Annotated in this window: 47 protein-coding genes and 5 pseudogenes (1 of these 52 running past the window's edge); 22 read left to right on the top strand and 30 right to left on the bottom strand. The window is 54.3% G+C overall.

The genetic code is table 11. The features are described 5' to 3' along the window. Together FHL16_RS28225 and FHL16_RS28220 are read left to right on the top strand one after the other, a co-directional pair. Positions 1–1,952: the 3' portion of a sensor domain-containing protein gene (locus FHL16_RS28225; RefSeq protein ID WP_077749926.1), read on the top strand. Its footprint begins 625 nt before the window's first position; only the last 1,952 of its 2,577 coding nucleotides appear in the window; its start codon lies off the left edge, out of view; the stop codon is at positions 1,950–1,952. A gap of 368 nt (positions 1,953–2,320) precedes the next feature. Continuing rightward, positions 2,321–2,684: pseudogene (locus tag FHL16_RS28220) on the top strand (IS66 family transposase); the annotation flags it as partial. Between the two features lie 110 nt (positions 2,685–2,794). Here the strand turns inward: FHL16_RS28220 and FHL16_RS28215 are convergent. From FHL16_RS28215 to FHL16_RS28180, 8 genes and pseudogenes are all read right to left on the bottom strand, one after another. Next, complete coding sequence (locus FHL16_RS28215; RefSeq protein WP_077749925.1) at positions 2,795–4,918, bottom strand: TonB-dependent receptor; 2,124 nt, start codon at positions 4,916–4,918, stop codon at positions 2,795–2,797. A 307-nt stretch (positions 4,919–5,225) separates the two neighbouring features. Beyond that, positions 5,226–5,444, bottom strand: a complete 219-nt coding sequence (locus FHL16_RS34575; RefSeq protein ID WP_077749924.1) for a GDCCVxC domain-containing (seleno)protein — start codon at positions 5,442–5,444, stop codon at positions 5,226–5,228. Between the two features lie 7 nt (positions 5,445–5,451). After that, positions 5,452–5,727 carry a mercury resistance system periplasmic binding protein MerP gene (gene merP / locus FHL16_RS28205; RefSeq protein ID WP_077749923.1) on the bottom strand — a complete coding sequence of 92 codons (276 nt, stop codon included), beginning with the start codon at positions 5,725–5,727 and terminating at the stop codon, positions 5,452–5,454. Between the two features lie 96 nt (positions 5,728–5,823). Further along, positions 5,824–6,192, bottom strand: a pseudogene (locus FHL16_RS28200) (IS3 family transposase); the annotation flags it as partial. A 57-nt stretch (positions 6,193–6,249) separates the two neighbouring features. Continuing rightward, positions 6,250–6,654: a hypothetical protein gene (locus FHL16_RS28195; RefSeq protein WP_077749922.1), complete on the bottom strand. Its 405-nt coding sequence runs from the start codon at positions 6,652–6,654 to the stop codon at positions 6,250–6,252. Continuing rightward, complete coding sequence (locus FHL16_RS28190; protein WP_077749921.1) at positions 6,654–8,747, bottom strand: hypothetical protein; 2,094 nt, start codon at positions 8,745–8,747, stop codon at positions 6,654–6,656. The genes FHL16_RS28195 and FHL16_RS28190 overlap by 1 nt, the downstream gene beginning before the upstream one ends. Beyond that, positions 8,740–10,278 carry a site-specific integrase gene (locus tag FHL16_RS28185; protein WP_138739086.1) on the bottom strand — a complete coding sequence of 513 codons (1,539 nt, stop codon included), beginning with the start codon at positions 10,276–10,278 and terminating at the stop codon, positions 8,740–8,742. The genes FHL16_RS28190 and FHL16_RS28185 overlap by 8 nt, the downstream gene beginning before the upstream one ends. After that, entirely contained in the window at positions 10,271–11,509 is a 1,239-nt protein-coding gene (locus FHL16_RS28180; RefSeq protein WP_077749919.1) for a site-specific integrase, read from the bottom strand. The genes FHL16_RS28185 and FHL16_RS28180 overlap by 8 nt, the downstream gene beginning before the upstream one ends. Positions 11,510–11,644: 135 nt before the next feature. Between FHL16_RS28180 and FHL16_RS28175 the strand changes: the two are divergent. After that, positions 11,645–12,175 (top strand): annotated as a pseudogene (locus tag FHL16_RS28175) (histone deacetylase family protein); the annotation flags it as partial. Positions 12,176–12,457: 282 nt separating this feature from the next. Continuing rightward, on the top strand, positions 12,458–13,699 hold the full coding sequence (locus FHL16_RS28170) for a TIGR03862 family flavoprotein (protein ID WP_177346257.1): 1,242 nt from the start codon (positions 12,458–12,460) through the stop codon (positions 13,697–13,699). Positions 13,700–13,816: 117 nt separating this feature from the next. On the opposite strand, the gene FHL16_RS28165 is transcribed toward FHL16_RS28170, so the two are convergent. Together FHL16_RS28165 and yedA are read right to left on the bottom strand one after the other, a co-directional pair. Then, the gene (locus tag FHL16_RS28165) at positions 13,817–15,151 is read right to left on the bottom strand and encodes a DEAD/DEAH box helicase (RefSeq protein ID WP_077749917.1); all 1,335 of its coding nucleotides are present in this window, start codon (positions 15,149–15,151) and stop codon (positions 13,817–13,819) included. A gap of 65 nt (positions 15,152–15,216) precedes the next feature. Then, the gene (gene yedA / locus FHL16_RS28160) at positions 15,217–16,143 is read right to left on the bottom strand and encodes a drug/metabolite exporter YedA (protein WP_077749916.1); all 927 of its coding nucleotides are present in this window, start codon (positions 16,141–16,143) and stop codon (positions 15,217–15,219) included. Positions 16,144–16,306: 163 nt separating this feature from the next. On the opposite strand from yedA, the gene FHL16_RS28155 reads away from it, so the two are divergent. Next, entirely contained in the window at positions 16,307–16,762 is a 456-nt protein-coding gene (locus FHL16_RS28155) for an Lrp/AsnC family transcriptional regulator (protein WP_010467415.1), read from the top strand. Between the two features lie 288 nt (positions 16,763–17,050). Here FHL16_RS28155 and FHL16_RS28145 read toward each other — a convergent pair whose 3' ends face one another. The 4 genes from FHL16_RS28145 to FHL16_RS28130 form a co-directional block, all read right to left on the bottom strand. Next, on the bottom strand, positions 17,051–17,581 hold the full coding sequence (locus FHL16_RS28145; protein ID WP_077749915.1) for a BRO-N domain-containing protein: 531 nt from the start codon (positions 17,579–17,581) through the stop codon (positions 17,051–17,053). Between the two features lie 464 nt (positions 17,582–18,045). Next, positions 18,046–18,657 carry a 3'-5' exonuclease gene (locus FHL16_RS28140; protein ID WP_077749914.1) on the bottom strand — a complete coding sequence of 204 codons (612 nt, stop codon included), beginning with the start codon at positions 18,655–18,657 and terminating at the stop codon, positions 18,046–18,048. 22 nt (positions 18,658–18,679) lie between these two features. Further along, positions 18,680–19,159 carry a LabA-like NYN domain-containing protein gene (locus FHL16_RS28135; RefSeq protein WP_010467410.1) on the bottom strand — a complete coding sequence of 160 codons (480 nt, stop codon included), beginning with the start codon at positions 19,157–19,159 and terminating at the stop codon, positions 18,680–18,682. Positions 19,160–19,355: 196 nt separating this feature from the next. Further along, complete coding sequence (locus FHL16_RS28130) at positions 19,356–20,123, bottom strand: DUF2076 domain-containing protein (protein WP_077749913.1); 768 nt, start codon at positions 20,121–20,123, stop codon at positions 19,356–19,358. A gap of 178 nt (positions 20,124–20,301) precedes the next feature. Between FHL16_RS28130 and FHL16_RS28125 the strand changes: the two genes are divergently transcribed. Together FHL16_RS28125 and FHL16_RS28120 are read left to right on the top strand one after the other, a co-directional pair. After that, a complete protein-coding gene (locus FHL16_RS28125) occupies positions 20,302–20,976 on the top strand; it encodes a YciC family protein (RefSeq protein WP_077749934.1) in 675 nt (224 codons plus the stop codon). Positions 20,977–21,043: 67 nt separating this feature from the next. Then, positions 21,044–22,123, top strand: coding sequence for an endonuclease/exonuclease/phosphatase family protein (locus FHL16_RS28120; protein ID WP_077749912.1), 1,080 nt, complete (start codon positions 21,044–21,046; stop codon positions 22,121–22,123). 49 nt (positions 22,124–22,172) lie between these two features. Here FHL16_RS28120 and FHL16_RS28115 read toward each other — a convergent pair whose 3' ends face one another. The 5 genes from FHL16_RS28115 to FHL16_RS28095 form a co-directional block, all read right to left on the bottom strand. Next, a complete protein-coding gene (locus tag FHL16_RS28115) occupies positions 22,173–23,009 on the bottom strand; it encodes an ABC transporter ATP-binding protein (RefSeq protein ID WP_077749911.1) in 837 nt (278 codons plus the stop codon). Then, a complete protein-coding gene (locus tag FHL16_RS28110; RefSeq protein ID WP_010467403.1) occupies positions 22,997–23,800 on the bottom strand; it encodes an ABC transporter permease in 804 nt (267 codons plus the stop codon). Before FHL16_RS28110 ends, FHL16_RS28115 begins: the two co-directional genes overlap by 13 nt. A 9-nt stretch (positions 23,801–23,809) precedes the next feature. After that, entirely contained in the window at positions 23,810–24,796 is a 987-nt protein-coding gene (locus tag FHL16_RS28105; protein WP_010467401.1) for an ABC transporter substrate-binding protein, read from the bottom strand. Between the two features lie 393 nt (positions 24,797–25,189). Continuing rightward, positions 25,190–26,560 carry an aspartate aminotransferase family protein gene (locus tag FHL16_RS28100; protein WP_010467400.1) on the bottom strand — a complete coding sequence of 457 codons (1,371 nt, stop codon included), beginning with the start codon at positions 26,558–26,560 and terminating at the stop codon, positions 25,190–25,192. A 31-nt stretch (positions 26,561–26,591) separates the two neighbouring features. Then, positions 26,592–28,085, bottom strand: coding sequence for an aldehyde dehydrogenase (locus FHL16_RS28095; RefSeq protein WP_077749933.1), 1,494 nt, complete (start codon positions 28,083–28,085; stop codon positions 26,592–26,594). Between the two features lie 225 nt (positions 28,086–28,310). Here FHL16_RS28095 and FHL16_RS28090 point away from each other — a divergent pair, with 225 nt between their 5' ends. Next, the gene (locus tag FHL16_RS28090; protein ID WP_077749932.1) at positions 28,311–29,231 is read left to right on the top strand and encodes a LysR substrate-binding domain-containing protein; all 921 of its coding nucleotides are present in this window, start codon (positions 28,311–28,313) and stop codon (positions 29,229–29,231) included. Between the two features lie 170 nt (positions 29,232–29,401). Here the strand turns inward: FHL16_RS28090 and hrpB are convergent. Further along, positions 29,402–31,537: pseudogene (gene hrpB, locus FHL16_RS28085) on the bottom strand (ATP-dependent helicase HrpB); the annotation flags it as partial. Between the two features lie 89 nt (positions 31,538–31,626). Between hrpB and FHL16_RS28080 the strand changes: the two are divergent. Genes FHL16_RS28080 through FHL16_RS28065 form a run of 4 tightly spaced genes read left to right on the top strand, consistent with a single transcriptional unit; the run spans position 31,627 to position 38,077 of the window. Next, positions 31,627–33,924 carry a hypothetical protein gene (locus FHL16_RS28080; protein ID WP_077749909.1) on the top strand — a complete coding sequence of 766 codons (2,298 nt, stop codon included), beginning with the start codon at positions 31,627–31,629 and terminating at the stop codon, positions 33,922–33,924. Beyond that, the gene (locus FHL16_RS28075) at positions 33,908–36,004 is read left to right on the top strand and encodes a hypothetical protein (protein ID WP_017340931.1); all 2,097 of its coding nucleotides are present in this window, start codon (positions 33,908–33,910) and stop codon (positions 36,002–36,004) included. Before FHL16_RS28080 ends, FHL16_RS28075 begins: the two co-directional genes overlap by 17 nt. Before the next feature lie 2 nt (positions 36,005–36,006). Further along, entirely contained in the window at positions 36,007–36,645 is a 639-nt protein-coding gene (locus tag FHL16_RS28070) for a hypothetical protein (protein WP_017340932.1), read from the top strand. Beyond that, positions 36,638–38,077 (top strand): tyrosine-type recombinase/integrase, encoded by a 1,440-nt coding sequence (locus tag FHL16_RS28065; RefSeq protein ID WP_031319138.1) that lies wholly within the window; start codon positions 36,638–36,640, stop codon positions 38,075–38,077. Before FHL16_RS28070 ends, FHL16_RS28065 begins: the two co-directional genes overlap by 8 nt. Positions 38,078–38,383: 306 nt before the next feature. Here the strand turns inward: FHL16_RS28065 and FHL16_RS34270 are convergent, their stop codons facing one another. After that, a complete protein-coding gene (locus tag FHL16_RS34270; protein WP_017340934.1) occupies positions 38,384–38,842 on the bottom strand; it encodes a hypothetical protein in 459 nt (152 codons plus the stop codon). A gap of 109 nt (positions 38,843–38,951) precedes the next feature. Here FHL16_RS34270 and FHL16_RS28055 point away from each other — a divergent pair, with 109 nt between their 5' ends. Continuing rightward, entirely contained in the window at positions 38,952–39,152 is a 201-nt protein-coding gene (locus tag FHL16_RS28055) for a hypothetical protein (RefSeq protein WP_017340935.1), read from the top strand. 255 nt (positions 39,153–39,407) lie between these two features. Here FHL16_RS28055 and FHL16_RS28050 read toward each other — a convergent pair whose 3' ends face one another. The 5 genes from FHL16_RS28050 to FHL16_RS28020 form a co-directional block, all read right to left on the bottom strand. Beyond that, the gene (locus tag FHL16_RS28050) at positions 39,408–39,860 is read right to left on the bottom strand and encodes an antitoxin Xre/MbcA/ParS toxin-binding domain-containing protein (protein ID WP_017340936.1); all 453 of its coding nucleotides are present in this window, start codon (positions 39,858–39,860) and stop codon (positions 39,408–39,410) included. Between the two features lie 457 nt (positions 39,861–40,317). Further along, positions 40,318–40,743: a hypothetical protein gene (locus tag FHL16_RS28040; RefSeq protein ID WP_238706202.1), complete on the bottom strand. Its 426-nt coding sequence runs from the start codon at positions 40,741–40,743 to the stop codon at positions 40,318–40,320. 808 nt (positions 40,744–41,551) lie between these two features. Next, positions 41,552–42,589, bottom strand: a complete 1,038-nt coding sequence (locus FHL16_RS28030) for a GGDEF domain-containing protein (RefSeq protein ID WP_031319140.1) — start codon at positions 42,587–42,589, stop codon at positions 41,552–41,554. A 353-nt stretch (positions 42,590–42,942) separates the two neighbouring features. Continuing rightward, positions 42,943–44,079: a nickel/cobalt efflux protein RcnA gene (locus FHL16_RS28025; protein ID WP_017340941.1), complete on the bottom strand. Its 1,137-nt coding sequence runs from the start codon at positions 44,077–44,079 to the stop codon at positions 42,943–42,945. A gap of 7 nt (positions 44,080–44,086) precedes the next feature. Then, a complete protein-coding gene (locus FHL16_RS28020) occupies positions 44,087–44,386 on the bottom strand; it encodes a metal-sensing transcriptional repressor (RefSeq protein ID WP_017340942.1) in 300 nt (99 codons plus the stop codon). A gap of 513 nt (positions 44,387–44,899) precedes the next feature. Here FHL16_RS28020 and FHL16_RS28010 point away from each other — a divergent pair. The 3 genes from FHL16_RS28010 to FHL16_RS34785 all read left to right on the top strand — a co-directional run bounded on the left by FHL16_RS28010 (position 44,900) and on the right by FHL16_RS34785 (position 46,520). After that, entirely contained in the window at positions 44,900–45,637 is a 738-nt protein-coding gene (locus FHL16_RS28010; RefSeq protein ID WP_031319141.1) for a HupE/UreJ family protein, read from the top strand. Positions 45,638–45,649: 12 nt separating this feature from the next. Next, positions 45,650–46,303: a hypothetical protein gene (locus FHL16_RS28005; protein WP_031319142.1), complete on the top strand. Its 654-nt coding sequence runs from the start codon at positions 45,650–45,652 to the stop codon at positions 46,301–46,303. 88 nt (positions 46,304–46,391) lie between these two features. After that, on the top strand, positions 46,392–46,520 hold the full coding sequence (locus FHL16_RS34785; RefSeq protein ID WP_256578041.1) for a hypothetical protein: 129 nt from the start codon (positions 46,392–46,394) through the stop codon (positions 46,518–46,520). A gap of 351 nt (positions 46,521–46,871) precedes the next feature. On the opposite strand, the gene FHL16_RS28000 is transcribed toward FHL16_RS34785, so the two are convergent. Beyond that, positions 46,872–48,062: an MFS transporter gene (locus FHL16_RS28000; RefSeq protein ID WP_017340946.1), complete on the bottom strand. Its 1,191-nt coding sequence runs from the start codon at positions 48,060–48,062 to the stop codon at positions 46,872–46,874. 260 nt (positions 48,063–48,322) lie between these two features. Here FHL16_RS28000 and FHL16_RS27995 point away from each other — a divergent pair, with 260 nt between their 5' ends. The 3 genes from FHL16_RS27995 to FHL16_RS27980 all read left to right on the top strand — a co-directional run bounded on the left by FHL16_RS27995 (position 48,323) and on the right by FHL16_RS27980 (position 51,104). Next, complete coding sequence (locus FHL16_RS27995) at positions 48,323–48,526, top strand: co-regulatory protein PtrA N-terminal domain-containing protein (RefSeq protein ID WP_052909673.1); 204 nt, start codon at positions 48,323–48,325, stop codon at positions 48,524–48,526. 681 nt (positions 48,527–49,207) lie between these two features. Then, on the top strand, positions 49,208–49,948 hold the full coding sequence (locus FHL16_RS27990) for a COG4705 family protein (RefSeq protein ID WP_031319074.1): 741 nt from the start codon (positions 49,208–49,210) through the stop codon (positions 49,946–49,948). A gap of 952 nt (positions 49,949–50,900) precedes the next feature. Next, positions 50,901–51,104 carry a co-regulatory protein PtrA N-terminal domain-containing protein gene (locus FHL16_RS27980; RefSeq protein ID WP_017340948.1) on the top strand — a complete coding sequence of 68 codons (204 nt, stop codon included), beginning with the start codon at positions 50,901–50,903 and terminating at the stop codon, positions 51,102–51,104. Between the two features lie 272 nt (positions 51,105–51,376). On the opposite strand, the gene FHL16_RS27975 is transcribed toward FHL16_RS27980, so the two are convergent. Beyond that, the gene (locus FHL16_RS27975; RefSeq protein ID WP_017340949.1) at positions 51,377–52,081 is read right to left on the bottom strand and encodes a response regulator transcription factor; all 705 of its coding nucleotides are present in this window, start codon (positions 52,079–52,081) and stop codon (positions 51,377–51,379) included. A 145-nt stretch (positions 52,082–52,226) separates the two neighbouring features. Here FHL16_RS27975 and FHL16_RS27970 point away from each other — a divergent pair, with 145 nt between their 5' ends. The 3 genes from FHL16_RS27970 to FHL16_RS27960 all read left to right on the top strand — a co-directional run bounded on the left by FHL16_RS27970 (position 52,227) and on the right by FHL16_RS27960 (position 55,617). Further along, entirely contained in the window at positions 52,227–52,919 is a 693-nt protein-coding gene (locus FHL16_RS27970) for a response regulator transcription factor (protein WP_031319143.1), read from the top strand. Beyond that, positions 52,897–54,264 carry a sensor histidine kinase gene (locus FHL16_RS27965; protein ID WP_031319144.1) on the top strand — a complete coding sequence of 456 codons (1,368 nt, stop codon included), beginning with the start codon at positions 52,897–52,899 and terminating at the stop codon, positions 54,262–54,264. Before FHL16_RS27970 ends, FHL16_RS27965 begins: the two co-directional genes overlap by 23 nt. A 567-nt stretch (positions 54,265–54,831) precedes the next feature. Beyond that, on the top strand, positions 54,832–55,617 hold the full coding sequence (locus FHL16_RS27960; protein ID WP_017340952.1) for a glycosyltransferase family 2 protein: 786 nt from the start codon (positions 54,832–54,834) through the stop codon (positions 55,615–55,617). Between the two features lie 194 nt (positions 55,618–55,811). Here FHL16_RS27960 and FHL16_RS27955 read toward each other — a convergent pair whose 3' ends face one another. Together FHL16_RS27955 and FHL16_RS34570 are read right to left on the bottom strand one after the other, a co-directional pair. Then, a complete protein-coding gene (locus FHL16_RS27955; RefSeq protein WP_017340953.1) occupies positions 55,812–56,177 on the bottom strand; it encodes a histone-like nucleoid-structuring protein, MvaT/MvaU family in 366 nt (121 codons plus the stop codon). A gap of 1,250 nt (positions 56,178–57,427) precedes the next feature. After that, a pseudogene (locus tag FHL16_RS34570) lies at positions 57,428–57,502 on the bottom strand (dihydrofolate reductase family protein); the annotation flags it as partial. Positions 57,503–57,671: the final 169 nt, after the last annotated feature.

Genomic DNA, 57,671 nt, shown 5'->3' with positions numbered 1-57,671 from the left:
GCAACGGCCACCCCTACCGTGGCGAAGAGTTGATCTACAGCAAGTACCAGCAACCGCTTCTGTGCGCCTTGGGCGTCAGCCCGATCTTCGATGAACAGGGCGCGCTGAGCCATACCCTCAGCGTGATCAACGACATCACCGACAGCAAGATACATGAGGTTTTACAGCAGAAGGCCTTGGAAGCCATGGCCCGCGAAGCGCCCCTGACGGAAGTGATGACACTGATCTGCCAAGAGGTCGAGCGCATCGCACCCGACGTGACTGCCTCGATATTGCGCGTCGATGAGCAAGGTCGCCTCAGGCCTCTCGCTAGCCCGAGCTTACCGCCAAGTTACTCTCAGGCCCTCGATGGCATCGCAATAGGCCCGAATGTTGGATCCTGTGGCACTGCCGCCTTTCGCGGCACGTCGGTGATGGTTAGTGATATTGGCAGCGACCCGCTGTGGGCTGACTACAAGAACCTAGCTCTGCCCCTGGGCTTACGCTCCTGCTGGTCAACCCCGATTAAAGCCAGCAACGACCAGGTAGTCGGCACATTCGCTTTCTACTACCGCGAGAACCGCAGCCCGAACAACTTCCACCTGCGCCTGGTGCAGATGTGCACGCACCTGTGCGCCCTGGCCCTGGGGCGCGAGAGCGCGCGCCTGCAGATTCGCCAGTTGGCCTTCTACGACAGCCTCACCAGACTGCCTAACCGAAACCTGCTGCTGGCACAAGCCGATCAGGCGATCGCTAGCGCCAAGCGCCACAACCAGTCGCTCGCAGTGTTCTACATCGATCTCGACCGTTTCAAGCAGGTTAACGATTCACTCGGTCGCACGGCCGGAGACGAGTTGTTGTGCGTGGTCACCGAACGCTTGCGCGAACAAATTAGTGATACCGATCTCCTCGGGCGTCTGTCCGGAGACGAATTCATCGTCGTACTCAACTCCTGCACCCACGTCCAGGCAGCCGACACCGTGAAGCGCCTGCACGAACTGCTGTCCATACCCTGCCAGATCGCCGGAATCACCTTGACGCCGTCAGCCTGCATCGGCATCAGCCTGTACCCGGATAACGGTCAAGATATGGAGACCCTGCTACATCACGCCGACCTCGCCATGTACCACGCCAAGACCCGTGGACGCGAGCGTTTCAGTTTCTTTAGCAATGAAATGAACCTGCTCGCCCAGGAACGCTTGGCCCTCGAGGCGGCGCTACGCGAGGCGGTACGCGCGCAATGCTTGTACCTGCACTATCAGCCTCAGGTTGACCTGAAGAGCGGGCAGATCCATGGCATCGAAGCGTTGGCTCGCTGGCACGACCCGGTGCTCGGCCACATCTCGCCGACGCGCTTTATCCCTCTGGCTGAAGAGTGCGGCCTAATCGACGAGATCAGCCATTGGGCGCTCAACGAAAGCTGTCGCCAGCTCGCAGAATGGCGGCGTCAGGGACTGAATATACCAACCGTCTCGGTAAACCTGTCGTCGACCAACTTTCACAACCTCGATCTGCCGCGATACCTCGTCGAGACGCTCGAGCAACACGCCCTACTGCCGGGCGACCTGATCTTGGAGATCACCGAAAGCGTGATGATGGACACCAACCTCAGCACGATGCGCAACTTACACGAGGTGCATGCTCTGGGCATCGGCCTGGCCATGGACGACTTTGGCACCGGCTATTCGAGTCTCGGTTACCTGAGGCGTATCCCGCTCAGCGCGCTGAAACTGGACAAAAGCTTCGTGAATGGCATGGAACACGACATCGCCGCGCAGGCTCTCACCCATGCGGTGATCCGTATCGGAGACAGCCTAAACCTGACGGTGATTGCTGAGGGCGTGGAGACCGAGGCGCAACGCTTTTTGCTTGATGCTCAAGGTTGCAAGGTGGGGCAAGGCTACCTATTCTCCCAACCGCTACCACCAGAACTATTAGCAGACTGGTTGAAGACATCCACAGTAGCCCTATAAAAACCACCCTACCAGCAAGCTCTGAAAGAAAGCCTCTGATAGTGCATCTCTAAGTACGCCGGCAAACTTAAGCAGACCCACCGCGAGCGTTTCCTGATAGAGATGGATCTCTATCTTGTACGATAAAACCGTAGGTACCCGCTGCACTGCATCGAACAAGCGATGGATGGCACCCTTTTATCCTGGTACTGGAGGAAGGGCAAAAGCCGCACGGAATGAACACGCGTCAGCAAAGTCGGCTTAGCGTACGATTTTTTCCGAATTCTGCGGCCCCCCGGTAATCCCCCCTTCATAGAACAACCGCATGCGAAGCAAATGTCCTAATTTTCCCTTATCTCGGCATGACCCCAACAGAAGTCAAAGTACTCCAGCAACCCAAGCGCGCACCGCTACCGCCGCAGTTTCCTCGCACCCTGATCCATCACGAACCGGACAACAGTTATTGCGAGTGCGGATGCGCCCTCAAACGCATCGGCGAAGGTGCCAGCGAAAAGCTCGACTACACGCCCGGCGTGTTCACCGTCGACCGCCATAGCCGTGGGAATTGGGCCTCTGAGCATTGCGAAACGCTGATCCAGGCGCCGGTACCGACGCACGTCATCGACAAGGGCACACCGACGCGGCCTGCTGGCCCACGTCATGGTGGCCAAGTTCGCCGACCATCTGCCGCTCTATCGGCAAGAGAAAATCTTCGGCCGTGCCGGGCTGCCCATTGCTCGCTCAACGCTGACGTAATGGGTCGGCTCGTGTGGCGTGCAGCTACAGCCGCTGGTGGATGCGCTGCGCGAATCCCCTCAAACAAACGCCCGGCAATGCCGGGCGTTTGTTCTTCAGGTCCGTACTCAGAAGCGGTAGTTGGTGCTCAGCTCCAGCGTCCGTGGCGCACCAGGCGTGATCAGATCCACCGAGCCATGCGCCGATGCGTAATAGTCCTTGTCGAAAACGTTGCGCAGACGCAGGGCCATGTCCCATTTCGGCTGGTTGTACAACAGCGCGGCGTCTACTGTTGTGTAAGCCGGCATGACCACATTGTTATCCAGCGCGGTATAGCGATCATCGACATAATTGGCCCCCATGCCCACACGCCAGGTTTGCGTCAGCGAACGCACCAGCCACAGGTTGGCGCTGTGGCGCGGCGTCAAGGTGGGCACCTGGCCTTCGTTGGCGACACCGTTGGTACGGCTGTTGGATTTGGTGATCTCGGCATCCAGATAGGCATAGCCGGCATAGACCTGCCATTTGTCACTCAACTGTCCGCTGGCAGTCAGTTCGAGACCATCAGTACGCTGCTCACCCGCCAGCACCAGTTTGGTCGGGTTCGCCGGATCGCTGGTTTTCATATTGGTGCGTTCCAGACGGAACAGCGCCGCCGTCAACGCCAGGCGATTGTCGAGCAGATCCCACTTGCCGCCGATCTCGAAGTTGGTGGTCTCCTCGGGTTCGAGATCCTGGTTCGTCGTACTCAGGGCGAACATCTCGGCGGAGGGTTGGTAGGAGCGGCTCACCGAGACGTAATAGGACTGCACTTGATCAGGCTGATAGACCAGACCGACTCGCGGGCTCCAGGTAGTATCGGTGCGCGACAGCTTGCTGTGCTTCAGGTCATCGGCGTATTCCTGGTCGAACACGTCATAACGCACACCCAGCAGAGCCTTCCATTGCGGGGCCAGTTCGACCAGGTCCTGCACGTAGAACCCGGCGGTGTCCTGGGTATTGGTACCCTTGGCGGTTTGCCGGTTGGCCTGGAACGGCACGTCGACCAAGGCATCGCGGTACACCGGCACCCTGGCCACATTGGATTGGCTGAATACGGACTGGTCCTTCACCTGGCGCCCCAGCTCCACACCATAGAGCAGGTTGTGGTTCATCCCGGCGAGCACGGCGCGCTGCTTGAGTTCGGTCTGGTTGAACCACCCGTCCTCCTTGCGCTGCACGTTGCCGCGGTTGAGTTTTACCAGCAGTTCACCATTGGGAGCCATGACGAAACGTGTGGGGCTTGAGTCAGCGAGTGTGTTGTTGCGATCCAGGTCGTAGTGGTAGTAACGACTGGTATTGCTCAGGCTGAATTCGTCGTTGATCCGATAGTCGACACCGGCCGTGAACGAGAACACCTCGCTGCGAGTGTAATCATCATCCGGGTCGGCGGAACCGAAGCGCTTGTCGCGATCCACATCGACCGGACGGTCGCCTCGTGCCGGGATGCCGAAGTCGATCAGGCGCTTGTCATACAGATAGGTAGCACCCAGGTTCAGCTCCAGATCATCCGAGAGCTTGAAGTAGGCCGAAGGCGCGATGGCCTTGCGATCGATGTAGCCGTCATCCCGGAAGGTGTCACTGTTCTCCAACGCGCCTGTTACACGAAAGGCTTTATCGCCTTGCTGCTGATCGGCCCAACCGGCATCGAACTGAGTGCGTTTTTTACCCTCGCTGTCGACACTGACGCCGACCTCCTGCTTGGGTGCGAAGTTAGGTGTCTTGCTGATGCTGTTGATCAGCCCCCCCGAAGAGCCTCGGCCGTAGAGCACCGCGGCCGGCCCCTTGATCACTTCCACCCGCTCGACGTTGGACAGATCCCGGAAGTACAGCGCATCGTCACGAATGCCGTCGATGTACATGTCGCCAATGGCACTGAAACCACGGATGGTGACCTGGTCGCGCTGGCCGTCACCATTGGACAGGCCGATACCGGGGACATTCTTCAGCACGTCTTCCATCGACTGAGCCCCCTGATCCTTGATGACGCTCTGGGGAATCACGTTGACGGTTTGCGGGATATCTCGTAGCGGGGCATCGATCTTCAGTGCGCTCCTGCTCTCGGTCGGCATGTAGCTCTGCTCGCTGTACTCACTGTTCACAGCGGTTGCAGGCAGGGTTAGAGCAGACTCCGTTTCTGCCTGTAAATCAGGTATAACCAGAACGCCCAGCAACGACAGAGAGACTGGGTAAATGCGCGATCGAGCCACCATGGACACCTTTTGGATGAATTATCGCGCAGATGATAACGATTATCTTTTGTAAGTAAATACATATCATTCCGATACAAATAATTGACGCTAATCAGAACGATCGTCTCAATTTAATCGATGACCTTTGCGTCACGCGCTTGCCAATCTTCTGCTCTGGATCAAAGTCCATCGGGATATGCAACAGCTCTTCATGACTGCTCAACGGGGCCGGAAATTATCCGATTCAGCGGCGTCGCTGACGGCAAGTGAGAGGATGCGGAACTCATAGGCTAGGGCTGACCTCATGACTGCCTTCGAGAGTCCGCTGCTAAGCCTGGCCACAGCAGTCGCGCTGCTGTTGGATTGGCGGACATTTCACCGAACCGAACGAGCAGAACACACAGCAATCGCCGGGGTAGGGCCGCAGCAACACTTTGCAATTGCAGCATTCGTAATAGAACTGGCAAGCGTCCGTTGGCATGGTTTCCTGCTTGGCGAAGCTACAGCGCGGGCAGGTCAGTATGGACTCAAGAATGATCACGCTCATGCAGTTCTCAGTTCTGCACGTCGGAGGGATAGCCCGCGTTTCTGGTCGCCTCGGTCAGGGCCTCGGTTTGGGTCTTATCAGAGTCGTAGGTGACAGTAGCCGTCTTCTGAGCTAAATCGACTTGAACGTTGCTCACGCCAACGATCTTCTCCCGTGACTTCTTGACCGTGATTGGACAGACCGGGCAGGTCATGTTCTGTACGTCGAGCGTGACCTTTTTTGGGGGAGCCGCCAGGGCCGTAATCGGGAGGGAGACGAGTACGGCGTTTAGTAGTTGGCGCATGATTGATCTCCTTCAGTAGAACAGTGGGGCGAACCTGGGCAGGAGCAACGCGTTCGCACTTTTTTGTCGTGTGCACAGCGCGATGACCGCGGCCTACTTCATCGCTGGCAGGCGCGCTAGCCCGTCAGATCGACCGACGACGCGCGTGTGCAGTTCGGGGGGCAATTCGTGAATCCAGGCACACAACGAATCCTGTGCTGGGTAGCCCAAAGCCTTGATGGTGGAGGCGATGCAGCGCCCGTGGTCGAGATAGTACCCGACAGCCTTTTCCCTTTGGGCCAGTGAGTACTTCGGCTTCGAGAGCACGTAGCCACGCGACAGGTCGAGGCATCGCTCGTACTCTTCATGCCAGCTCTTCAGAGAGTTCTTCGTCGAGTAGCCCAACTGACGAATAGTTGCCCCGGTGTGCTTCACCAGTTTGATGTAGAGCTTGACTGCTCGGATGCGGTCTTCGTATGAATACATGAACTACCTTCAGGTAGTCCAAGATTTCTACCGCACCCCCGGTGGGTCAGTTTTCAATCAGCGCCGACAGATGACGGGCAGAGGCCGGGATAGAAATTGCTCATCCAAGCCCCGGCTGTAAGCGTTATAGGCCCACCGCACAAATTGTTCGAGTAGTCGATCATTCTCCATTTGCAGGCGCCCATTCTCACCTTCCAAACGTGTAATGCGGTCGTTTGCCACTTGCACTTCGGAGCTGACGACTTTCCTCGTCCCAACCGAAGTTGACAGTATTTGCTTACGCAACATGAACGCGCGTTTTATCCGTTCATGCTTATGCAACGCTTGACGCGTATAGGTCCCCCGCAAACGACGTGCGACGCTTATGATCAGCAGGTCCCAAGTCAATTTCCCAGACCAGCCGTCAAGGATGGAAACGATCTGCTCAACAGCATCGGGGGTTAGATTTCTCGAACGAGTCATTACAAGTCCTCAGCCTCTATGCGTGGCACATTTGAGCCCACAGTGCTCTGTCCCTCCTCCTCGTGCTCGCCCAGTATTCGCTGATGGGCCAATATCTGTTCTAGCTTTGACGCCGGTACGATTCCACAGGGTTGGATAATCGCATTCGCTGCAACGGAGGAGTCCTCAAAAATTGCACACAACTCATCCAATCGTTTCAGGGTCAATTTCTGATGTTCTACCCAACGGTTGGCACCAAACTCCTCCTCACCGAGTGCCCTCAAGGCTTGCGCTAAAAGGGCTTGAGTTTCCTGACGATGTTGGCGAATGGCACGCTCTCGGACCACATCGCCCTTGATACACACGTGTTCATCACAGTTCATGCAATCACGATGCAGCTGACAGGGCAACATTGAAAAATCGTGCAGGCAGTAACCGAGATCTGTTGTATGGGCGGTCATGATCTTCAAGGCCGCAAACTGATCACGCGCGATCAGGCTGCTCGGTGGAATACTCGCCACATGACCTGCTGACTTTTCCGGATCACCTAAAGCGGACCTGGCGAGCGCCAACACATCTCGATCGGATTGGTGGTCATAACAATTGTTTTGTCTAAGCTTGGCGCGGCCGCTCCATTTGGCGATGTCGAGTTGCGATAACCCCCCCATCTGCGCTACGGTATTTAAAAAGTGGCGAAATTGATGCGTCGTGATTTTCATTGGGCTTCCATCTAATTCACGATAACCGAATCGATCAAAAATATTGAGGGCCCTTCGCTGACTGGACAATTGCTTCTGAATATAACCGGTGTCGGATAAGACGATTACCCCACGGTACGTTCCCCACGCCTCGGTTAACTCATTCAGGCGCGTCAAGCAAAGCGCTTCACTGTACGTCAGGTTGTTCTTCTGATCCGCCAGCGGGAAGTTGACGGGCAGCATCGAAATGATCACTCGCTCAACATCGGCGAACAGAAACCTCGGTGCATTTTTATGCTGCGGGTCATAAGGAATGTGTTCCACGACCCTCTGCTTCCTGCACCACTCAGTCCCACGCCCGGCGTGATTACCATTCGGTAATGGGGTGGCAAAAACAATGGCGCTTACCTGCTCTGAACTAATTAACGACCGCCCCCTTAGCTCCTCCAGCTCCATTGGTAAATACATCGCTTCGGGATGCTGTTCATACCACCGCGCTACTTCCCGAGCGGGTGTGGAAATGGTCCTGAGCTTACTTACGGCCTCGCGGGCGACACTGGCCATGGACTGCACCACCCATTTGACTTGTGCCTTCCCCCCCTTTGAGGGCAGCCAACGCAATCCGTACAGCTGTTGATTTGTCTTTGAGTCGAACTCGTTCACTTCGCACTGAATTGATACCGACAGCACCTCATTGATGCGGCTCGGCACCGATGCCAGTATCGCGCACACACTGGAGGTGAAGACATCGCCTGGCGCTTGGGCGGCAACGAAGATTTCGGCAATCGCTTCTAACGAAGCTGACGAGGGCATGCGGGCCTGACGCGATGCATCAAACTCCGGGCCAACGCGCCGCTCAAAGGTCGTTGGCGCTCGAAGCGGGTTTTGCCATTGGATAGGCACCGTACAGAGTTGATGCTCCACCAGAAACTGTGAAATGCGTTTGAGTTCTACACCGGCAAAAAAAGCGGCGGAGGCCTGATAACGCTCATTCAATATCGCGCATGCACGGTTAAAGTGGCCCAGCCCTGCTTTGATAGGCGTGACATAACTCTCCGTCTCTTCCAAAGCCACAGCCAAGGAACGGAGCGCGGCCAATCGTGAGCTGACGGTGGTATACGCGCACAACGCATAGTCATAACGGCAGTAGGCTTTGGCAAAGTCTTTGTAAGGCTGAGGTAAACAGCAGGAGTCCTTTTGCCCTCGCCCACTGGGGAACCCATGAAATCGGATGCTTGAACAAGAATTACGCCGCTTCAAACGAACAAAATTGGTGACATCCCAACTGTCCGCACCAAAGTCCAACTCACTGCCAAAGGCTGTTAGAGCCTCTCTGGCGAAGGTAATGAAGCTCCGTAAATTGCCTTCAGCGGTTTGCTCTGCTCGAGGCTTGAACACGACAACCCTGTCATCCATGAGCCTGGACCTTTCTGCTGCGACATAACTGGACCACTTCTGCCACCGCGAGCAGCGTTCGATCATTGATCGCCGCAATACGACCGTCCAGATGGCGTTTAGCATCCGCCAACAAGAAATCCAGTACCGCCTCATGCGGTCCGTCCAACCAAGGTTGAAAACACTGACAGGTGTAACAGGCCACGGGGGCATTTAATCCGCAGAAGCTAAAGCTTCCACATGACCCCATTGGCCGTGCGCTTTGATCGATACGCAGATCAATAATTCGGCTGGAACGATCTGCGCCGCGAACAGCACTGCCCTCATGAGCTATCAGTTGACCTTTGAATGCTTGAGCCAGTGGCGCCATGTACAGGGCTGTCGCCTTTTCAATCCGCATCGCAAGTTCTGGTGTAGCGGCGACATAGACGCCCGCAGAGTCGGTTCGCGAATGATCAAGCAAGTCCGCAATGACCAACACCCCATGACCTTCACGCGCAATATTCGTACCTAGCGTGCGCCGAAAGCGCAGAGCACAGATGTTAATCATGGTTCCCGTGCGCTCGGAGCGGACGGACAACTTGTCCAAAGCGGACACCAACAATCTCCGTAAACTTTCGCTGGTGCGGTGGTACCTGCCCCATCCTTGCCCGGACACTAAATGCCGTGACTGCGGGGGAAAAGGAAACAAGGGCGTCTGCTGGGTGTCTGAAAACTCTCCAATAAAGCGCTGACTGACTCGTTGAGCATAATGAAACAGCGGTCGGCCAATTTGATTCACAAGCGCTCGGGGCTTGAGTTCCTGACGGAGCAATGGGTTTTGTTGCTTGGCCCGTGGAATTAACAAGATGTAAGACTCTGTTCCATCCGCAGCCACAGAGCGCACAACATCACACACTTTCAAGGCTGCCAACTGGACAGGACGGGAACCCAATGCAATAAACAACCATGCCAGCAGGTAAATTTCCTCACTCAAACGCCCTGCACCATAAGCGTCATTCAAGGCATCTTGAATACCCACTTGCTCAATTGGCGTAAATGGACCCAACTCAGGATCCCACGTCAAAACGGCAACGCCAGTTTCTCGTTTCCGGAGTTTTTTCCTGTCCAGGACGTAAATCACGTCGTCCTGAATACCCGGCAGACTCAAGGCATGCCATTGGCGCAAAAACGCAAAGAGGTTTCGCGTTCGAAAGTCATTGGCATCGCCATGCTTCAACACGTCATTTCCGTCGATAGATGTCAGCGGCTCAACACGGGCTTTTTGCATTCGCATGGCAAACACTTTCAACCCCCTAAAGTGCCCCATCAAGGTACTCGGCGCCCTATTTTCGGCAAACCAAATCAGCGTAAGACGGACCGAAGCCATGAGCAAGGCGGAAAAATGCAGGCCAGAAAAATCCATGTAAACCGAATTCACGCCGTCCCGGTATGACCAAATAAGCGGGCTAGGGTCAAACACAATCCCACTTTTGCTGCTGACCATCGCTGGCAGTGAGGGATAGGCATCACTTCCAGACAATGCTGGTGCGCTCATTGGTTTTTTACTCATCGGGATGAGCCTCAACACGCAATTGATTTTGCATTTGCAATGACACAGCAGTCGCTTTCTTGTTGATATGGCGCTTGTTATATACCACCGCCATTTCGGATGTTTCGGACCATCCCATCAGCCTCGACCGCAGTTTTTGCTCCACTGTCGATGACACATTGTTTCGGTCAATCGCTTCAGAAAATAGATCGTTCCAGGTGTGGCGAAGAAGATGAGGGCAAAGGTTTTCCGGTAATGCCGGACAGTGTTGCCGTAAAGTGACGAATAGTTTATTCAGACCCGCAAGACTCAATGGTTTGCCGGACCCACCGGCCACCCAAAGATACTCATGCTTACGTGCACCCTGAATATTACGTCGGCTGGACATTACATACGCTCGCGTGAGCTCTGCCAATTCTGCGTCGAGCGCCAGTAATCGACCGTTGGTCTTGGTATTCGGTTGTCTCAGCCGTGGATCCGCTGGATCATCCGCCCTCCTGGCAATGAGAACCTCATTGGTCTGAAAGTTGATATCCGATATTTTCACACCAAGCAACTCGCCCCGTCTTACTCCCAACGACAACAACCAGCGGATCACTAAATAGTTTCTCTGCCGGGTGTAATCATGACACCAAGGGTTATGCTCAGACTCTGGGACAATTGCCTTTTGCAGCACCGATAACATTTGCTCAGTTAAGCCCTCGCGAGGCGTTAAACTAGAAAAACGATGTACTGAGGGCATGCGAGCCTTTATGGCTTTAGACACGAGCTCCCGAAGCTTTTCCAGCACCATGAAATGCGGGCTTCCGCCAATCTTCAGCAGGTGATCGGTCGCAACCCAGTCAAGGTAACGGGCAATGTATAAATGCCGTATGGCAATTGTAGAGGGCTGTAAAACAGAGTTCATAGTTACAGCGGGCCATACGAAAATTACACTCGATTGCTTTCTATTGTCCGCAGCAATCGGTAACTTGCATGCCCTAACGATAGCCTCTACGTCTCCTACAGATAAAAACTGGCCGCCACGCAATCGGGCGCACAAATCTATCTTTAGTTCTTCAAGAGCGATGAACAGCACCATAAGAGACCGAAGTGCTTGATGGAGGGTACTTGTCGACAAATTCGCTCCTCGTAACTCTGTCAGTATCCAAAGGGTTGCGCTGTGCACGGGCATGCCATCTCGCCGATAGCAAAGCATGGGAAAGCGTTCGCCGTTCTCGAATCGCACAAGCTTGATTCTATAAGGATTCATTGTTTACACATCCACAAGGTAAACAATAATTAACCCTAGGCTACAACTCATCATTACGCAAAAAATTATTCTAAGCCGTTGTTTTTATTTATTAACTACCAGACAAATTTACATTTAATAAAAAGTCATGCTGACTGCATCTTCAATGACCTGGCGGTGATCAGCCATTTCCTGCTGGAAAGCGGCCGTGTGAATCGGGTGCTGATCTTCGATTGCGACGTGCACCAGGGCGACGGGACTGCACGGATTCTGCACAACACCCCGGAGGCCGTGACTGTTTCCCTGCACTGCGAAAAGAATTTTCCTGCACGCAAGGCTGAAAGCGACTGGGACATCCCGTTGCCCAAAGGCATGGGCGATGCCGATTACCTGAAGGTGGTGGATGACGCGCTGAATTATTTGCTACCGCTCTACCAACCGGATCTGGTGTTGTATGACGCTGGCGTCGACGTGCACAAGGACGACGCCCTCGGTTACCTGAAGCTGACCGACGAAGGCGTGGCCGCTCGCGATGAAAGCGTGATGCGCCACTGCCTGGGTCGGGATATTCCGGTGGTAGGAGTGATTGGCGGCGGCTACAGCAAGGACCGCCAGGCCCTGGCGCGCCGCCACGGCATCCTGCATCACAGCGCGCAACGGGTCTGGCAGTCATCAGGGTGTCATTGAGGTGTGAGTCTTTACCCACAATGCCTGTGGAACTGCCTGTGGATAACCTGAGTGAAAGGGTCTGCAGGCCATGCTTCATATAGCATGCAGAGCGCTGGTTGTTTTTTGATCACTATTTTATGAACACCCCGGAACCAATGTGGGAGCGAGCCTGCTCGCGATGAGGCCATCACATCCAACATCGATTTTGACTGACCCACCGCCATCGCGAGCAGGCTCACTCCCACAGGGATCTGTGCTGATAGAATGCCCGGCTTATTCCGCCGAACCGCAGCGCACTCCATGACCCAGCCCTCGACCTCCTCCCCTTCTCACGTCGCCATCATCGGCGGCGGCCCCGCCGGTCTGATGGCCGCCGAAGTGCTGAGCCAGGCCGGGATCAAGGTCGACCTGTACGACGGCATGCCGTCGGTGGGGCGAAAATTCCTGCTGGCCGGTGTCGGCGGCATGAACATCACCCATTCCGAAGCCTACCCGGCGTTTCTCTCGCGCTATGCCGAACGCGCGCCGCAGATTGCCCCGCTGCTTCGCTCATTCGGCGCTGATGCGTTGTGCCAGTGGATTCATGACCTGGGCATCGAAACCTTCGTCGGCAGCTCCGGCCGGGTGTTTCCGACCGACATGAAAGCGGCCCCCCTGTTGCGCGCCTGGCTCAAGCGTCTGCGCGAGGCCGGCGTCGTTATCCACACCCGCCACCGCTGGCTCGGCTGGGATGATCACGGTGGGTTACGCATCGACAGCCCCGATGGCGAAACCATCATCAAGCCCGACGCCACCTTGCTGGCCCTCGGCGGAGGCAGCTGGTCACGCCTTGGTTCGGACGGCGCGTGGATGCTGCCATTGGAGCAGCGAGGCGTAGGACTGATGCCGTTGCAACCGAGCAATTGCGGCTTCGAGGTGCAGGCCTGGAGCGAGTTGATGGTCAGCAAATTTGCTGGCGCTCCGCTGAAGAACATCGCCATCGGTCTCAATGACGACGTGCCGCGCTTGGGCGAATGCGTGATCACCTCGACCGGGATCGAAGGCAGCTTGATCTACGCCCTCTCGGCACCGATTCGCGAGGCCATCAATCAGCACGGCTCCGCCACCGTTCATCTTGACCTGTTGCCGGGCCGGCCTGTGGATAAAGTTCAGGCGGCGCTGAGCAAACCCCGTGGCTCCCGCTCCATGTCCAAACACCTGCACAGCCAGCTCGGGATCGATGGGGTGAAAGCGGCATTGCTACGCGAACTCACCCCGGCCGAAAGCTTTGCTGATCCGGCGTTGCTGGCCAGGGCGATCAAGGCGTTGCCCCTGATGCTGGTTAAAACCCGTCCACTGGACGAGGCCATCAGCAGCGCAGGTGGCGTGATGTTCGAGTCGATGGATGAACGGCTGATGCTCAAGCAATTGCCTGGGGTGTTCTGCGCGGGGGAAATGCTCGATTGGGAAGCGCCGACCGGCGGCTATCTGCTGACCGCATGTTTCGCCAGTGGGCGTGCGGCGGGGTTGGGGATGCTGGAGTGGTTGAAGCGCAAGGCTTGAAGACCGAGTCGTGCCCATCGCGAGCAGGCTCACTCCCACACTGGATCTGTGTCGTTCACAAATCCCCTGTGGGAGCGAGCCTGCTCGCGAAGGCGTCCTGACAGACGCCGAAGCTTTTTAAGGCTTCTTCTTACGCGGCCCAGTGTTAAACACCGGCACTTTGCGCACAGGCTTGATCGAAGGCTCCGGCGCCGAAGCATCCCCACTCTCGACCCACTTACCCAAATTGCGTTTACCGCCACCGGAGGTCTTCGGCTTCTTCGGTTTTTTCGGCTTCTTGACGACCTGACCGCTGGCGTCGGTATCTGGCACCCGGTGCTCAGGTTCGAAGTCATGTTCCATCTGCCGCGGCAATGTCTGACGGGTCAACGTCTCGATGGCCGACAGCAGATTCACTTCATCGGCACACACCAGCGAAATGGCCTGCCCGCTTGCACCCGCGCGACCGGTACGACCGATCCGGTGGATGTAGTCCTCCGCCACGATCGGCAGGTCGAAGTTGACCACCAATGGCAAATCTTCGATATCCAGACCACGGGCCGCAACGTCGGTGGCCACAAGAATCTGCACTTCACTGGCCTTGAACCGGTCCAGCGCACGCTGACGGGTTGCCTGCGGTTTGTCGCCGTGGATGCCGTCGGCATTGATGCCCAGGCCCTGGAGTTTTTCCACCAGCGCGTCCACACCATTGCGGGTCTTGGCGAACACCAGCACCTGCTTCCACTTGCCCTTGCGCATCAAGTGAACGAACAGTTCAGGCTTGCGCTTCTTGTCAACCACCACGACCCACTGCTTGACGGTGCTGGCAGCGACGTTGCGCGGGCTGACTTCGATGCTCAGCGGATCGTTGAGCATTTGTCCAGCCAGCAAGCGGATCGCGTCGGAGAACGTTGCGGAGAACAGCAGCGTCTGACGTTGCTTGGGCAGCACGCGGTAGATATTCCCCAGCTCCTCGGAGAAACCCAGATCAAGCATGCGATCGGCTTCGTCCAGAATCAGGGTTTGCAGCTGATTGAACTTGAGGGCCTTCTGGCGATACAGATCGAGCAAACGACCCGGCGTCGCCACCAGCACGTCAACACCCTTGCGCAGCTTCATCATTTGCGGGTTGATACTGACGCCGCCGTACACGGCATAAGTGCTCAACGGCAGGTTCTCGGCGTACTGACGCACGGCTTCGTGAACCTGTTCGGCCAGTTCGCGGGTCGGCACCAGGATCAGTGCGCGCACCGAGTTAGACGCTACTTTCGGCCCTTCCATGGCCAACAATTGCAGGAGCGGCAGCGCGAAGCCGGCGGTCTTGCCAGTGCCGGTCTGGGCGGCGGCCATCAGGTCGCGACCGGCCAGCACCGCCGGAATGGCTTGCGCCTGAACCGGCGTCGGGGTCTGGTAGCCGAGCGTCTCGAGAGAGCGCAGCAAGGGTTCGATCAGGCCAAGGGTGGCGAAAGTCATGGGATTACCGTAGGAAAATTCAGCGCAGTTGTGCAAAACGAGTGTGCAATGGCGCGCAGTTTACCCTAATTAACACGGGATTCTGTCGGCACCGCTACGGCAGGTTGAACGGGAGTCCGACGCCACTGCGGCAACCCGATCAATACCACGGCGCTGATGATCACCAACATGGCCAGCGCTTCCTCGATGCCAATGGTCTCGCCGGCAAATACGATCCCCAGCAACACCGCGACCGCAGGGTTGACGTAGGCATAACTGGTCGCCGCCGCCGGACGCACGTTTTTCAACAGGTACATGTAAGCGTTGAAGGCGATGATCGAACCGAAGAAGGTCAGGTAGGCCAGGGCTGCCCAGCCTTCGATCGGCGGCATCGCCTGCAGATGCTCGCCGCTCAGCGCGCTGCCGATCAGCAATGCCACGCCGCCCACCAGCATTTCCACGGCACTGGCCATGGCGCCCTGGGGCAATGGCAATTGTTTGCTCCAGACCGAGCCGAAGGCCCAGGACGCGGCCGCGAACACCAGCAACGCCGCACCCAGCGGGCTCGATTGCAGGTTTGAACCGAGGTTGAGCATGGCGATGCCGATCAGCCCGAGCACAATGCCGGCCCATTCGAGACGGGTATTGCGCGCGCCCCAGAAATAGCCGCAGAGCAAGGTAAACAGCGGCACTGTCGCCACCGCCAGTGCCGCAACACCGGAAGCGACACCTGTGTGTTCGGCCACACTGACCGCGCCGTTACCGCACGTCAGCAGCAAAATCCCGATGATCCCGGCGGCTTTCCACTGCGCCCAGGTCGGGGCCGGTGCCCCGCGCCAGCGCAGGAAGGCGTACATCAAACTCCCGGCGATCACGAAACGGATGCCGGCGAGCAGCAACGGCGGCCAGTACTCCACGCCGATGCGGATCACCAGGTAAGTCGAGCCCCAAATCACGTACAACGCGAAAAAAGCGGCGATCAACGGTAAGGGAAAACGACGTAAGCCAGGCATGGGCAGCTCGATGACAGGACAATGTGAACGGCTATTCTAGAAAGGCCAGCGGCTTAAAATAAGTTACAAAACCTGTTTATAGCGCCGGTACACTTTTCAAAACACGGAGATTGACGCTATAAGCCGTGTTTTCGAAAGTCAGTCATTTTTCAGGTATACGACAATGGATAAATACGACCGCATGCTGCTCAGCGCCCTGCTGGAAAACGGCCGTGCGTCCTACGCCGACCTGGCGCGCAAGGTCAACCTGTCCGCCCCGGCCGTGGCCGAGCGCGTGGCCAAACTCGAAGCCAGCGGGGTGATTACCGGTTACCAGGCGAAAGTCGACATGGCCAAGCTTGGGCTGCCGATCCAGTGCGTGATCGAGTTGCGTTTGAACCAGCATGGAAATCAAAAAGCCTACGACGACCTGATCAAAATCCCACAGCTAACTGAATGCCACCGGGTCACGGGTGATCCGTGCGTGATCATGCAGGCTGCGGTGGGTTCGATGCCGGAGCTGGAAGAGCTGATCAACCGGATCGCCAAGTTCGGGTTCAGCAAGACCTCGATTGTGCTGTCGAGCGCGATAGAGAAGCGCGTGCCGCTGGGGCAACTGGAAGGGAACAGCAAAGTCTGAAAACGGCGCAGTCCCTGTAGGAGCGAGCCTGCTCGCGATAGCGGAGTATCAGTCGACATCAACGTTGAATGATAAATCGCTATCGCGAGCAGGCTCACTCCCACAGGGGATTTGCAGCGTACTTAGAACCCGCGATGACGCTTAAGGCCAGGTGCGACGTCAGGTTGGCCGCCATTTCAGCATCGGCCATGGCCCGGTGAGCCTGTCCACAACCCCACCCTCACGGATGTCACCTGATTCCTGTGGGAGCGGCGGTGCGACGATTCGACTTGCCCGCGAAGCGATCTGTCAGACGCCGCAGTAACTAGCAGGCAACAAGCCCGGCATATCCCGCAGGCGCACCCAAGGTTCTTTGCGCCAATGCAGCAGTCGCAGCGTTCCGCCCGCCCATTCCATCGCCCGCATATGCGGCGCTTGATTCGAAATGGACCCGACTTCCTCCCGCAACATCGGCACCACGTCGTGGGTCAGCCAACGTCGTAAATGGCGGTTTTCCGGGCAGTAGTGGTACACCAACATCGCGTATACGCCCGATTCACTCAGCATCAAGGTCTCTTCGAGGTCATCATTTCCGGGCAGACACATCAGTTGCTTCTGATCCGCATCAAGCTTGAGCACTTGCCTTCCATTTATGTCCACACCCATCAATCGACCGATATCGCGGGCGCAAAACCAGGGCTCTGCGTGCATCAACAGTGCGCGCAGCTGGATGTGGTGACGGATGAATGTTTTGTGGGTGAAGTGAGCTGCGCATGCAGCTGTTTGCAGTATTAAGGACTGATCTAAATCTTCAGGGGGATTGGGGGTAACTTTGATCATGGCGAATATCCTAACGAACGTTGGGGATGCCAGCATCACTTGCAGATGATGGGTGGCAGCTGTGTGCGGGTCTGCAAGACCGAGTCGTTAGGCAACCTCGGCAGACCCGAAGGTCTCCCGCACACAGCCACCATAAATCGATGGTCGCTAGGTAAAGCGACGCGATTATAGGTGCGCCGGTAGGCGCCTAACAAATTATCGGCGGGCTTGCAGACCCGGTCGCTGAATTGGCGCTACGTCCCAGAGGTTATCGATGCGACAGGTACGGGGCAAGACGGACAAATTCCTAATATTTGGTAGGAGCAATCGTCGATTTTGAGGCGTGGTTAAACACAAGGATTGAGATCGAACACCGACGTGTGGGAGCGAGCCTGCTCGCGATAGCGGTTCATCTTCAACAGTTATGTCGACTGACACTCCGTTATCGCGAGCAGGCTCGCTCCCACAGGGGATTTGCGGTGTCTTCAGAACCCGCGATGGCGCTTGAGGTGTTCGTTGATCTTCGCCGCCGGCACTTTCTGCAAGCTGACCAGCAAATCATGGGACAACTCGCGCAACCCGTGCTTGTGCCGCAGTTCTTGCGCCAGGTGCGCCGTGAGGTTGGCTGCCATTTCGGCATCGGCCATGGCCCGGTGGGCCTTGCCGGTGTTGGGCAGGCTGGCGAAGGTGGTGAGGGTGCCGAGTTTGTGGTTCGGCGCGGCGGGCATCAGGCGGCGGGCCAGTAGCAGCGAGCAGGCGAAGTTCTGCAAGCGGGTGCGCTTGATGCGGCTGAGTTCGAAGTCCCAGAACTTCTGGTCGAACGCGGCGTTGTGGGCCAGCAGCGGCGTGATCCCGACGAATTCGTTGACCTCGTTCATCACCTGCTCTGCCGAGGGCGCGGTGCGCAGCATGGCGTTGCTGATGCCGGTCAGTTGTTCGATGAAGGCCGGGACGCGCACGCCGGCGTTCATCAGGCTCTGGTAACGCTCGACGATGCGCCCCTGTTCAAGGATCACCACGGCAATTTCCGTGGCCCGGCAGCTGCTGCTCGGGGAGATCCCGGTGGTTTCAAAGTCGATGACTGCTATGCGTTCCAAACCTGTTTCAACTCCGTAAAAATCAATTCTTGAGCAGCAACGCGCCTTCGATCGGCACGTAACGGCTGGCGGCGCGGATCAGCGAGTTGGCCGTCAGGCCCGGCACGCCGTAAGCCACGGCTTGCACCCCGTGCTTGGTGATGATGCGTTCCAGCAGCATGTCGAAATCACCGTCGCCGGAAGCCAGCACCACTTCGTCGACATGATCGGCGGCGTCCATGATGTCGAGGGTGATGCCCACGTCCCAGTCGCCTTTGGCCGAGCCGTCGCTGCGCTGGATGTAGGGCTTGAGCTTCACGATGAAGCCGAGGTTGCGCAGGATCTGCTGGAATTGCTGCTGCTTGCTGTCGCCGCGATCAATCGCGTAGGCGTAGGCCTCGACGATCTCGCCCTGTTTGCTGATATCAGCCCACAGCGCGGCGTAGTTGAAGTGGCAACCATAGGCCTGACGCACGGTGTAATAGAGGTTTTGAACGTCGGCGAACACTGCGATTTTTTTCACCGTGCATCCTCTTTGGCGCAGTCGCGCGCAGGCTGGGTCAGGCACCAGGCCCGAAAAGTGGCCCAGTATGCCAGCCTGAAGGATTGTTCCGCGAATAATCGGCCCGAAGCCTCTTGGAGCCTCGGACGAATGGCAACCTGTGGCGAGGGAGCTTGCTCCCTCACCACGGGTTCAGTGTTACACCTGTAACGTTGAATCAGACGAAGGAATCGTCGTCGCCGCCAAAGAACGAAGAGCTGTCATTGCTGTAGTCGGCGTCGGTGAAGCCTCCCTGATCGTTGGCGTTGTTGTCAGCCACGCGCTCGTCGTTGCCCCAGCCGTTGCCGCTGTCGCTCTGATCATTGACCTGAGCCGGTTCTTCCTTGATGACTTCGACGACTTCCTGCGGTTGCTGATTGCTGTGGAACAGGCTGCTGATGCCTTGCGCCAGCATCACGCCACCGGCCACACCGGCGGCGGTTTTCAGTGCGCCGCCAAGGAAACCACTGCCAATCCCGGGGGCTTGCTGCTGCGGCGCGTAATTCTGCTGTGGCGGTGCAGCACCGAAGTTCTGTTGCTGTGGCGGCTGCGAATTGAACGACGGCCGCCCCTGCTCACGCCATCCACCATTGGAGGACGGCGCGCTTTGCGTCGGTGCAGGCTGCGGATCACGGGAACCGCCACCGAAAATGCTCGACAGGAAACCACCGCTGGCAGGCGCCGACGGCTGAGCCTTGGCCGATTGCAGTTCGGCCTGCAATTGCTGAACTTGCTGAGCGAGTTGCTTGTTCTGCGCGTCGAGGCTTTTGATGGCCGCTTCCTGAACCAGAATCGCCTGGGTCATGAAATAACCTGCCGCCGGTTGGCGAGTCAGGTGCTCCTTGATCCGCGCTTCAGCCTGGGCGTCACGCGGGGCTGAGTCCGTTTCGGCTTGTTGCAACCGGGAAAACAGTCCATCGATCAGGGTTTGTTCTTCGCTGTTCATGGCGACCTCGTAGATTGCCGGAGAAATCGTTGACCTTTACCAAAGAGGATAAGGTGCTCGACCTTAATGGAGGCTGAAACAAGTTGTTTCAATGACCTTTACCGAACGTTTACGTTTGCGCCCCAAAGGGCTTCATCGGTTAAAGTGGGCCACTGCTTTCAACCTGCGATACCGACTGATGAATTCGTTCGATGTACTGCGTGACTCTCTGTATTTCTTCAAGCGCAATCTGGGCCAGATCGTGCGCCTGTGCCTGCCGCTGGTGATTTTCGAGGCGCTGCTGCAACAAGTGGTGGATCGCTCCACCGAGCCGGACAGTTTCCCCGGCATCAGCGTGATGGTCGGCTTGCTGGTCTATCCGCTGTACACCGCCGCACTGATCCTGTTTCTCGATGCCCGCAGTCGTGGCGAATCACCGAGCACCCGCGAGTTGCTGTCGAGGTCGGCCTATCTGTGGCCGCGCTTCGCCCTGCTCACCGCCCTCAACACCTTGCTGATCCTGATCGGCCTGTCGCTGTATTTCCTGCCGGGCATCTGGCTGATGGTGACCCTGGCGTTCGGCGAGTATCTGTTGGTGCTGCGCGGCCTGGCCCCGTTGGCGGCGATGAAGGAAAGCCTGCGTCTTACCCGCGGCCATTTCCTGCGCATCCTGGTGTGCATTCTGTGTGTGATGGGCCCGTTGTGGGTGCTCAAGGGCGCGACCCTTGCGATTTACCCGGATCCGCAGAACCCGGTGATTTCGCTGCTGATCGACAGCGCGCACAGCTTCCTGCAATTGTTCACCAGCGTGGTTCTGTTCCGCCTGTTCATGCTGATTGCCGATGCGCCCGAGAAAATTGACGGGCCGCTATGACCCATGGGCTTAAGCCCGACGCTCGGTTATGCTCGGGCTCATCTTTTGTAACGCTATAAGCCGAGCCATGACCCGTCTACTGCGCTACACCCTGCTGGGCCTGCTGATCACGGCGGGCCTGATTGCCTTGCTGATTTACAACCTGACCTGGCGTCCCGGTGCCAAAGAAGCAGCACCGGTCGGCTGCAGCGCTCAGGCGCCCACGCTGGTCCCCGGCCAGGCCCTGAAAGTCATGACCTGGAACGTCCAGTACCTGGCGGGCAAGCGCTACGTGTTCTGGAATGACCTGGCCAAAGGCGACGACGAGAGCCCCACCGCCGAAGACATGGCCTTCAGCCTCGATGAGGTGGCACGGGTCATTCGTGACGAGCAACCGGACATTGTGCTGTTGCAGGAGCTGGATGACGGCGCCAAGGCCAGCGATTATCAAAACCAGTTCAAGTTGCTTCAGGAACGGGTCGCCGACCTTTATCCGTGCAGCGCTCATGCCTTCGACTGGAAAGCTGACTTTGTGCCGCTGCCGCACATCTTCGGCAGTGTCGGCCGACAACTGGCAACCCTCAGCCGATACCAGATCGAACACGCCGAACGCCTGCAATTGCCGGTCGCGTCGGCCAACTTCATCAGCCGTCAGTTCACACCGAAAAACGCCTTGCTGGCGACTTACCTGCCATTGGGCGGCGGTGGGCAGATCGCGGTACTCAATACCCATCTGGACCGCGTCATCCAACCTGATGAAACCCTGCTGGCCCAAGTGACCGCCGTGGCCAAGGTGCTCGACAAATATGAAAGCCATGGCACCCCGTGGTTGATCGGTGGCGACTTCAACCTGTTGCCGCTGGGTCAGTATCGACGCCTGCCCGACGAACAACGCACGCCCTACTCCGTCGACAGTGCCTTGCATGTGCTGTGGGACAAATACCCGATGATCCCGACCAACAACGAAGCCAGCGGGATCGACCGGGCGCGGTGGCTGACCCACTACCCGAATGATCCAGGCTTGAATGGCCCGGACCGGACGGTTGATTACCTGTTCTACAGCCCGCGGATCAAACGGGTCGAGGCGATGGTGAGGCAGGACGATACCTTGCGGATCTCCGATCATTTGCCGGTGATTGCGCGGTTCCTCCTGCCTGCGGCCCCATAGAGCCGGATCAACCCTCCCAGAGGGGATTTGGGCATGACGGTAAATCGGCTCAATGAACCTCTTCCAGATCGTCATGCAACAGCCCGAAGATCTTGCGTTTCATGTCGATGAACGAGCGCTCCATGACCATGTCCAGGTTACGCGGGCGTTCGATCGGCACGTCCAGGATCTGCTTGATCCGCCCTGGCCTGGCGCCCATCACGTAAACCCGATCCCCCAACAGAATCGCCTCGTCGATGTCGTGGGTCACGAACAGCACGGTCTTCTTGCTGTTGCCCCAGACCCGCAACAACAGCTGCTGCATTTGCAGGCGCGTCTGGCTGTCGAGCGCGCCGAAGGGTTCGTCCATCAAGAGGATTTGCGGGTCATTGGCCAAGGCCCGGGCAATCGCCACACGCTGCATCATGCCGCCGGACAACTGCTTGGCGTAGTTATCGGCGAACCCGGTCAGCCCCACTTCATTGACGTAGTAATCGACGATCTCCTTGCGCTGAGCGGCCGCCATGCCGCGCCGCTTGAGGCCGAACTCGACGTTCTGCCGCACGGTCAGCCACGGGAACAGCGTGTAGCTCTGGAACACCATACCCCGATCCGCACCCGGCCCCTGCACTTGCTGGCCGCCGACATAAATCTCGCCTTCCGTGGGCTCGTTCAGGCCGGCCGTGAGGTACAGCAGACTCGACTTGCCACAGCCCGACGGTCCGACCAGCACGGCGAATTGTTGATCCGGCACTTCGAACGACACCTGCTCCAGCGCGGTGAACATGCCGCCGCCAGGTTTCTGATAACGCAGACTGACCTTGTCCACCTGCAGCCGTGGCGCGGCTTGCACCGGGGCGGCCGTGGGTGTGATGAAACGCGGGTTGACGGCGCTTACTGAGCCCATGCGGCAATCCTCAGACGGAGAAAACGGAACAGTTGATCGGTGACCAGGCCCAGCAGGCCGATGATTGCGATGGCGAGGAAAATCACGTCCACTTGAAAACCGCGCATGGCTTTCAGGCTCAAGTAACCCAGGCCACTGGACGCGGCGACCAGCTCGGCGACCACCAGATAGGTCCAGGCCCAGCCCATGGTTACGCGCAACGTGTCGAGCACACCCGGCAACGACGCCGGGGCAATCACATGCAGCACCGCATCGCGGCGGGTCGAACCCAAGGTGTACGACGCGTTGATCAGGTCCTTGGAGATGCCCTTGGACACGTCGGCGATCATCACCAGTTGCTGGAAAAACACGCCAAAGATGATCACCGACACACGCTGTTCCAGACCGATGCCGATCCACAGAATGAACAGCGGCACGAACGAGGTCACCGGCAGGTAGCGGATGAAATTGACCATCGGTTCAAGGAACGCCTGGACGATGCGGAAGCTGCCCATCAGCAACCCCAACGGCACCGCCACCAGCGACGAGACAATGAAGCCGACCATCACCACTTCGAGGCTGGCCCACACATGCAGGCCAAGGGTGCCGTCGCGGCTCAGTCGCACGGCGGCTTCGGCCACCGCCCCCGGTGTCGGCAGGAACATGCCTGGCACCACGCCGCCATAGGACAACCCGGCCCACAGGCCGATCAACAACACCCAGGCCAGGCCGCTCGCGCTCCAGATCACCTGCACCGGCAGGCCGGTCTTGGGCGTGATGCAGCGGCTCAGCCATGAATTGCGCTTGAACATGCGGACCTCCTACAGCGGGCTGACGAAGCGGTTGTCGATCAGGTCGTCATTGCTGACGTTGTAGGGCTTGCCCTGCAATTCGCTGGCGGTTTCGTTGGCCAGTTTGATCAGTGGCTCGCTGTCGCCCGGCTTGCCCGGAGACCCCAAGAGTTTTTCGCTCATGGCCTGATCGTAGAAGCGCACGCCTTGCGCGGCGGCTTCCAGTTCCTTCGGATCAGCGAGGTAACCGCCGACGCCTTTGGCCATGATTTTGTAAGCTTCCTTCGGATGGTCCTTGGTGTACTGCACCGCTTTGTAGAGACCGGCGACCAAGGCCTTGACGTCTTCCGGTTGCTTCTCGATGACCGTGCAGTTGAGCGCGACCACGTCGACAATCACTCCCGGCGTGCTGCTGCTGTCGATCAGCACTTTGCCTTGTTGCTTGTTGCGGACCATCGACAGGTGCGGCTCCCAGGTCACGGCGGCCGGCACACGGCCGGCGATGAACGCGGTGGCAGCGTCATCGGCCGTCATGTTCTGCACGGTGATGTCGCTCATGCTCATGCCGTGTTTTTTCAGCAGGTACGACAGCCAGAACTGCGAGGTCGACCCTTCGTTCACCGCCACTGCCTTGCCTTTGAGCTCCTGCAAACTCTTGACGTCCTTGCCCACCAGAACACCGTCGCCACCATGGCTGTCATCGAGTGCGGCGACGGCCTTGAAGCAGAATTGCGGACGGTACTTGAGCACTTCGTCGATAGTCGACGCCGAGCCCGACAACTCGCCCGAAGCCTGGGCGGCCATGTACATCGAAGCTTCTTCAACGACGGGCAATTCGACGGTCAAACCGCCTTCCTTGAAGTAGCCCAGATCCTGGGCCAGGTAGAGCGTGCCGTAGCCGACCCACGTGGTGTGGCCGATGGACAGGGTGCCGGCCTGGGCGCTGGTGGCGACCGTGGCGGCGATGGCGGTGATCGCCAGTGGATGAGCGACGCGGTTAAGCAAGGACTTGATCATGGAGCACTCCCAAAGCTGTTGATTTAGTTTTGTCATGGGCAGTACGGCCAGTGGCCTTGGATCAGTTGCCACCGGTGGTCTCTGATGGACCTTTCGATGGTCAGCATTCGGCTGACTGGCGAAGTCGATGTTGGACCAGGGGCGGGATAAGGAAAATCAGGAAATATGTCGTTGGGAGTGATGAAAAAACTGGGTAGCGCGCGCCGTAAAAGGGCGGGGTTGGCGGGGATGCACGGGGGAGGTGCAAAACATGAAATGAGTGTTGAATCGACCACAGCATTCGCGGGCAAGCCTCGCTCCTGCAGGGTTTATGTCGGCCGCGGAATTGGGCACGACACATAACCTGCAGGAGCGAGGCTTGCCCGCGAAGAGGATCACAAGAGCGCTACAAGATCAAAGCCGGCCGTATTCCTGAGCAGTACGATCGACTGCTTTCAAGGTCTTGCCCACCAGCTCATCAATCTCCTCCCGGCTGGCAATCAACGCCGGCGCCATGATCATCCGCCCCAGCGTCGAACGAATAATCACCCCTTCCTCAAAGCCAATCGTGCGGCAACGCCAGGCAATGTCGTTCTCATTGGCAAAACGCTTGCGACTGCTTTTGTCCTCGGCCAATTGCAACGCCGCGACCATGCCGACACCCTGAATATCGCCCACCAACGGGTGATTGCCGAACACCTCGCGCAGGCACTGTTGCAGGTACGGTCCGATGTCATCCTTGACCCGCGTCACCACGCCCTCATCGCGCAACGCCGTGAGGTTGGCAATCGCCACCGCCGCCGCCACCGGGTGCCCGGAGTAAGTCAAACCGTGGGCAAATACCCCGCCCTGCTCCACCAACACCCGGGCCATTTTCTTCGACAGAATCAACCCGCCCATGGGGATGTAACCGGAGGTCAAACCCTTGGCGATCGACAGCGTGTCCGGCTCGAAACCGAAGTGCTCGTGAGCGAACCATTCGCCGGTACGACCGAAGCCGCCGATCACTTCGTCGGCGCACAACAGCACGTCATACTTGCGGCAGATCCGCTGAATTTCCGGCCAGTAACTCTCAGGCGGGAAGATCATTCCGCCGGCGCCCTGGAACGGTTCGGCGATAAACCCGGCGACCTTGTCCGCACCCAGTTCGAGAATCTTCGCTTCCAGTTGCTGCGCCGCCCGCACGCCGAATTCGGCCGGGGTCAGATTGCCCTCGTGGGCGAAAAAGTACGGCTCGTCGATGTGTTCGATATCGGGGATCATGCCGCCCATTTCATGCATGAATTTCATGCCGCCGAGCGCCGTCGCCGCCAGGGTCGAGCCGTGGTAACCGTTCCAGCGACCGATCATGATTTTCTTCTCGGGCTTGCCGAGGATCGTCCAGTAACGCCGCACAGTGCGGATCAGCACCTCGTTGGCTTCGGAACCGGAGTTGGTGTAGATCGCGTGGCTGTAGTGCCCCGGCAACAGGCTGAACAGCAGCTCCGAGAGCTCGATCACCTGCGGGTGGGTGGTGTGGAAAAACATGTTGTAGTACGGCAACTGCTCGAGCTGCCGGGTCGCCGCAGCCGCCAGATCCTTGCGGCCGTAACCGAGGTTGGTGCACCACAACCCGGACATGCCGTCGAGGTAACGCCGACCATCGTTGTCCCACAGGTGCAGGCGCTCGCCGCGGACCATCACCCGCGGCCCTTCGTCATTGAGCGCTTTTTGATCGACGAATGCGTGGATGTGGTGCGCTGCGTCGGCGGCCTGGTAGTCGCGGGTTTCACGTGGTGTGGTCATCGCCAGTTCTCCGTTTTGTTATGAGCGGCTGTTATGCGCGCAGCTGAAACCAGGTGGTCTTCAACTGGGTGTATTTATCGAATGAGTGCAGCGACAGGTCGCGACCGAATCCGGACTGTTTGCCGCCGCCAAAAGGCACGGTCACGTCCAGTGCATCGACGCTGTTGACCGACACCGTGCCCGCTCGCAATTGCCGCGCCACACGGTGGGCGCGGTTGAGGTCGTCGGTCCACAGCGAAGCCGCCAGGCCGTAGACGCTGTCGTTGGCCAGTTGCAAGGCGTGGGCCTCGTCGTCGAACGCCGTGACCGCCAGCACCGGGCCGAACACTTCCTCGCGAAACAGCGGCATGTCCGGGCTCACGCCGGTAAAAATCGTCGGCTGAATGAAGTTGTCGGAGCCGTTGAAGATCGACTGCCTGCCCCCGCAAACCCTGGTCGCGCCCAAGCGTTCGGCCTGTTGGATGAACTTCATGATGCGCGCGGTCTGACGGCTGTCGACGATTGCCCCGGCGCTGCTCGACGGGTCCAGCGGATCACCCGGCTGCCAGCGCTCGGCCTGCACTTTCAGGCGCTCGACGAACTCATCATGAATCGAACGCTGCACCAGCAACCGTGAGTTGGCCGAGCAGACTTCACCCTGATTGAAGAAGATGCCGAACGCTGCTTTCTCGGCGGCCAGGTTCAGGTCCTGGCAATCGGCGAACACCAGATTGGCGCTCTTGCCGCCGCACTCCAACCACACCTGTTTCAGGTTCGATTGCGCCGAATACTGCATGAAATACTTGCCGACTTCAGTGGAGCCGGTGAACACCAGGCAATCGACATCCGGGTGCAGACCGAGGGCTTTGCCGGTCTGCTCGCCGAGGCCCGGCAGCACGTTGAGCACGCCCGGTGGTAGACCGGCTTCCAATGCAAGCTCAGCCAGACGCAGGGCGGAGAACGGTGATTGCTCGGCGGGCTTGAGGATCACCGAATTGCCTGCGGCCAAGGCTGGCGCGAGTTTCCACGCGGCCATGTCCAGCGGGAAATTCCACGGCACCACCGCAGCGACCACACCCAGTGCTTCGCGGGTGATGGTCGCCAGCACGTTTTGCGCACTGGGGGCGATCTGGTCGTAGAGTTTGTCGAGGCTTTCGGCGTACCAGCGAAACACCCCGGCGGCGCCCGGCACGTCGATGTTGTAGGCGTCCATCACCGGTTTGCCCATGTTCAGCGAGTCGAGCAGCGCCAGCTCTTCGCGGTGGGTCATGATCAGCTCCGCCAGACGCAGCAACACGTGCTTGCGCTCGCTCGGCGAACGCGCCGACCAGGTGCCGGCTTCGAATACCCCCCGCGCATTGCGTACCGCCGCGTCCACCTCTTCATCACCGCAAGCGGTCACGTTCGCCAGACGCTGGCCAGTGGCGGGGTCGATTGCTGTGAAGGTCTGACCCGACTGCGCCGAACGGGGTTTGCCGTCGATCAGGGCCTGGTCGGGAAACCGCAGCGCTGCGGCTTTGTTTTGCCAATATGCAAGCTCGAACACGTTCAGATGCTCCATGGGCTTTTCTTGTGTCTGAATGGTGGCCCAGGCCCGAGTCCAGTAAAAATAGTAAAAATGTCTTCGCAGACCATGAAAAAACTGGGCAGCCAATCTCCCCGGTGGCGCGGTATGTGGTTATTGTTCAGGCACAACAACACCGTCGTCAGAACGGATGCAGTCGGCGCGAAAATTGCCTGGATGTCGAGTCCATCCACCCCGAGGTTTGCCGTGGCTGCCTACAACCTGCGTCAATTGAAATACTTCATCACCACCGTCGAATGCGGCAGCGTCGCCGAGGCCTCGCGCAAGCTGTACATCGCCCAACCGGCGATCTCCACGGCGATCAAAGGCCTGGAAGACAGCTTCGGCGTGCAACTGCTGATCCGCCATCACGCTCAGGGCGTGTCCCTGACACCAAGCGGCGCACGCTTCTATCGCAAAGCCCAGGAACTGCTGCGCATGGCCAAGGAGTTCGAACAGAACGCCCTCGCCGACAACGACGTGGTGGCCGGGCAAATCGATATCGGCTGCTTCGAAACGGTCGCACCGCTGTACCTGCCGCAACTGATTGCCGGGTTTTCGGCGCTGTATCCGGGGGTGAAAATCCGCATCCGCGACGGCGAGCAGCAAGAGCTGGTGCAAGGCCTGACGTCGGGCACCTTCGACCTGGCGATCCTGTATGAGCACGAGCTCGACGCCACCATTCAGACCGAACCGCTGATGCCGGCGCAACGGCCATATGCGTTGCTGCCGACGGACCATCGCTTCGCCCAGCTCAAGCAAGTGTCGCTACGTGATCTGTGCCTGGAACCGATGATTCTGCTGGACGTGCAACCGAGCCGGACCTACTTCGTCAGCCTGTTCGAAGAACTGAACCTGTCACCGAACATCGCCTTCAGCTCACCGTCGATCGAGATGGTGCGGGGGATGGTCGGGCAAGGGTTCGGCTTCTCGATCCTGGTAACGCGGCCGCATTCGGAATGCACTTACGACGGAAAGAAAGTGGTGTGCGTGGATATCGTCGAAGAGGTCACTGGTTCGGGATTGGTGGCGGCATGGTTGAAGCGCGGGCAACTGACCAAACCGGCGCAGTTGTTTGCCGATTATTGCCGGGAGCAACTCACTGCCAAGGCCGGGGAAAGCACATGAGCCAAGTGAAATCCTGTGGCGAGGGCGCTTGCTCCCGTTCGACTGCGCAGCAGTCGCATCTCCATTGCATGCGGTGTATCTGACACATTCAGGCGGCCGATTATGGGGCCGCTTCGTGACCCAACGGGAGCAAGCTCCCTCGCCACAGTTTTTGTGTTCTACCCCAAGAGTTACTTGCGCGGTTTGATCCGAGCGGTGGCTTCGGCCACCAACGGATCATCCGGCCAATAATGCTTCGGATACCGCCCCTTCAAATCCTTCTTCACCTCGGCGTAGGTACTGCGCCAGAAGTTCGCCAAGTCCTGAGTCACCTGCACCGGCCGCCGCGCCGGGGACAGCAGATGCAGCTTCACCACTTGCCGGCCCCCGGCAATGCGCGGGGTATCGGACAGGCCGAACAGCTCCTGTAAACGCACCGCCAAAATCGGCGGTTGTTCGCTGTAGTCCAGACGAATCGAAGAACCCGACGGCACACTCAGGTGATGCGGCGCCTGTTCATCCAGCCGTTGCGGCAGCGGCCAGGGCAGCAAGTTATGGACGATGCTCGACAGGTCCAGATTGGCGAAATGACTGAGGCGCGAGACTTTGCCCAGGTACGGCATCAGCCAGTGCTCAAGGTTTTTGAGCAGTGCGGCATCGCTGACATCCGGCCATTCACTTTCACCCTTACTGCCGAGGTCCAGCTGTCGCAGCAATGCCACGCGCGCCTGCCACTGACGCAGCTCCGGGGTCCACGGCAACAACTCCAGCCCCTTGCGGCGTACCAGATTGACCAGCGCCTGGCTGCGCGCTGTTTCGTCGAGGCCGGTCAGCGGTTCGCGGCTGAGGATCAATTCACCAACCTTGCGCTGACGCTCGGCGCGCAACACACCTTCGCGCTCATCCCAATCCAGTTGATCGACCACGCGCACTTGCTCGGCCAGTACGGAATCGAACAGCGCCGGATCAAAATCCGCCGCCAGATAAATCCGTTCCTCGCGCTGCCCCTGACGACTGCCCAGATCCGCAATCACCAACCACGCTTGCTTCATCAGACTGTCTGCTTCAGCGAACAACGCCGCACGGCCGTTGGCCAGGCGATATTCAGCGCCACCGGCGCGGCGTTGCTGGGCGACACGGTCTGGATAGGCCAACGCCAACAGGGCGCCGAGCCAGCGTGGATGATCCGGATCGCTGACCGGCTCCGACGCTTTGCCACGCAGGTAACCGCGATACTGCCGCGCCAGTTGCCGGGCACGTTGCACGCCACCCTGAGCACCGCGAGCCGCACGCTCTTCGCCGGACAACAGCACCAATCGGCTGTGCAGATCCGCTCCGGCGCCACGCAAGATGTCCCGCTCACCGAGCAATGCCGCAACATCGCAGGCCATGTCGGCCAAACCGAGCGCCTGACCGCGCAACAACAAATGGGCAATGCGCGGATGCGCCGGCAATTCGGCCATGGCCTGACCGTGACGGGTCAGCGCGTCGCCGTCCAATGCGCCCAGACGATCAAGCAGATCCTGAGCCTGTGCATAAGCGGCGGCGGGCGGCACGTCGAGCCACACCAATTGCGTCGGTGTCACGCCCCAGCGCCCGAGCTGCAAGGCCAGACCGGCAAGGTCGGCCGAGAGAATCTCCGCGCTGGCATAGGCTGCCAATTGCTCGTGCTGATCCTGCGACCACAACCGATAACACACGCCCGGCTCCAGACGCCCTGCTCGTCCTGCGCGCTGAGTGGCGCTGGCTTTTGAAATTCGTTGGGTATCGAGCCTGGTCATGCCGCTGCCGGGATCGAAACGCGGCACCCGCGCCAGCCCGGCATCAATCACCACACGCACGCCGTCGATGGTCAGGCTGGTCTCGGCGATGTTGGTCGCCAGCACCACTTTGCGCTTGCCCGCCGGTGCCGGATCGATTGCCGCTCGTTGGGCGGCGAGGTCCAGCTCACCGTGCAACGGGCAGAGCAAAACCTGTGTGCTCTCGCTCAGCGCATCCGCCAATTGTTGATGCACGCGACGGATTTCCGCCTGCCCCGGCAGGAACACCAGCACGCTGCCGGTCTCATCATTCAAGGCTTCGAGAATCGTCTGCACCAGGCGCGGCTCGATGAATTCGCCGGGCTGGAGCGGCCGACCCCAGCGCATCGCCACCGGGTACATACGGCCTTCACTGCGCAGGATCGGCGCGTCATCGAGCAACCCGGCCAGGCGTTCGCCTTCAAGCGTTGCAGACATCAAAAGGATTTTCAGCGGCTGGTCGTCGCGAAACAGCTCCCGGCCATTCAGGCTCAGGGCCAATGCCAGGTCCGCGTCGAGGCTGCGCTCTCCGATTTTCCCATCTACACTATCTTGTCAGATGGCTCAGGATGACGGTGTAGCGCGCATATCAGCTACCCCGAACGGGAGAAACTGAATTGACAATCATCAAAAATTGCTCATTTTCGCGTTTTTATCCTTTCGAGGCTCTCGACGCTAACGTCCGAGAGCTGATGGAAGGATGCTTCAACCTAGATCTCGCTAGCTCCATCAACCGTCCGATGCTGAAGGCATTCAATGCCTACTGCCATCTGATTGATGTGAAGATCAGCTATTTCACGTTATCGACCCCTGAATTTGTAGAAGTCGCAATGGGCTTTATTGGCGCCCTTCATAATGATTGCCTGTTGTACTACAACACTGCGGGTAGAGTACGAATGGCCGGGGCCTTCGTTGATATGATAAACGCGGTGAGTGAGAAAATCCCAATACTGCCTAGCTTTGACAAAATAAAAACAAGAACAAAAGACTGTTATCCCATATGGGAACGTCTAAAAGTACGAATCAAAGAAAAAAGCATTCATTACTGGAACGGTTGGCATGTAGAGTCCACCAAAGGACAGAAACTATACACAGCGATACCTCTCATATGGCATTCACATGGTGAAGAATTCGCAGAAAAAATATTCAATACATACAAGCCTCATATTGAAAAATACGCACGCCCTGACATCACAGTATTTAACTCATTTCTTACATTTTTAAGCAAAAAAAAATCCGACTGGCCCTCCTCTACCTTTCAAAATCCGATCAAAATAAAACAGTGTTTCCTTGATTTTATGATCGATTATTTTCTCAGCGCATCCCAAAAAGGGCTGGACATAGCTACACAAACTCGCCTATATGCGAAATTTATATTTACTATGGATCAAGCATTCATACAAAGTGGAATTTGGGCGAAACCATTTGGAGGTATTCCCGCACCTTCAACGCCAGCCAGCATCGGTATTGAAACACACGTACAAAAATGTGAATCAGGAGATTATATAAAAACAAAGCTAATCACTCACATACCATTAGAAATAACAGATTCAGAAGTAATAAAATTAATTTTTAAACAAATGAAAATTGATGTTGACCTAGTAATAAAATTTTCAAAAAAACAATCCTACTCAACAAGAAAAGCGCAACTGCAGAGAGATCAATTAGCCGAAAGCGGAACAGCAATTTCCGACGTCGCTGCGGCCAGAAAACTCACAACATTAAGAGAGCACGATGTCTGTGCCACGTTGAACCAATTAGGGCTGAAACACATTAGAGAAAGACTAACCGACCGCGGGTCTTCGCTTAGAATTAAAAGAAGTGATATCGCCCCACAATTGGCCCTTCCTGGGCGTAACGACCTTCTTCCATTTAAACTACTTCTTATCCACTCCGACCCACGTATAACTGATTCTTTTCTTGAGGACTTTCAGCTATACAACAAAAACTATAAATTATCCGGCTTTCTGATGGGTGAAAACGGGCATTATCAACTCATCGGTTACAAAGATCGTAGAGGCGGGGATCTTAGTGAACAAAAAATCGATCTATCACCAAGGCAGGCAGTTCTAATTCGTCAAATAATTGCGATAACTGCGCCCCTACGAGATGAGTTAAGGGCAGCTAATGACGACAAATGGCGATTCCTATTCCTACATAGTGCAAGAGCGTTGTCCTATCCTGCCGTTAACAACGTGGCAAGATGGGATAGAATTTCGCCACCAAATAAAGAAAAGTTAATTGACCAACTTTCGCAACACACTTCTAGAACTAGAGAGAAGATTACCGAGTTAATCAGTGCAGTGTCACTCACTTCATTCAGGGCAACCTGCGGAGTGCAAATTTACTTGAAAACCCAAAGTGAGCGAGAAATGGCGAAAGCATTGGGGCATTCGACATATAATCCCGGATTGCTCAGCAGGTATTTACCAGAACCAATTTTAGCTTTTTTTCAAAGCCGATGGGTTCGAATATTCCAACGTGGAATTATCTGTAGGGCGATGAAAGATAGCCCAATGCTACTTAAAGCTGCCAACTTTACATCCATGGACGAATTGCATGAATTCCTGAGAAACCATGCGCTTGGTGACATCCCTAAGCACCTAGGTTCTTCTGACAATACAACCGACCACAAAGCTCCGCAGGAGGAATTTACGTCGACGAAGGATAGTGTTCTCATCTCGGTTGACATTGGTACTCTAACAGCTCTGATATCGCTCAGAATTGCGGTACAAAATTCTAAACATCCTGACGAATTAAATGGGCTTTCATTATATTGGTCTGAATTCACTTGTGTTTTAGTTAAAGAAATAGAGCGAGGATGGGACACTGATTTAAAAAGCTATTTATCAACAGCGCAACTCCATGCCGACGAAACTCGAATGGAGAAACTTATCCATGAATCTGCCTCCTGACATTTCTTTTTTGAATGCCTATTTGGCACACCCGAAAGACGCTTTTAGAAAGGCAAGATGGCTGCTTTCTAATTTCGACGAATCTGTATGGCTGTATAGCCTCGATTTTAAAAAACCCAAAAAAATCGACTGGACCATAAAACTTTCAGATGGCACTCTACTAACTTCTGCATCCAACAAAAGCCTATTAGAAGGTTTGAAATATTTTTTAATCGTGTCGACGCGAAATCATGCTGATTACAGTAGCGAAACGAATGCGATGCAAGGCCAACAACGCAAACGCTTCGCTATCGCCTGTCAGTTAATTGACCTCCTGCTCTTAAACTCCGACCGATATCAACTCGCAAAGTATGGGCTTGGCGGACTAACGCTTGGCAACCTCAAAGAAATGTTGGACACTGTAGCTTCTGATACTGTTGTGTCCGAGTCGATATATAATTGGCCTACAAAATTACGCTCATTTTGCTTAGACTTGCTTAATCGAACCGACCCGAGGCTAGTTGACTCTATATTGGTATCAAACCCAGCGATCGCAACTATTTCCTATGACGATGAGGAAGACGACGAAAACGGGCTTTGTATATCTCCGATTATTGCCCCTAGGATTAGGGCGGCGCTTTATGCAAATAAGTTATACATTAGAAATCAAAATCATGGTTGGGCGCCTGACTCCATCGCCATTTCAAAGATAGTGTATTCGGAGTGCTTATGGGGAAGAACGCGGGCAAAACCAGCATTCAGCATATTATGCTACCGAGACGAGTATAGCCCCTTCGATCGTGAGTATGACGGAGTTCGAGTAACAACTGGCCAAAGAGGCCGTGTACCACGCCATATGTATACCGATTTTCGCACGACCCTTTACAACTTAGGTGTATTACATGAAATTGGATTGCCCGCACCTGCTATTGAGGATCTTTTAGCGGTTGAAAAATACGACGTAGAATTAGCGTCTCAGGGTAAGCACAGAACGCTTCCTTCACCGATGATTTTCAAGTGTCTCAGACAAGCAATTGAATTTCATTTAAGCAGTGGGTCCGAAATTGTCAATGGATTCTGCCGGCTTGTCTTGCACTGCAAGAAACACAGCATTTCTGCCGCGAACCTGCAAGAAAAAGAACTTGTAAAAATTGTAGGGCAAAAGCTGTACAACTTAGGAGTTCGCGAATACGGATTGTCCGCTCATGTCGTCGCTGGAAAACGGAGACGAAGCAAAGGTGAGAAAGCACGCTATTACAACCGGTTACGAACCAATAGAGGACTTACAGAGCTACTTCGAATTTATATCGGCTCAGTCCAGTTCGCTGCAGGGATAATGATGGCACGAAGAGTTACGGAACTCTGCAACCTCATGACGGATACTTGCTTGGATGATACTGAACAATGGCTTATATTTTCTAACGCAAAAAGCACACGCAACCTATTTGGAATTCGTCGAAAAATAGCCAGGCCAATAGAACCTATAACCGTAGACATGATTAAGAATCTCATCCGAATGCAGAAAATACTCGTACGGATAGGATTCTTAGACAAAACCATGACTCTGTTCGCATCACCTCACCTTAAAGGTTTACCAGAGTTCGTTGAGTCAGACAAAGCAACGTATAACCGTAACCTTAATTTTTTCTGTGACTATTTTGAAACCCCGGTTAACGATTTAAACCAACGCTACTACGTCCGACAACACCAACTTAGACGTTTTTTCGCTATGCTATTTTTCTACTGCGGCAGTTTCGGAACTTTAGACACTCTGCAATGGATGCTTGGGCATAATGACCCCTCTCATGTTTGGCATTATATTACAGAATCTACCGACGGCGCTGTCCTTCAGGGTGCTAAAGCTCACTACGTGGCCGAAATGATACATCAAGGCGGGGCTGAAGACTTCCACGATTTGTCCGAGTTACTTAAATCGAGATATGGTAGTTCTGATTTTTGCTTAATCGACACAAATGATTTAGAAGACAGAATTCAAGAGCTTATAACTGAGGGAATTGTAGAGATTGAACCTGAGTTTTTTACAGACGAGACCGGAAAGCACTTCCATGTAGTTGCCAAACTCAAAGTATCGAGAGCTTAAACATGTCTACTTCACGATACGACGAGATCCGATCAACCGTAGTTGAGTTACGATCTCTATTACTAGATTTTATAAAGCAACCTCAACTAGCCAACAACCATGAAAAACTAATAATAGCGATCAAAAGCCAGGGAGCCTTAGCCGCACTAGAACTATCTATTGATAAAAAAGACGGTGGCATCATACATAAGCCACCAATGAGCCTTAACACACTAAAATCATACGCAGATACAACTATAAGCGGGGGATTCAAAGAGCTTGATCACTTAAGAAAGAAAGCTCTTGATTCAATTAGCACACTCCAAAGCAAAAACTTTCGTGCAACCAAACGCACAAAATCAGGACTAAATATACGCCTTAATGAATTGGAAGCAGAATTAGAAGTTCAGCGACAAATCAATTACATACTATTACAAGCCATCTCGACAGCCATGAATGGGTTTCAAACTATAAGAGATGCGCCGGACTCAGCCATTCGTGAGAAAAGAACTGAGGATTCTCTCAAGACCCTCCGAGCCATTATAAGTATGACGCCATCCCTTATTCAAGACATGGAGACATTTGAAAAAAAAGAACCAATTGGCCTTTCTCCTGTGACCAACATCAACTTGTATAGAAAGGAGGAACCTAATCGTGAGTAACATCTCCCAGAGAGCCCTTTTCAGCACATTGGGAAACTTCGAAGTATTCAACTACTTCTCCGTCGACAAGCTCACTACTCGCGACGCAAGCAAAATACCTTTTATGATCTGGCCTAATGGAGCGCCGTGTTTAATAGCCAATCTATATATGCTTTCACTTCTTGATCGTAAAGGTCGCAGCGGGCGAAACGGTCTATCACGAAGGGGCTCAAAGGGTGGAACTCTTGGTGTTTACGCATCACAAATTTCGCAACTAATTAGATTTTGTTATGACAACAATATTTCTCCATTCGCCCTCAACGATTCTCTTTTTTGTTGTTTCATAGAAAAACTTCGAAAAGAAAAGAGTAAATTTAATCCGTCTCAACTTAAGAAGACAGAAACGTCCCTATTGGCTACGGGAAAAATCTGTCTTGATTTTTTAAGTTTTGTAGGCAGGGTTCATGGGGATAATAATTTCGTATCATCAGAAGGTGTGATTCGTGCGGTGGAACTGACATACACAATAACAACAAGATCTGGAAGAAAAATAAACAGAAGCTATCTACATCATCATTCTCTAGGGCAAGAAGTTCGTATCCATCGACGAAACCCTATCACATCAAATCAAATTCAAAAACTTAAAGAGGCCGCGTATACGATTGAGTCATCCAGCTTTATTAAGCATCGCAGACGCTGCATGCTTGACTTGCTGGAATACACGGGGGCACGCAGAGGGGAAGTTGCCAATATAACTGTAGACGACATACTTGCCGCCTATGACATGGAGCATCCCTCACTCCGAATGGAAACATTTAAACAAGGCCATGACGCCGTACGCTATATCCCTGTTACTAAAATGCTTTTGCACGACATCAAAACTTTTGTTGAGACTTCACGCCGTAAAAACATGAAGTCAACCTCCGGCTTTAGATCGGGACCAGATCACCGCTTCTTGTTTACATCAGAGCGTACGGGAAAAAAACTAAGTAGCGAGACCATCACCAATGAGATATCGAAACTCCGAATCCATGCAAATATCAATGAGCAAGTGTGCGCGCATATGTTTCGTCACGCATTTATTACTAACCTGTTTGCATTACTCATCAGGCGCCACCACATGGCAAACGAAGATGACTTTCGCCGCGCCTTACTCGATAGTCACACATTCATGGCAGAAGTTATGCAGTGGACTGGACATTTGGATGAGCGATCTCTAGAGACTTATATAAATCTGGCCTTCGCTTCAGTTGCAAATTACGCAGAAACAATCAGCTCAGTTCATATGATTAGAGCAATACAAACATTTGATAACAAGCATGAAGAACTCATGTATCAACTTGAAACCGGCCTGCCAATTTCAGATTATAAGAAACATGTAGCAACACTAATAGAACTAAGAAATAAAGATTTCGAGATTGCGCGGAATCGTGAAGCCATTGTCGCAGCCTGACTCAACTGGAGCTTTGGTAGCAGCGACTCAAGGCAGTCCGTCAGTGGTGATGTGGGGAAGTTGTCACTAGGTGTGACTTGCATCTTAACCTTCATACCATGTCAGTCTTTCGCAGAATTACCGCATGCAGTTGCTGGCCGTTTTCTAACTTCTAGTATTAGTGTGTCGCATTTAGCAGTGCAAAAATTACGCCTACAAATGGTGGAACGCGCTTAGCTTTTTGGCTCATCGTTCATACCTGATGAAAGCCCTCCTACACCGCTCGAAGCATCACTAACGCCGCATGACGCTTGAGCGACCGAACTTCTACTTTTTTCTCAGCATTAGCTGAATCATAGCGAACAGGCGGTGGAACAGGTAGTCGACCTGATCCATATCGATCACCGCCACTTGGCCGATCTCCGAATGCCGAATCAGGTGACTGTTTCCAATAGAGTTCAGTTCTGTCGCTTCTGTATCCATTCTCTCCCGCAGCGACGGCACGGAAGTCACCGCGTCGAGGATGATCTTGACGGAGCGCTTCTTGTCGCTCGGGTCAGCCAGTGATTTGAGGCGCTCCCATGCGTCCCACAACCGCTCCAGCGCTTCGCGACGCACCAGCGCGAAGATCAGCTCGACCGTAATACTTCGATTCGGATCCGTGATGAACTGCCCCTCGTAAAGTACGACGAGGCCGAGCTGGTTGAGCAGGCGCGGCGATCCGAGCGCCAGATTGAGAAAGGTTTCATAGGTGAGGAACCCCAGGTCATAGCGGCCACCCAACACGGGACCGATGCCATCCGTTGATCACCGCTGCACCGAACAACGCGCAGTCCCGCGGGTCCGTACAATTGCCGAAGCTATCCGAGAGGCTCAAGGTCGCTCCAGTAGTGCCATGCGTGATTTGAAACGACAAGACTTGATTGTGGAACGCAAAAAGTCCGCAGTGTACTGTCAGGAGATCGAAGAGCTGCAGACCAAGCTCGCCAGTCTTGCTTCCATCAACGATGTACTGATAAACGAGAATTGTGTGCTCAAAGCTAGGATGAACGACAGCAAAGTGGTCGAACTGGCCTCAAGGAAACCGCACGGGTAAGTAGATTCCGTTTTTCTGCTCAGCTCCCCCTGCCCCCACCGATTTGTTGTGTGGACTGCTCGATCTGGATTACGGCGATAACCAGCAGCGCCAATCCGGCGTTGCATGAGTAAATTCTTGGTGTTGTTCATCGCGGTTGTCGCACCTACGTGAATAAACCGGACATCGCTCGCTGAGCACTTAGATAATTAGTAGGCCGGCAGCCATGTCGAGCCGGGGGCCGCGTGAATCTGAGCACCGCGTCTATAGTCTCGACTACTCAAAACGCAACCTATCAGCATGTTCAATGAGCAATTCCTCAATCAAGTGAGTGCCCAGGTAGGTCGAAAGCAGCACAATTGGAGGAGTGCCCGCAAAACGCAGTTTTGGTTTGCATAGCCAAAACCGTGCTTTTTCTTTGCTCCCAAACACCGCTTGGGCCATGGCTGCTACATGAGCGAGTCGAAACAATCGATCACTCTGACCCAAAGTCAAGCGCTGTCCGCGCGCTAATCGGCGATGGAGAGTGCTCATCGAAATAACCTGGCTGAGCGCGTCAGTGCTGAAGAGGCTCTGCTCGCACCAAGCCTTTATCCTCGTAGGCTCGAAGCCCGCCGCGATAATTTCGTGAATTCTTTGTTCATCAGCGTCGGCTGGAATGTGTAATGACGCTTCCAGCCGTATCCGATAAACGTGGTAAACCGGTCCGCTCACTCTTCCTGCGAGCATGGATTTCTGCCACCTGCCAGCAGGCCCACAGGTTCAAATTCTCTACCCAGCGACAAAGCGACATCAAGGAATCGTGAAGCCCGCGCCGTGCGCCGATCGACTCCACAGCGAGCCTGTGCAATGAGAGACGCAGTATTCTGCCACTTGAGTGTTTTGACTTTGCGTTTGCCCTTCATAACGATTCCCGTAGTGGGTTAGTTTTTACCCACTGGTGGTGGGTCACCATTCATGGAAGAAACAAAAATTGTCCCCCGCCCATTCACTACTTTTTGCAGTCACCTCCTTCAACTCCACACGATGAGGCGCGGTAATCCTATACAGGCTTCAGACGGGCGCTCGGACGGGTCAGCAAAAGCTCAGTAACGAAATCAGTGTGGGGCCAATAACACGCTGCTCCCTACTGGTCATGGTTAGCGAAGTCACGGCAAGGCCGCATAAAGGAACAACTCGCTCTCATTTAGCACACGATCGGATACTTGGGGAGTACGAGCATGGAGACCATGTTCCGAGTACCAGACATGGCGAGTTTTTTTCTGCGAAGATCGAGTTCTCCGAGCTTGTAGGTACCTGTCGCTGTTTTGTAAACCACTGCTGATTCGTCAGCTTCGGCCCCCCTGAAACAGACAACATGGATCACGTCCTCTAAGCTCCAAAATCCCCGACCGTCCACACTCGGCGGGCAAAGCATCTGTACGCTTTCAATGAGAACATCCTGTGCGAAATTCAAATAGTTCTGGAGCTCGTAGGCGCAACGGACAATCGCCGCACGGTCTCGTTTGCCCGTTTTAATTGAGGTGATAGTTATCAGAAAGCAGAAGCCTTCAACCTCACAGTGCGACCTTGCATGAACTGCGCGGCTCTTGGGGTCAAGCACGTAAATCACTAGTTGCTCCGTTGCGAATGAGCTGAATCCTCCCAAGGTAGCTTGGGTTTGGACAGTTGCCAGCGTGAGACTTGGTTCCGCAGTCTCCGTTTGGCATGCGGTACCTGTGTATGTGTGTGTGGAGGAACGCTAGGAAGAAAAGGAATCGAAACCCCACATATACATGTTATAGCCCCGCGATGCGGGGTGTCAAAGCATGGCCTTATTGCTCTTTTACGGCTGCGCGGAAGAGCAATGGAATATCTGGAAGCTCTTGGGCAAATGCTGAGAACAATCGCAATGCCATTCAAAAACTCCAATCCGAAGGGCTCAGCAAAATAGAGGTATCTCGTAAGCTCGGGTTTGGAACAACAACAGTGGACCGACATTGGCGCAAAACGAACTAATCGCCCCTAGTTTCGTAGATACATCCAAGCCTTAGAATGAGGCCCATTAGGAGGTGTCACGAGCAACCAGCATCATCTCGAAGAATTCAAAATCCAGGCGGTCAACCAAGTGACCGAAAAAAATTTTCCCGACGATCCGTGAAGAACCCATTTTTAGCCACTTACCTCGTCCGCTTGTTGCGTTTGGGTGAGCACGAAGGGCGCACATATAGTTTTTAGAACTTCGAAACTTTTTATGAAGAAGTATTCGGACTACCGAGGGATCCGCTTTATCTCTTGGTCACTTACAACACTCGACTGGTCTAGTGCGCCCCCGGCGATCTGAATGGCAGAATAGTTCGGCAGCCAGGTAGAAGGAACGCGAATCGAATGCCCATATCCTGTGGAGTTATCTGATGGCAGCAAGAGCCCGAACGCCAGTTTCAGTTCACTCGATTACGCCCACTGCGCTTGGCTCGATAGAGCGCATCATCGGCACGAGTCAGAAGATTTTCCACATTGTCACCAGCCTTGGCGAGGGCGACACCAAAGGACGCAGTTACAGTGTCGAGCACCTCATCCGTGCCACGAGCCTTGATCCGCAGGGACTGAATTTTTAGGCGGAGCTGCTCAGCGAAAGTATGAGCACTGGTGAGATCAAAACACTCCTGCAGGACTATACAGAACTCTTCACCACCATAGCGTGCCGCTAGGGCCTGAGGCGGGAGTGAGCTCCGTAACACCTGACCAACATGCTCAAGTACGCGGTCGCCTAAAGGGTGACCGTACTGGTCATTGAATTGCTTGAAATGATCGATATCCAGCATAATCAACGCCACCCCATGAGAAACGTTACTCAGCGCCCGCTCTAGTAAGCGAGTGAAGGTGGCTCGGTTCAGCACCTTAGTCAAACCATCCAGCGTCGCGGCCAGTTGGGCGAGCTCGAGCTTGTTCCTCAGACTTTTAATCTCATTTTGCGCAGAGTGCAGTTGGGAGAGGAAAAGCTCTTGCCGATCTTGCATGTGCTGCGTGCTCTGCTGCAGCTCGCTTAATATTGCGGGCAACCTCTCATTGACCGGCTCCTCAAGCATTTCCATGCACTGCCCAAGACTCGCCTGAAAGTTGAGATTGCCCTCCATATTGTGCGAGACATCACGCTCCATGTCGTCAACCAGATCGATTGCTTGCTGCTGTCCAGCGCGGGCGTCCTCCAATTCGTCACGAATGATGTAGTCGCGAAAAAGCTTCGAAGCGGATTCAGGAGGGAAACAGTCGAAATCTTTAACAACCCTATCCAATTGACGATTAAGCTCCGGTTCCTGACCTTTGCTGTAGGTGTACCAGAGAGCATAGTGCACGGGATTCGGTGGAATGTTGTGACGCACCATGAGTGGTATGGCCTGCTTCAGCAGAGCCGCCGCCTCGCGGGAGTCCTCTGGATACAGCGCTAGGGCAGTCGCACGCGTCTCTGATTGGCTCATAACGTTACTGTGGTTGGTTTTTATTGGCATATATGAAGTCGGGCAGCATATGCTTACTTACACCAAGCAGCCACACATAATTTATGCCTAATCCCTGCTGGACTAGCAATAAACCGCGTTCGACTACAGCAATTTTCTGGTGAAGTAGCCCCCGCCATCCTAGTTTGGTGAGTTCAGTTGCGTAGGATCTACCTAATTGAAATGGGTGGCTGATAGTTGATAGCTTTTTTTCGAGCGTCCGCCTAAACAGGTGTCCGATTACATTAGACAACTACAAACACCATAGGACAGAGGAGGAAGCTGAACCTCAGTTGCATCCCACTCTATTCACTTTACCTAATTGATATGCCTGCCTATGCGCTCAAGCCGATCCAACCGTGGATGCCCACGTAAAGGCCGACACCGATGATCAGCGCGCTGGATAGGTAAGGCGCTCGACGGGCAACAGCAGCCATCCAAGGCCAGCGGTTGGAGGCCTGCTTGGCGCCAATAGCCGCCGCTGCGCCGACAGTCACCAGTGTGAGTGCCAGACCAATGCTAAAACACAGGACTAGCACGCCACCCAAGGCGACCTCTTTGACCTGAAGACATAGCAAGAGAACGGTGATGGCAGCCGGACAAGGAATCAAACCACCAGTCAAACCGAACATGACGATTTGGCCGGTGGTGACTTCGCGGTTAGTGAAGCGTTTACGGATATCGTTGGCATGGGCACGTTCATGTGCGTCCTGATACCCATCAATCGACAGTTCCAACCCTTCCAGTTCGGAATGCGCGTGGCCGTGATCATGCTCCTGGTAGTCCAAGTCATAATCATGGGAGTGCCCCGCGTGCCCAAGACTCAAGCGAGCACTGAACTCATGAGGCTCGGGGATATCGACTGCCGACTCCAGGAAGCCCTCGCGCTCGACGAAGGTGAACGACAGGGTGCTGCCGTCAGGACGAGTAGTCATCAGACGAACATCTGAGGCTGCCCAAGCGTGCCCGGTCAATGTCTTCAGGCGCCAGTGCGGTGGCGCGCCGTCTTCGAAGATCGACAGCTCAACACGACCATGGCCAGTATCGATTCCGTGGGTCTCATCATGATGGCCGTGCTCATGCTCGCCATGGTGGTGATCATCACCTTGCTCGAACTTGAACATCTGCTCGCCGCGCCAAGTACGCCACAGCATCCACAGCGCAATTACGATGATCAGGGCGGAGGATGCTAGCTGGAAGTATGGCTCAGTGGTTTGAGCGTCCAGGCCTTTGCCCAGATACATGCCGCCGATGGCGACCAGCCACACTACGGCGGTGTGCGATAGCGTTGCAGCCAGCCCCAACAATACGGCCTGTTTTACCGAGCCACGGATGGCCACGATGAAAGCCGCCATCATGGTTTTTGAGTGGCCAGGTTCTAGGCCATGCAAGGCCCCGAGCAAAATGGCGCTCGGGAAGTACAGCCAGGCGTGCGAACCACCCTGTTGCAAGAGTTCAGCGAAGTTGGGCATATCAGACCTAGAGGTACTTGGTGATTTGTTTGAAAGCTTCCAGCGGTGCACGCTCGCCATTGCCCAGCGCCGAAACGGTGTCCTCAAGGCAGTGGTCAATGTGATCTTGGATGAGCGTTCGTTTTGCCTGACATATGGCTTTCTCAACTGCATGCAACTGCTGAGCAATGTCCACGCACTCACGACCCTCTTCGATCATGGTGATGATCCCGCGTAAATGGCCGTCCGCTCGTTTGAGGCGCTTGATGATCGCCTCATGACTTTGGTGGGTGTGGGGATGGCTGTGTTCGTGTTCGTGCTCACTCATGACTTGAGCCTCAGGCCTCAATGAATTACGCTGGCATCGTATCCCCCCCAGGGGGATGTGGTCAAACGAATCAAAGCCCTACAAAACGAGTTGAAACCCGAGCACTATGTTCAGCAGAACACTGACAATGACGGTGGTAATCGCACTTGCTCTCGCCATGTTTGTGGCTTGGGCCGGGCACACCTATACGTTGTCGGTGACATCGAAACAGCCAGCCTGGGAGATTGCGCAAGACGCACATCACTCCCATGAGCAGCAGGCAGAGATGTCGAGCGCGAGCTACTCGGATCATTACCACTCGCCGTTGACCCCTGATCATCAGCACGAAACGCCACAGCTCACGTCCGCGTTGAGTTTGGCTGCACAGCCAAAGCTATCCATACGAGTTGATGCGCGCAGATATTCCGTCCCTCGTCCGCCGATTTTCTTGATCGAGCGTCCGCCCCGTCCTTCGTTCGCATCCTGACCATGGCCGCACTGCGGCCTTTGATCCCTGCAACGTAGGATTGATCTATGCATTCGCACTCAATGAGTGGCGTTGTCGCATTCACTGCGCCATCGCACCGCCCGCTACTGCTGTTGTTTTTACTTGTCGCTGCACTTTTCCTCGGGATGCCCGAGGCGATGGCTCATGCCGTCGCGGAAGGTGACAAGGGCTTCATCCAGGAGAGTTCCGGCGTCATGTTGCTGCCATTCATCTACATGGGCGCCAAGCACATGATGACGGGCTACGACCACCTGCTTTTTCTGTTTGGGGTGATCTTCTTCCTCTACCGTCTGAAGGACGTGGGGCTCTACGTCACGCTATTCGCTGTAGGCCACTCGGTCACGCTGCTGTTTGGCGTGCTGACCGAGATCAGCATCAGCTCCTACATCATCGACGCCATCATTGGTTTCTCTGTGGTGTACAAGGCGCTCGATAACTTGGGTGCATTCCAGCGCTGGTTCGGCTTCCAACCCAACACCAAGGTGGCCACGCTGATCTTCGGCCTGCTCCACGGTTTCGGCTTGGCGACGAAGATTCAGGAGTACGAGATCTCTCCTGATGGACTGATTCCGAACCTGATCGCCTTCAACATTGGCGTTGAGATCGGCCAATTGCTGGCCCTCAGCGCGATTCTCATTCTGATGGGGTATTGGCGGCGTACAGGTGGTTTCTGGCGCCACGCCTACACCGCCAACGTCGCCATGATGAGTGCCGGCTTCCTCCTGATGGGTTACCAGATCACCGGCCTGTTTGTCTCCGCGTAAGGAATTCTGACTATGTTCAATACTCCGCTTCCATCTGTTAATGAATTGCCCAGCACTCGCAAACTGGTACGTTCGACTGTCATAGCAATGCTGGTTGCTGCCGGTCTTCTGGTAACGGTCGTAATGCCTTCGGAATACGCCATTGATCCGACAGGTGTGGGCCGAGCACTGGGGCTGACCCAGATGGGCGAATTGAAGATCATCCTTGCCCAGGAGGCTTTAGCGGATGCAGCTGCGCCGCAAGCATCTGCTCCTGCTCCTGCTCCTGCTCCTGCTCCGCAGGTTGCGCAAGTTCAACCTGTTGCGAAACCTGCTCCTCAATCTGAAGCAACATCAGCTCCTGCTTTGAAAACGAATCAAATCACCGTCACGCTGAAGCCTGGTGAAGGGAAAGAAATCAAGCTGGAAGTGCTGAAGGGCAAGACTGTCAGCTATGCATGGACAGCGCTTGGTGGGCCAGTGAACTACGAGACCCATGGTGAGCCCTACAATGCTAAAAAGGGCTATTTCCACAGTTATGGCAAGGGCAAACAAGTCAAAGATAACCAGGGGGAATTTACTGCGATTTTTGACGGTACTCATGGCTGGTTCTGGCGTAACCGCAGCAACAGTGACGTGACCATCTCACTCAAAGCGACCGGCGATTACTTGAGCGTCAAGCAGTAATCCGAGACGGCGATGGCTGTGCTGCAGTCGAGAGGCAGCGTTCAATCACGGAAAATCTCTTTCATCCATTTCTTTAAAGGGTATCCCCATGAAAACCCAAACAACACTGTTCCGTTCGATGCTCCTGATCTGCTTCCTTGGCCTGATGACGGCATGCGATGGTGGTAAAAAAGTTACTACCACCGAAAGCGCTGAACACGGCCACTCACACGAGTAACACCCGGCACAAACAAAGCTACATTTGCGAAGCTCTTGAAGGGCTGGCATTTGGATCGGCGTGGCCGGCACTTCTCGGACTGTCCTATCTGGGGATTCAAGCCGGCCAAGTTGGGCCAAAGGGACTACTCGTCGCCGGATGTTAGGCACTGATACTTACGAAGGCTTCGATATCTATCGTAGCCATGCAACCGATACCGAGCGCTATGCTGTCATGGCGCAAACCCAACCTTGGCCTCCACCTATTGGTAGGCTTCGGACTGGCAGAAACTGCCGGCGCGGCATATCGATCTGACGGACGAGACGAATGAGCCCCTGATGTTCCAGTGAGCAGATGATCTGACCTGAGGAATTATTGATTCTTCAGCAACAGTAAGAGAAGAGCTGTTGAAGCAATCAATGCCCCCACCACGAAGGTGCTGTCTGATCCGATGCTTTGCCATAGCCAGCCCGCAAGAACACTGGCGATCAGCATGCATGCACCACTGACCAAATTGAAAATACCGAAGGCGGTGCCCTTAAGTTTTCCAGGCGCTTTATCGGCTACAAGCGAGGCAAGAATGCCTTGGCTGAATCCCATATGAAGCCCCCACAATGCAACGCCCAGCATCATCGTAATGGCAGAGCTGGACTGAGCAAGCACCAGATCCGCTAGGATGAGTAACCCCATCCCCACAACGAGCAGTTTCGTACGGCTGATACGATCAGATAGCCAACCGGCGGGGTAAGCAGACAAGGTATAGAAAAGTGCCATGACCACCATCACCAGAGGAATCCAGGTGGCCGAAAAGCCTAACTGCTGGGCCCGTAATACCAGAAACGCTTCACTGAACCGGGCTAGCGTAAATACTCCACCAATGACAACAACCCACCAATATCCAGACGAGAAGTCGAGCAAGGCTCTCCAGTGAATCGGAGAGCGAAATTTGTGTTCGCTGGGGGCGTGTACGGGCTCTTTTACTCCCGTGACAATTAGAGTCACCGCTATCGCTGCAGGAATCACTGCAACCCACAGTACAAGCTGTATATCTGCGAGCCACAACATCAGCAATATGGCCAGAGCGGGGCCAAGAACGGCTCCTACGGTATCCATCGATTGTCTTAACCCAAAGCAGGCGCCCCGGATCTCTGGTGGCGAAACATCTGCGACCAGTGCATCACGCGGCGCGCCACGAATCCCCTTACCGATACGATCCAGAAAGCGAGCAGTGAATACCACCTCGACTGTATGAGCCAAAGGGAAAAGCGGCTTGGTCAGGGCGGCCAAACCATATCCAAGTAGCATTAGTCCTTTGCGTCGCCCTATAAAGTCGCTGATGGCGCCAGAAAATATTTTGACGAACATGGCCGTCGACTCGGCGATCCCCTCTATCACTCCGACAGTCAATGCACTCGCGCCCAACGTAGTGACTAAAAACACAGGCAGTAAACTGTGTACCAGCTCAGACGATAGATCCATGAACAAGCTAACAAAGCCCAACGCCCAGATCGTGCGCGGAATCCGAAGGCGCTCAACATTTGTATTAGGGCTATCGCTGTTCATATTTTCATCCTGTACTCGTCGGTGCCGCAGAAAAATATGGAAGGCAGCGCCCCTTCTACATGACTATCTCACTCGCTTGGACTGCAGATAGTGGTAGGAAGAAATGGTGCCCAAGATATGGAGGTTACACAGGACACACCTAGGCATCTGCCTGTCAAAAAATTCATTTTGCGGGGATGAGCGTGAAATGCCCCCAGCTTCAGTATTAGCCCAAGCCAGCAAACATTGTGATGGCTAAACCTAAGTACTGGAGATTTGCCATGAAAACCCTGAAGGCTCTTTTGATCGTAACCTTGATGAGTGCCTCTGTAGCTGCGATGGCAGAAGGTGGAGGCGATACAGTAGCTGCAAAGATGGAGGCCGCAAGAGAGTCTGCGATGGTAACGTACCAACAGTCTGAACACGCAACCGCCGTTGCCAGCAATCACCAAGCGGCGTCCAACGATGTCGAATGCACAAATTAATACTACGCAATACTCATCAATTATTTGGCAGCCTCCGACTTGCTCGTGCGCTTTAACTGCCATGGGCCACAGCCAAAGAACCTGCTACAAACAACCACTAAAAAAGCCGCTTACTCGCAGCTTACAGTAGGGGCTATCAGGTTAAAAGAATAAAAAATTCAACTCGGGTTGCGAACAGCATCGACAATCCGAGTATTGGGCGTGCAAGAAATTACTTGCTTGCATCATAATACTTTGCACATATAATTTACATGAAGGTTATGGTCGGCCTAAATTACGAACCATACCTCCAAGGCACAAGTAAAAAGTCTAGTCTGCGACAATTATTAACGTAAAAAAAACGCAATAAATTTGTTTGCGAGTCCCTATTAAATAAATCCCTTGAACTGAATACCCCCTACAAGGGGGCAAGAAAGTAAAAGCTTAGTGCTGAGTTTGCGCCAGAAACGACACGAATAATAAATTTAATTATGAGTGTTCTTTGACAGAATTTTGATCTTTTACACCCTAAGCTGCGCTCATCTATACATCGCGCTATAGCTTGATCGTTACCCTCACAAACTATACCGGTTATCCCTAATAGATGTATGTGAGTCCGATGCAAATGGCGAGATTTTAGACGCTGTAATTTATAGCTTTAATCCGTTTCCAGGAATCCCCTCTATGAGCACCTCTATCAGTTTGAATAAGCTGCCAGAAATAACTTTGGCGTTCTGGGCGATGAAAATCTGCGCCACCACCCTCGGCGAGACTGCCGGTGATTTACTGTCGATGACGCTGAACGTGGGGTATGCGATCAGCTCAATGATCCTGATAAGTGCCTTCCTGATTACACTTAGCTTGCAGCTATTTTCGAAAAGTTATAATCCCGTGTTGTACTGGATCGTTATTCTATCCACCAGTACCGCAGGCACCACCATGTCGGACTTTATGGATCGCACCTTGGGCCTTGGCTATGCGTCCGGCTCGCTAATTCTGATCAGCCTGTTGATCGCCATTTTTGCGATCTGGCGCTTGAGCGAAAAAACGCTGTCGGTAAACAACATCCATACCACTAAGGGCGAGCTGTTCTATTGGGCGGCAATTCTGATTTCCAACACGCTGGGCACAGCGTTAGGCGACTACCTGGCAGATGACTCCGGCCTGGGCTTCGCTGGCGGCGCATTGCTGATCGGGTCAGCGATTGCCGCAGTGATGCTGGCCAAGTTCTACACGCGGATTTCCACAGTGCTGCTCTTCTGGTTGGCGTTTGTCCTGACCCGACCGTTCGGCGCGACACTCGGCGATTTTTTGACCAAGTCTCACGAAAAAGGCGGTTTGGATTTTGGCACAGTTGGTTCATCGTTAGTGTTGGCCAGTGTGTTGGTAGTGCTGGTGTCCTTCGCCGTCAAGGCCCGCAGCGCTGAAGAAATGTACGGCTAAACGGCTTGTGGGGGAGCAGGAGCACTACAAGTGTCGAGTTGGTGCTTGACAGCATGTTGTGTGAGCCGAATTTTCCGCGTACGGATTTCATCCTCACTGATGACTACGTTGTGTGGTCGCCCCAACCTTGAGATGGGCCTAGTCTAAAAATGGAAAATGCTCGATACGACATTTGCTCTTAAGCCAATTAGGCGCTTTGAAAAAGGCACCGAGGAATTTCCCACTACCGTTTACCCCTTCAGAGTGGTCGTCTGACCTATCGGGCCTGATGGTCTCATCACCGGTACTTTATAGGCAGCCCACGAATGATGTCGTCCCTGGTCTAAACGATCATTGAGTTCCTCACGGTGCATCCTCATGCTGTCTATCTGGCGGTATTGTTCTTGGCTCTTTCCGAGTCAGTTCCGATCATCGGAGCCGTTGTTCCAGGCACTGCCGTGATCCTTGCGCTAAGTTCCTTTGTTATTGCTCTGTGCGTTGTTAGTCGCCGCGACATTAGGTGCTGAAGTGGGGATGGTCTTTCGTTCTGGCTAGGGCATCGACACCCGCGCAAAACTCTTGGTTTCTGGCCATTGAGCCTCCACCCTGAACTGATTCAGAGCAGCAAGGCCTTTTTCGAGCGTCACGACGCGAAGAGCTTATTTCTCGTGCGCTTCGTACCGGGCATTCACACCTCCATTCGCTGCTCATATTTTCATCCTGTACTCGTTGTTGCCGAAGAGAGGTCGGGAAAGGCAGGGCCACTTCTACATTGCTATCGTACTCACTGGGAATGCAGATAGTGGTGGGAAGAAATGGCCTCCGGGATACGGAAGTCACACAGAGCGCACCTCGGATATTTATCTGTCAAAAAATTCATTTTGCGGGGAAGAGCGTGAAATACAACCAGCTTTAGTATTAGCCCAAGCCAGCAAACATTGTGATGGCTAAACCTAAACACTGGAGATTTGCCATGAAAACCCTGAAAGCTCTTTTGATCGTAACCTTGATGAGTGCTTCTGTAGCTGCGATGGCAGAAGGCGGCGGCGATACAGTAGCTGCAAAGATGGAGGCCGCAAGAGAGTCTGCGATGGTAACGTACCAAAAGTCTGAACACGCAACCGCCGTTGCCAGCAATCACCAAACGGCGTCCAACGATGTCGCACGTTCGAATTGACAGGACGTTTTACTCATCAAGTTCATTAGCAGCCGACTACTTAATCATGCGCTTTAAGTGCCATGAATTGCAGTCGGGAAAGCTGCCGCAAGGACGCATAACCAGAGTCGCTTATTCGCCGTGTGGCAGTAGGACTCATCCTTTAAAAAACAGTCAAAACGACCTGCTCGGGTTGCGGGGTACACCGACAATCCGAGTAATAGGTCGGCAGCAAAAAAGCTGCTCTAATGATACGCCAACATTTCATCAACCTGCTGCTTCAGCTCTGGTTATTACCGAGCGGGAGTTTCAGAAAAGTTCGTCACCACGTTGAGGCAATAGCCTGCGCCAGGAATGGTAGCAATTAGCGCAATTCCAAATCCATCATCTAACTTTCGACGTAAGCGATAAATATGTTTATCGATAACGTTGTCGTTTGGATCGAATTCATAGTCCCAGGCACTCTCAAGTAGCATCAAGCGAGTAACAACCTCACCACAATGTCTCATGAGTTTTTCTAGAATCAAGGTTTCGCGGTGAGCAAGCGATATCGTGCGCCCCATCCATGTTACCTGCCGAGCTGCAGAGTCAAGGCACAGTTCGCCAATACACAAGGTACTCGCCTTACCAGGTTGCTGATCTCTCGGGCGCAATAATCCTTCCAGTCGAGCTAATACTTCAACAAAGGCATAGGGCTTCGCCAAGTAGTCGTCGCAACCCGCTTTAAGCCCCTCAACACGCTGCTGGGTCGAGGCTAAGGCGCTGAGCATCAATACTGGCGTCTGCATCCCCTCCCTGCGTAGCTCTCGAACTAACGACAAACCGTCCATACCGGGTAGGCATCGATCAACGATCAAAGCGTCATAGATACCCTCGAGCGCCATAGCGAGACCGTCACGACCATCTTCGCTGGCATCGACGACATGTCCGCTTTCTCCGAGTCCTCGCACTAGGTATGAAGCGGTACGGGCATCATCCTCAATGACTAGAATACGCACACAAACCTCGCAAAGACTTAAATAAACTTTTTTTCATTTTCTCGGAAGCTCAGTGTATAGACTGGCTTGGCACACTATGCCATCAAAGGGGTCGCTTGATTTACATCGACCTATGAATTTCAGCCCGGAGCTCAGCGCGACGCCTATGACCCACGTACTGGTTATCGAGGATGATCCCGTCACCTCACGGGAGATTGAGGCAGCCCTTAACGACCATGGCTTTGACGTAACCCTGGTAAACAATGGTCGTGAAGGCTTGGTAGCGGCCATTAGTGATACCTTCGACATCATTGTTCTTGATCGCATGCTACCTGGAGCGCTTGACGGCCTAGGCATGCTTACCGCATTGCGCGCCTCCGGCATCACCACACCGGTTCTGATTCTCAGTGCGCTAAGCGCTTTAGATGAGCGGGTTCGAGGCCTTCGTGCAGGAGGCGATGACTATTTGACCAAGCCGTTCGAGTTCATTGAGCTGACTGCTCGACTAGATGCTCTGAATCGCCGAAGGGCACCTCCTTCCGCAGCAAATCGAGACAGTCGATTGCGCATTGGGAATCTGGAAATTGACTTACTACGACGCTCAGTGCGCCGAGGCGAAAGACAGATTGACTTATTACCTCGTGAATACGCGTTACTAGAGTATCTCGCTCAACATGCCGGGCAAGTCGTCACGCGAACCATGCTCTTCGAAGCTGTCTGGAATTATAGTTATGACGACCGCACCAATGTGATAGATGTTCATATTGGTCGTCTGCGTCATAAGATTGATGGCGAGGGCGATTCTCCAATGCTCCAAACCATTCGGGGGGCTGGTTATGTCCTACGTTCGCCTGAGTGAGATTCCACGTACCATCAGCTTTCGAACAGCCCTTATGTTCCTGGCATTATTTGGGTGCTCGTTTTTTGCGTTATTTGGTTATATTTATTGGCAGACTACCGGATATCTGATCTCAGAGGTGGATACTGCACTGCATCGAGAGGTAGACCGCCAAAACGCCCAAGAGCCTGCGCTACGACGTACAGAAATACTTAAACATACGGAACAAGACCCCGAAGGGCGGCTCCCATATACGCTATTCGACTCTGCAGGTACAACGATTGCGGGGGCGCTATCAACCCTGCCTACGTTCAGTGCATACGATAAGCCTGCGGAATTTTTCTGGGATAAAGCTAACGGGCATGATCGGCCTATCCGCTACCTTGTTCACAAACTGGATGATGGAAGCACTCTTCTGATCGGCCAGGACATTCACGATATTCGTGAGTTTGACGAGCTTTTGGTCAATGCTCTGGTTTCAGGTGGCTCACTACTTATAGTAGTTGGGCTACTAGGAGCGATTGCATTAGGCGTATCTGCTCGCCGTCGTTTAGACGTACTTAGCCGCTCCATAAAAATAATTGTGGAAGGCGATCTCAGTGGGCGTTTACCTACACGGGGAAATAACGACGATATTGACCGTATTGCCGGCGTGGTAAACGGCATGCTGGATGCACTTGAACGGCTGATGAGTGAAGTCAAAGGTGTATGCGACGATATTGCTCATGACTTGCGAACACCGCTGACTCGCTTGATCGCTGGATTGGAACGTGCACAACGGCGTAGCTTGACGCAAAAAGAGTACGCCAGCGCTATCGATACAGCCATTGAGGATGCTAAGGGTCTAATGCAAACCTTCCGGGCACTGCTGCGCATTTCAGAAATAGAAGGCAGTGCTAGACGCAGTAATTTTACCCTTGTTGGTTTCAATCAAATCTGCGCTGATGCAGTTGAGCTCTTTGAGCCTCTCGCTGAAGAACGTGGTATGAATCTAGAGTTCAAGCCATGCGAGGGAGTCGACACAGTAATGGGGGATTCGCAGTTACTGTTTGATGCGGTTTGCAACCTCATCGATAACGCCATCAAGTTTTCACCGGACGGAAGTGACGTTGAAGTAACAGTCTCGGCAGACGCTAACAACTGCGGAATCAGTATCCGTGACCGTGGGCCCGGAATACCGGAGGAGGAACGAGAAGCTGTTTTCCGTCGACTCTATCGTTCAGAGTCCAGCCGTCATACGCCAGGAAATGGCCTGGGCTTAAGTATGGTTTCAGCTGTGGCACGTTTACATGACATGACCCTGCAGGTTCACGATGCCCAGCCCGGATGCCGAGTGGACTTGATAGGTAAAGCACAAAACGCTTGATGCTTTGGATCTATATCTGAAATTTTTATAGCGCGGCGGGCAACCCGTCCGAGGACACACGCCTACCTCTTGACTCAAATGAGGCCCCTGTATTTGAATCGCACGCTATGAACTCTATCGTCCTTGGCTTGCCTTCGTCTTAGAATCACGTCTTAAAATCTTTTCGCCTCCCAATTAGGAGTGACGATTATTGGGGACAACCACATCCCATAGCATCGTCGATCCATATCGACAAACCTGTCAAAAAATTCATCTGCAAGGGAGATGAATTATAAGTCTCCAGGCACAAAATAACGAAATAACGAAATAACGAAACAACAAATACCTTTAAAGCAAGACAGCTAGGCATTACATTCACTATTAAAAAAAGGCTCTGCAATATGAAGTCTGGTCTTTTATGACAATTGAATCACGCGCGTCCATTTTTAATTTTTCAGGATTGGAGGATCATAGTTTTTTGAGGGAGGGGGGGACTACGCAGCTTAGGCTGCGTTGTTACTCCCTATAATTCAGACAGTAAATCCAAGCCCCCCAACAAAGGCAGTCAAATCCGAGAGCCCGTGAGCTATGAAAGACCAGCCCCCCAAAAAGACAAACTATAGTATCGCCTTGGTTAATTACAAGTCGCTCGAGCTAACCAAAACATGTCTCCAACTCCTACAGAATATTATACAAGAAGAAGGTGTTCCAGTTTATGTGGTGGACAATGACTCCAGAGACTCAAGCACAGATTATCTTCGAGCTTTGAAATGGATCAATTTGATTGAGCGAAAAATAGAACATCCTGAAGCCGGGAATATTGCGCATGGTCGAGCTCTTGATCTCGCTTTAAGTCTCGTTGAAACGAAATATCTATTTTTGTTGCATACCGACACCTTCATTTATGACCTTGAAGTTTTTAACATGATGATCGCGCAGTGCATCGACCAACACGAGGTAGCAGCCGTTGGATGCCTAGAGCAGCTGAATAGAGGCTTTCTCCGCTCTACCTGGAGAGTGTCATCACGCTTTCTTAAACATTACACCAGGCGTGGCCTGAAGGCGCTTGGCATAAGATCAAGGGAGCCGAAACCATATAGAGAAATACACCTAAAAAGCTTTTGCACCCTATGGAACGTTAGGCTGGTCAAAAAGCACGGCTTGCATTTTCAAATGGACGAACGCAATCCAGGCTATGAGCTTCAGGATAGGATGAAAGAATTAGATTATAAGATTAAATTCATATCACCTCGAAAGATGTTTCGCTATCTAGATCACATTCAGAGCGGAACGATTTCGTCACTAGGCGGCTACACCAGCAACCACAGAAGAACCAAGATGTACAACCAAATAACACAGGGCTTAAAGTTTTAAAACGCGATGACAGAGTTGTCTTCGCTCAGTCTCAGAAAAGTTCCGTAGTAGTCTGATCTAGGCGTACGGACATCGACTGAACCTCGGTTTGGCGAAACGATTTGGATCATGTCCGAGGCACGACCTAAGCCCGTATCTCATCAACATCTCAAACAAAAATGGCCCTCCCGGGCCCTTTTGTACTCCAACCAAACTTACTTGGCGAGCCAAGACTCTACGGTGTCGGAGCCGTATTTCGCTTTCCACTCTTTCAGTGTTTTGTGGTTGCCACCCTTGGTTTCCACCACTTCGCCAGTTTCTGGATTTTTGTAAACCTTCACTTGGCGTGGCTTTCTCGTACCGGATTTTGCCTCGGTAGCTGGTGCGCGACGACCAGCCTTTGGGTCAAGCAAATTGATCACGTTCAGCAGGCTATAGCCGTACTCGGCGAGTAAAGCGCGCAGTTTTGTTTCAAATTCAATTTCTTTCTTCAGGCCAGCATCGCCCTTCAAGGTTTCAAGTGCCTCAAGTTGCTCGGCGAGGTATTTTTCCAACTGACGAAATTCTGCAAGCTTAGACATGGGCAATCTCTATGTAAGTAGTCTCCTAACAGTACACTAAAACAGCGATACACATGAAGTGGCGACAAGAGAATGTTTTAATAATCGCGAATAGGGGGCATTAATGCGATGGCGCCACGTCTGAGACTGACTCGCGGAACGGAGCTGGGTGCGAGGTGTCATTTGTATTATGACACATCAGTGTCGCAATCCTGTTGAGATAGAGAGGTGGTTTTCGTGAACAATATTATCTACATCGTCGGGGTCGTTGTGATCGTCCTAGTTATTCTTTCGTTTGTCGGCCTTGTATAGCCTTAGCTGCTAAGCGCATCACTGAATCATCTGTTTGGTGCTAACAGACCTTGAAGTGCAAAGACGAATTCCCGGAGATGCCGCCGTCAGACGCCCCAAGCGTTGCCACCTGAGATGCGTTCTGGTGGTGCCAGTGCGGTCTAGTACGAGCCAAGCCACGGCACTTGGAATAACAAGGCGTTTCCGACATGTATCCGGCGACACCTGACGGTCGCTACCTTGTAGTCAAAGGAATGCTCTGGCGTTGCAGCAATCCTTTGCTGAATGCGGATGCCAGCACCTCGTAAATGAACTCTTGGCAGCGCGATGGGAGGTATGTGTCGCGACCTGAATTTGTCGTCACTGAAAATGGTCGCGACAGCTCGATGAGTTCGCTAAAACGGGGATTGGAGCAGGTAGCGGCAATACATGATGTGCCTATTCCCTTGGTCTGAATTGCCTGAGCTGATACTCAAGGGAGTCAAAAAGTTGAAGAATCTCGTCGCCAGCGACATCCCGTCCGCACTCGAGACACTTCAATCTAAGTAAATCTTTAAACGAGGCGAACCGATGCACGGCAGGCTGAAGATCAGCGCCGCAATTTGGACACGTCAGCGTACACGGGTCAACTTCTAGCATTACAACCACCGCTCTCTGGTTCGTCTCAGATATTAAACGATATCTGCAGCCTCTAAATTTGAGAAAAATCAACTAGCTGTCCCATCCAGTCACGGAGGGCGGCGCCAGACTGGACCCTATTTTCGCTTGTGACGGTAACACCGTCACCAACCCAGCCGAGATCAATCCTGACCGCGGCTCACTGGCCATTCTCTACCCCTCGCGACGGGAAGAAAACGACCAGTGGACGCAGATTATCCTGGAGCTCCTTTCCAACCCTTCAGAGAAGCTATCCAAGGTTTCGGTTGATGATCGAGGGCGGGGCGCGCCCTTTTATTTGCAGCGGAGCGGTGGTGATCACCCAATCCATCACGCAGGAATGATTGCACCACCTCCCCACCATCGACATAGACCCGACGCATGCCTTGCCTGGCAAGCGGGTCGCCCCAAGCCTGCCGAATCCGGGATCGGGACCATTTTCCACGGTGGTCACGAGCAAGGATGACCAGAGGAGAGTTATTGCTTAGAAGTGTTTGCGCTGCCGGCCCAGTTCAATAAGCGATGGGTGAAACCATAGCTCGCAGCCTGGTAATAGGTAATCGCACG

This window comes from Pseudomonas sp. FSL W5-0299 (genome assembly GCF_005930655.1).
Classification (GTDB): Bacteria; Pseudomonadota; Gammaproteobacteria; order Pseudomonadales; family Pseudomonadaceae; genus Aquipseudomonas; species Aquipseudomonas mandelii.
This window is presented reverse-complemented; position numbering and strand designations above follow the sequence as displayed.

Bases quoted from the DNA above. Each gene is read 5' to 3' on its own strand.
- FHL16_RS28030 (WP_031319140.1), bottom strand. From the start codon at position 42,589: ATGAGCCAATCAGAGACGCGTGCGACTGCCCTAGCGCTGTATCCAGAG.
- FHL16_RS28130 (WP_077749913.1), bottom strand. From the start codon at position 20,123: ATGAACAGCGAAGAACAAACCCTGATCGATGGACTGTTTTCCCGGTTG.
- FHL16_RS34785 (WP_256578041.1), top strand. From the start codon at position 46,392: ATGAAAACCCAAACAACACTGTTCCGTTCGATGCTCCTGATCTGCTTC.
- FHL16_RS27965 (WP_031319144.1), top strand. From the start codon at position 52,897: ATGTCCTACGTTCGCCTGAGTGAGATTCCACGTACCATCAGCTTTCGA.
- FHL16_RS28005 (WP_031319142.1), top strand. From the start codon at position 45,650: ATGTTCAATACTCCGCTTCCATCTGTTAATGAATTGCCCAGCACTCGC.
- FHL16_RS28105 (WP_010467401.1), bottom strand. From the start codon at position 24,796: ATGATCAAGTCCTTGCTTAACCGCGTCGCTCATCCACTGGCGATCACC.
- FHL16_RS28100 (WP_010467400.1), bottom strand. From the start codon at position 26,560: ATGACCACACCACGTGAAACCCGCGACTACCAGGCCGCCGACGCAGCG.
- FHL16_RS28155 (WP_010467415.1), top strand. From the start codon at position 16,307: ATGGATAAATACGACCGCATGCTGCTCAGCGCCCTGCTGGAAAACGGC.
- FHL16_RS28145 (WP_077749915.1), bottom strand. From the start codon at position 17,581: ATGATCAAAGTTACCCCCAATCCCCCTGAAGATTTAGATCAGTCCTTA.
- FHL16_RS28050 (WP_017340936.1), bottom strand. From the start codon at position 39,860: ATGCTCGCAGGAAGAGTGAGCGGACCGGTTTACCACGTTTATCGGATA.
- merP (WP_077749923.1), bottom strand. From the start codon at position 5,727: ATGCGCCAACTACTAAACGCCGTACTCGTCTCCCTCCCGATTACGGCC.
- FHL16_RS28180 (WP_077749919.1), bottom strand. From the start codon at position 11,509: ATGAATCCTTATAGAATCAAGCTTGTGCGATTCGAGAACGGCGAACGC.
- FHL16_RS28110 (WP_010467403.1), bottom strand. From the start codon at position 23,800: ATGTTCAAGCGCAATTCATGGCTGAGCCGCTGCATCACGCCCAAGACC.
- FHL16_RS27970 (WP_031319143.1), top strand. From the start codon at position 52,227: ATGACCCACGTACTGGTTATCGAGGATGATCCCGTCACCTCACGGGAG.
- FHL16_RS27980 (WP_017340948.1), top strand. From the start codon at position 50,901: ATGAAAACCCTGAAAGCTCTTTTGATCGTAACCTTGATGAGTGCTTCT.
- FHL16_RS28070 (WP_017340932.1), top strand. From the start codon at position 36,007: ATGTCTACTTCACGATACGACGAGATCCGATCAACCGTAGTTGAGTTA.
- FHL16_RS28125 (WP_077749934.1), top strand. From the start codon at position 20,302: ATGAATTCGTTCGATGTACTGCGTGACTCTCTGTATTTCTTCAAGCGC.
- FHL16_RS28195 (WP_077749922.1), bottom strand. From the start codon at position 6,654: ATGACTCGTTCGAGAAATCTAACCCCCGATGCTGTTGAGCAGATCGTT.
- FHL16_RS28120 (WP_077749912.1), top strand. From the start codon at position 21,044: ATGACCCGTCTACTGCGCTACACCCTGCTGGGCCTGCTGATCACGGCG.
- FHL16_RS28170 (WP_177346257.1), top strand. From the start codon at position 12,458: ATGACCCAGCCCTCGACCTCCTCCCCTTCTCACGTCGCCATCATCGGC.
- FHL16_RS28115 (WP_077749911.1), bottom strand. From the start codon at position 23,009: ATGGGCTCAGTAAGCGCCGTCAACCCGCGTTTCATCACACCCACGGCC.
- FHL16_RS27995 (WP_052909673.1), top strand. From the start codon at position 48,323: ATGAAAACCCTGAAGGCTCTTTTGATCGTAACCTTGATGAGTGCCTCT.
- FHL16_RS34575 (WP_077749924.1), bottom strand. From the start codon at position 5,444: ATGAGCGTGATCATTCTTGAGTCCATACTGACCTGCCCGCGCTGTAGC.
- FHL16_RS28165 (WP_077749917.1), bottom strand. From the start codon at position 15,151: ATGACTTTCGCCACCCTTGGCCTGATCGAACCCTTGCTGCGCTCTCTC.
- FHL16_RS28190 (WP_077749921.1), bottom strand. From the start codon at position 8,747: ATGGATGACAGGGTTGTCGTGTTCAAGCCTCGAGCAGAGCAAACCGCT.
- FHL16_RS27955 (WP_017340953.1), bottom strand. From the start codon at position 56,177: ATGTCTAAGCTTGCAGAATTTCGTCAGTTGGAAAAATACCTCGCCGAG.
- FHL16_RS28185 (WP_138739086.1), bottom strand. From the start codon at position 10,278: ATGAGTAAAAAACCAATGAGCGCACCAGCATTGTCTGGAAGTGATGCC.
- yedA (WP_077749916.1), bottom strand. From the start codon at position 16,143: ATGCCTGGCTTACGTCGTTTTCCCTTACCGTTGATCGCCGCTTTTTTC.
- FHL16_RS28055 (WP_017340935.1), top strand. From the start codon at position 38,952: ATGCGTGATTTGAAACGACAAGACTTGATTGTGGAACGCAAAAAGTCC.
- FHL16_RS28025 (WP_017340941.1), bottom strand. From the start codon at position 44,079: ATGCCCAACTTCGCTGAACTCTTGCAACAGGGTGGTTCGCACGCCTGG.
- FHL16_RS28075 (WP_017340931.1), top strand. From the start codon at position 33,908: ATGAATCTGCCTCCTGACATTTCTTTTTTGAATGCCTATTTGGCACAC.
- FHL16_RS28215 (WP_077749925.1), bottom strand. From the start codon at position 4,918: ATGGTGGCTCGATCGCGCATTTACCCAGTCTCTCTGTCGTTGCTGGGC.
- FHL16_RS28020 (WP_017340942.1), bottom strand. From the start codon at position 44,386: ATGAGTGAGCACGAACACGAACACAGCCATCCCCACACCCACCAAAGT.
- FHL16_RS28000 (WP_017340946.1), bottom strand. From the start codon at position 48,062: ATGAACAGCGATAGCCCTAATACAAATGTTGAGCGCCTTCGGATTCCG.
- FHL16_RS28010 (WP_031319141.1), top strand. From the start codon at position 44,900: ATGCATTCGCACTCAATGAGTGGCGTTGTCGCATTCACTGCGCCATCG.
- FHL16_RS27960 (WP_017340952.1), top strand. From the start codon at position 54,832: ATGAAAGACCAGCCCCCCAAAAAGACAAACTATAGTATCGCCTTGGTT.